Here is a 57671-nt window from a genome sequence, read left to right as displayed (position 1 = left end):
TAAGTCGTAAATTAGTTGACGAAAACCAAGTCATCGTTGTCGAAAATCTGGCGGTCAGAAACATGGTAAAAAATTCCAAACTAGCTAAATCAATTAGCGATGCGGGTTGGGGTCAATTCTGCACCATGTTGAAGTACAAGGCCGAGTGGTCGGGAAAAATCTACATCGAAGTAGACAGGTTTTTCCCCAGTTCCAAGACTTGTAATAACTGCACGCATCAAGTAGATCGCCTCAGTTTAGATATTCGGAGCTGGCAGTGCCCTAAATGTCAAACCATACATGACAGGGATATCAACGCAGCTATCAATATCAGAGAAGAAGGTTTACGACTTTTGGCGGGAGGGCATCTCGCTACCGCTTCTGGAGAAAGAGTAAGACCAAGTAAAGGCACTGCTTTTAGGCGGTGTTTTTCTGTGAAGGAAGAATCGCCACGCCTTGATAGCTGGGGAGTTGTCAAGTCAGATAGAACAACAGCGAGCGAACAGGTTGGTAGTGAGGACTTGGGTCTTTTCATTGGATGAGGACTTCAGTCCTGACTACCAACCTGATAATTATTTTTTTACCGGACATGATATCATCTGTAGCAGCGCTCTCTCAGCCAAAAATCTTCGTACTAGCGCGGTATTCTTCGGCCGAAACCAGCCGCCAACTCCCATCGCCCAAAAGTTCCAAAACCTGCTGGTGATATTTCACTAAACTCAATCGGTGGCCGACACTCACAAATGTAGTTTTAGTTGCTTGCAACTGCTCGTATAAATGTTGCTCGTTCTTCAAATCCAAAGCACTTGTCGCCTCATCCAAAATAGCATATCGCGGTTGGGTCAGCAACAATCTGGCAAAAGCTAAACGCTGCTGTTCTCCCAGCGACAAAATCTCTGCCCAATCTAAATCCGCCTCAAAACCGCCCAATCTGTCCGGCAAATCTGCTAAGTTTACTGATGCCAAAACGCGGCGCAATTCGGCCTCATCAACCTCGCTGCTGGTGTTGGGATACAGAAGTTGCGATCGCAAACTGCCCAAAATCATATAAGGACGCTGCGGCAAAAACAGCATTTCCCCCAATTTTGGCCGCGCCAAACGGCCCGTTCCCGAGTCCCACAAACCCGCAATTGCCCGCAGCAAAGAACTCTTCCCAGCACCGCTTTGACCGACAATTAACAGTCCTTCTCCCGGCGACACCGCTACCGACAAATCGCTAATCAAAGTCTTTTCATGCTGCGGAGTATCCAAAGTAACGTGTTCCAGCGTCAACTCAGAATCAACTACGACATCTATCGCAGTTCCTCCTGCACGAGATACCGCCCTTTCTGCTTCCAAGGTATCTGTAAATACAGTTAAACGATTGATACTAGCGGCAAAATAAGTCAGCGGTTCAATCCGACTGACAATCACTGAAAAAGCGCCTAAAACCTGACGGAAAGCAAAACCGGCTTGAGTGATATCTCCAAACTGGATGGTATCGGTTTTGTCGGCAAAGTAAGCTGGAGCCAGAAACAAAGCCGGAATAATCACAACAGCATATCCGTATCCAGTTGTGAAATAATCCAAGTTTCGCTGCCAGCCAATTAGCAAATTAAAATTGCGAAATACTTCCACGAACCGCTGCTTTATTTGGATCGATTCTCGCTCTTCCCCCTGATAAAAGGCAATTGATTCAGCATTGTCGCGAATGTGAACCAGTCCGTAGCGGAAATTAGCTTCTTTTTTAAGTTGCTCGAAATTCAGAGGCACTAATCTTTGACCAAAAATCATAGTGGCGACCGTGCCCAAAATAGCATAGACAATCAGGAAAATCGAAAGTTGTTTCGAGATAGACCACAGGATACCCGTGAAAGATATAATATTAACTATTGAACCCAGGATCGCCAGCATAAAGGTCAAACTTATCTGGGTAAACGATCTGACATCTTCAGAAATTCGCTGGTCGGGATTGTCGATTTCCTTGTGTGACTTTATTTCGTAATAAGCCCGATTGTGAAAATACTTATCGACGAACTTATTTGTCATCCATTCCCGCCAGTAGAGACCCAATTTATCTTGGGTATAGCGGTAAATTACCACAATGGGAGTGCCGACTACAAAGACGCCCGCATAGACAAAAAGATATTTCCAGTAATTGAGCTGGTCTTTCTTTGCTAGTGCTGTGTTAAAAAAGTTACTGACGTAACTAATTATTACATTCAAACCGCTGACTGACAGGGACAATAACAGCAATAAAGCCAATAATGCCCACGACTGCCAATGCGGTATCAATCTGCCTTTGAAAAATAAAAAAGCGCTGAAAGGAATAATTAGCATCAAGGCAATAATGATAATTCTCGGGGAATTAATAATTTCTTGCAACAAACTAACTAATCCAGCAGCAATATTATTGACAAAAGCGGGAAAAAGTGCTTGACCTAGCAAACAGACAGCGCTCACAGCCACAAACATTGCAGCGAAGAGAAATATCAACAACAGCGCTACTAATCCTAAAAAGATTCTGCCGCCCCCAGGCTCTAAAGGATAAAAGTAAGGCTGAGCGATCGCAATAAATCTATTCCACAACTGACGGTCAAATCGATTCATTTTAGCTGTTTACAAAACTACTTCGGCTTTTATAACATATCAAGTTTTATTACCGATTGCCGCAGTAATTTATTTGGGAGTTGAGCGAAGAAGTTGTTCTCATTTCATGCCCTTCGAGAACTCCCACAATTAAATTGGTTCGATCGTTCGGATTTTAGTCCTCTGATTTTCATTCTTGACTTGCATTCCGAACGCTCGAACCAGATCGCGGTTATTTTACCGGACATGATATCGCCCGCAGAGGAATACTTGTTTTCCGATTTAAGTCGTGGAGAGCCAAAAAGTTTGTAGGTTAGTTGTGGAGCCAATCTCCAATCTAAAATCTCACATCGATGGGATCGGAAGAATTCGCGGTTTCGCCCGACGACTCCGACTGCGATTGACTGCTGTAAAATCGCTGGCTAATCCCCAAACTAACTTGCTTCATGCCCCAATACAAAACAGCAATTACCGCAAAAGTTGCAGCCATTACCACCACCGGACGCTTACCAATCAAGTCATTCATTACGGTGTTAACCAACGCATCGGGATTCGTCAGGATGTCCCAAGTGTTGAAGCGGATAAATCGCCCTAAATAAATGCCGAGCGCCGAAAGTGCGTGTATAGTTATCTCCGTTGCCAGGATAAATCTACCCCAACCCTGTTGCTTCAAATAGTAACCTAAACTCATCACCGACAGCACGTAAGCTTCAAATCCCGCCAGCATAAACACCAGATACTGGGGAATCAGCGCCAATGTCACCACCCACACCGAGTGTCCCTCTTTAATCTGGCGGATCAGGTGAATGATATCAGTTAAAACGTAGGGTGCATTGGGCAAAAATGCGATAAACCAGAAAAAACCGCCCCACCAGCGGAGAGAGCGAACTCCGCGCTGCCGCAGCACCCAAATGTCTGCAGCCATCAGTGCCAGCGTAATGGCGATCGCCCCCAAAACGTAAGTTTTGCCCACATCTTGTACAATGTGCTTCAGATAGGCTAAAACATGGCGCGTGCTGGGCAAAAAAGTAGCGCCCAGGAGAATGCACGTACCCCACAGCAGCCAGCGCGATCGAGGTTTGCGGAACAGCCAAAAACTCAGGCCCAGCGGTACTAAACCTAAAAACAAATTCCAAGACATCCAGCGGACATTGTGTCCCATTGCTGCGATCGCTTCCAGGATTAATTCCATCATGTCAGTTTTTATACAATTAAAGGTTTCATGCAGCACCGCTGAGGGAGCAGCTTGCATCTATCTTAGCCGCTTTTTTACATCGTTTTATCTCTCTTAACGCTCTTAACCCAAGCGTATTGGGCTATAGCAGTTCTCAAGTGAGTGAGGTATTGACCAATCAATCAAAAAATCCTCAATCCCCCAATCGCCCAATCCCCCAATCTAAAATCTCAAATCTCAAATCCCAAATCGACAGTGAGTGAGGTATTCACCAATCAATCAAAAAATCCTCAATCCTCCAATCTAAAATCTCAAATCTCAAATCCCAAATCGACTAGGTTTTGCCGATCGGGATTTCGATCGCAAAAGTCGTGCCGCATCCTGTGGACGAGATACACTCAATCTTGCCCTTGTGCTTTTCTACCACAATCGAGTGCGCGATCGACATTCCCAACCCCGTACCTTTACCCACAGCTTTTGTCGTAAAAAACGGGTTAAAAATGCGATCGACTATCCCCTGCGGAATGCCCGTACCGTTGTCCGAAATTTCCACCCTCACAGTGTTCTGGGCCGTTACACCAGTGCAAATACCAATCCGCCCGGGATTTGTCTCTGCTTCCGGAACCGACAACTTGTGATATCGTTCTTCAATAGCATCAATTCCATTAGCAAGAATATTCATAAACACCTGATTCAGTTGGCTCGCATAGCACTCCACCGGCGGCAGTTTCCCGAACTCCTTAATTACTTCAATTTCCGGGCGCCTGTCGTGACTCTTTAAGCGGTGCTGCAAAATTAACAAAGTGCTCTCAATTCCCGCGTGAATATCAACGGGCTTCATTGCCGATTCGTCCAGCCGCGAGAAATTTCTGAGGGACAACACAATTTGCCGGATGCGCTCGGTTCCTACCTGCATCGAACCCACAACTTTTCTTAAATCCTCAGCCATGAAATCCAAATCTATCTCTTGAATGCGAGCGAGAATTTTTGAATTAGGTTCGGGATACTCGTGTTCGTAAAGAGTCACCAGATCGAGCAACTGTTTGGTATACTGGTTGAGATAATCAATGTTAGCGTGAATGAAGTTAACGGGATTATTAATTTCGTGAGCTATCCCGGCAACTAATTGGCCCAAAGAAGACATTTTTTCAGTTTGAATGAGCTGAGTTTGAGTAGAGCGCAATTCCAGCAGCGCTGACTCTAAATCTCGGGCTTTTTCTCTTTCTCGCGCCTCGCTTTGTCGCAGTGCTTCCTCTGCTTGCTTGCGAGTCGTAATATCCTGGGAAACTCCAATTATTACCTTAACCTGACCGTCAGCATTCCTGCTAAAAATAGTATCCCGACTTTGCAGCCACAACAATTGACCGTCTGCTGCCCGCACCCGGTACTCAATTTCCCTAGTTTCGCCATCTTCAATTCCTGCAAAGCTGGCGTGATGTTTCACAATTTTAGGCAAATCTTCCGGGTGTATTAACTGAGGCATCAGTGACGAATCCATCGCTGTAATGTCGTCGCTGGTATAGCCCAAAAGCCGGAGCATTGAAGTATTAGTGTAGATATTTCGCTGTTCTTCCAAGTCGTAGAGATACAAAATACCGGGAGTAGCATCAGCTACTTTTTTAATGAACTGCTGGCTTTCTTGCAAAGCTAACTCAGCTTGCTTGCGATCGGTAACATCAATGGTGATGCCGTCCCAAAGAATATCGCCGTTTTCTTTAGATTCAGGCCGCGAAATTGACTGAAACCAGCGAATCTTGCCTGAAGGCAGCACCAGCCGTCCTTCCCACTGCCAAGGCTGCAAAGTTTGCGCTGCAATAGCAACTGATTCGTAATAATCTTTGCGGTCGTCTGGATGAACTAAATCTATTAGCAAAGCCGCATTTTTCCGAACAGCTTCTGATTCTAACTCAAAGATTGCTCGGCAAGCAGGACTGGCGTAAGGGAAACTGACAGAGCCATCTGCACGCAACAAACATTGATAAATCATTCCCGGCAAATTAGCCGATAGCTTTTGGAATCTTGCCTCGCTTTCCCGCAGTGCTGACTCTGCTTGTTTGCGCTCCGTAATGTCAGTAATTGAACCAACCATGCGGACTGCTTTTCCAGATTCATCCCACAAAGCTTGTCCCCGACTGAGTATCCATTTGTAGGCGCTTTGGTAGCACCACCAGCGGTATTCGATGATATAATGCGGCGTTTTCCTGTTTAAATGATTTTGGAGAGCTTGCATTACTAAGGCTAAATCGTCGGGATGCGTGTTTTTGTTCCATTGGTCAAAGTAATCGAGCATTGGGATGTGTTCGTATCCGGTGATTTCCTTAAATCGATCGGACACGAAGATTTCTCCTGTTTGCAAGTTCCAATCCCAAATGCCGTCATTGTTACCTTTGAGCGCTAACTGCCAGCGTTCTTCTGTTTGCATCAATTGAGCAGTTCTCTGTTTGACTCTAGTTTCTAGTTCTTGATTGAGCTGTTTGAGACTTTCTTCTGCCTGTTTCCGCTCGATCGCAATTCCTGCTAAATGCCTGACAGATTCTATCAATTGCAGCTCAAAACTTTGGGGAGTGCGCGGTTGGGAATAATACATTCCCCAAGTCCCCAAAACTTTACCCTGAGATGAGAAAATAGGAGTTGACCAGCAAGCTTTAAGTCCCAAACTTAAGGCTAAATCTCGATAATTTTTCCACAAAGGAGCGCTGGCAATATCTGTAACGATCACCTGTTGGCCGGTAAAGGCAGCAGTGCCGCAGGAGCCTACATCCGGGCCGATGGCTCTGCCATGAATAGCAGCATTGTAACTGTCGGGTAAACTGGGCGCGGCTCCGTGCAGTAAATGTTCGCCATCTGGAGCTAGAAGCAATATCGAACCGATGACATCTCTAGATTGCTGCTCGATAATTTGAACTAAAGTATTTAAAGTATCGCTCAGAGGAGCGCCCTTAGCAATCCTTTCTAAAATTTGTTTTTGACCAGTCAACCAACTTTCAGCTTGCTTGCGCTCCGTAATGTTGCGGGCCACCAACAGAACCGTGTTTTCTTTCAGTGGCGAAATGGTAGCGGCAAACCACGTTTGTACGCTGGCAATTTCCAGGTTATATTCAAAAGTACAGGTTTGATTTGTACCAAGGGCGGTGCAAATTTGCTCCTGAAAAATATCTGCCATTTCTGGAGCGAATAAATCGCTGATTTTTTTGCCGACAAGTTCTGCAGGCGGTTTGTATAAAAGTCCGGGATTTGTCGGGGCAATTTTCAGGTAGCGTCCTTCAATATCAATCACCAAAATTACGTCGTTCATGGCAGCGAACAAAGCTCGAAGTTCCGATTCAGAAGCTTGCAGGGCGATTTCAGCTTGTTTGCGATCGCTAATGTCGCGCCCCACTCCTTGACACTCAATCAAGCTGCCCGTACTGTCAAAAATCCCCCGATTCATCCACTGCTGCCAGCGAGTTTCCCCTGTTTCGAGAACGACGCGGTGTTCACAGGTAACGACGGGGTTTTCTAGGCTTAGAGAACTGAAACTGCGACTGATAATTTCTCGGTCTTCTGCCGGCATTAAGGGCATAAAAGTATGGCCCTCCAAATCCGATCGCGATTTATTGAAATAGCGGCAGTAGACATCGTTGACAAAAGTCAAAACTCCGCTCGGCAAGAAACGGCAAATCAGTTCGGTTTGGTCTTCAATAATTGCCCGATAGCGAGATTCGCTCTCAAGCAGCGCGGCTTCTGCTAAGACGCGATCGCTAATATCCGTCCCGATACAAAGCAGTCCTGCCAAATTTCCCTTCGCATCTAGTAAAGGTTTATTTGTCCACGCTATCCACACCCTTTCTCCATTGCTGCGGATGTTTTCATTTTCCTTTTGGAAGTATTTTTCCGGCTGTGCCAAACAGTCTCGAATCATTGCCGCGAGGTCACTTTCGGATAAATCTGTTTTCGGTATAATTGTGCCGATCGCACTTTTGCCAAGAATTTCTGCTTCTGAATACCCGAAAAAATTTTCCGCAAACTCATTAAAAAAAGTAATCTTGCCTTCACTGTCTAACTGCACAATAATGCTGTTAGCATTCTCAACCAGTTGCCGGTACTTAGCTTCGCTCGATCGCAGCATCGATCGGCCGTACACCCAGGTAAAAACCGCCACAGAGCTGAAAACCGCCAGCAAGCCGCCTCCTGGGAGCAACCACCCCCGCAGCGGCGAATTCTCGGGCCATCCGGACGCCGGAATTGCTGCCAACTGCCAGGAACCGTTGGGCAAAATCACTTCCAGAACTACCGGATTGTTCTGAAAAATCGACTTGTCGCCGAAAAACACCTCGCCTGACACTCCCTTCGCGTCTTTCCCCCGCACAGCGTATTGCAGCTTGGCCGAGGGATCGTTGAGTCCCGCTTCCTCAAGCAGGGCATTTTTGTCGAGGATCAGGCCGATCAACCCCCAGTAAACTCCTGTTTCGGGCTCGGCGCCGGAGGGTGTGAGAAAAATGGGCGATCTGCTGACGAAGGCCACGCCCCCCTCCAACAATTCCACGGGCCCAGCAAGCAAAGTTTTTCTGGTTTCGATGACATCTTTGACCATTTGCCGCTGTTTGGGTAGCGTCATCAAGTCAACCCCGATCGCCCCTTCATTTCCCTCCTGCGGATAAATGTAAGCGATCGTCGTGCCTTTAACTAAAGTTATGTTGCGAATGCCGGTTTGCTGCGCCAGCAGAATTCTCGCCGTCGCTGCAAACTCGGCTTCGGTGATGTTTGGGTTGTGGGAAATGTCAGCCACCAAACCCCGCATCAAAAACAGCCGGGAATTCAAAGACCCTTCCAGCTTAGAACGGACTGTGCTGAGCCGATCGATCGTGCTAGCGCGGTTGTGCTGCAAAAATCGCTGTTGTTCCGATCGGTCTAAAATCCCAACTCCGAGCAAAATTGCTATTAATGCCGAAATTGCTGCTAAATAGGGTGTAATTTGGAATTTTTTCACCTTAAAGTATTCCATCTGTCAGCAATTAAAGTATATTTTTACGTCTTTAGATAGATTTAGTTTAATTCTATTTTTCTAGCCAGATGCAAGATTTCCGGCATACGGGGCTTTTGGTAAGCCGGCGCGATTTTTTTGTATTATGGCAAACCCGCCACCGAGATCCGGCGATCGGGCGAGGGTGCACGCACCCGCACCGAGATCGGGCGGGAGCGCGCACTCGAAAGACGGGAGTTATTGGCTAAAATAGGGTTAGCAATAATTTTTTTCAGCGCTGGGCGCGAATTAAAATAGGGACAATTTGATGCAGGAACAGTTGATGGAAGCGATCGCACCTTACCGCGATCGAGTAGATTATCTAGAAGTTCGCCTCGAACAAAGCGAGTCAACTGCGATTAGTTTTCGCGGCCCTCAGTTAGATGCAGTCAACCGCAGTTTCAGTCTCGCCGGCGGCATCCGCGCCTGTCACAAAGGCGGCTGGAGTTTTGTAACATTTAACGGTTTAGCTGAGTTAAAAGCCCGCATTGAAGAAGCTGTCGTGCAGTCTCGTTTAGTTGGCAGCGAAAAAACTCTACTAGCAGATGTCACCCCGATTCAAGATTATGTAGCGGTGGAATTGGGTCGCGACCCGCGCTCTATTACTCTAGCAGAAAAACGCAAGTTGCTCGAATCTTACAATCAGTTGCTGTTAGATTACGACCCGCGAATTCAGACGACAATGGCGGGTTACAGCGATAGATTTGGGATTACTTATTTTGTGAATTCTCAAGGCACTTGCATTGCTCAAGAGCGTTTGGACGTGACGGGGCGCTTCGGGGCGATCGCCCGCGGTGAAGGTGGGGTCGTCCGTCAAGGGTTTGAATCGATTCATTCGCGATCGGATTACGGTGTCTTGACAAATATTGAAGATCGTGTTAAGAGTGCTGCGGTTCGAGCTGTGGGCCAACTAGAAGCAAAACCGGTGAAAGGCGGCCAGTATCCGGTGATTTTAGACCCTTATTTGTCGGGGGTGTTTATTCACGAAGCTTTCGGTCATTTGTCGGAAGCAGACGGCATTTACGAAAACCCGAAAATGCAGGAATTGTTGACTTTGGGCAAGCCTGTGGCGATCGAACAATTGAACGTAATTGACGATGCAACCTTGCCGGGATTGCCGGGAACTTTGAAATACGACGACGAAGGCGTGCCGGCTCAGTGCAAGCATTTAATTAAAAATGGAGTTTTAGCTGCGAGAATGCACAATCGCGAGACTGCGGGCAAAATGGGCGAAAGTCCGACGGGAAATGCTCGGGCTCTGAGCGCTACTTTTATGCCGTTGGTGCGGATGACTAATACTGCGATCGAATCTGGCGCACATTCTTTTGACGAAATGGTGGGCGACATTGAGGAAGGAGTGTATGCAGTGCGGATGTTGGGAGGACAAACCAACGGCGAAATGTTTACCTTTGCCGCGGCCCAAGGCTTCATGATTCGCGACGGCAAATTGGCCGAACCGGTGAGCGATGTCACTTTAAGCGGCAATGTATTTCAGACTTTAAAGGATATTGAGTCGATCGGCAACGACTCAGTTTATGCCTACGGCGGTTGCGGCAAAGGCGGCCAAAGCGGTTTAGCTGTCAGCGTCGGCGGCCCCCATTTGCGGATTAAAAATGTTGTAGTCGGAGGAAGATAAGATTATTTTCGATTTCAGATTTTAGATTTTCGATTGGGGATGACTCAATGAGACGTAAGGTGCGCATTGCGCACCCAAAAGTTCAATAAAAAACCCGGTTTCTTCAAGAAACCGGGTTTTTTTCTACCAACTAAGAGAGGAGTGAAAACTCAACAGGTAGCGGTTGCGGGAATTCTGCATTTCTCGCGCAACCCTCTCAACCAAACTACGGGCAAATTTTAGTTGCAGCTTCTTAAAGCTGTCTCATCTCGTCTTCAAGCACCCGAACCAAATCTTGATTACCGCTGGCTCTGGCTACTTCGATGCGGTGCATGAGTTGCTTTTGAATGTTAGCGCGGTGGGTTTCAGCGATTTTTTTTACGTTTTGGCGATTTGTGTTCATGGTGGACGTTCCTTATATTTAATTTGGTGTAGTTGCTACTTCTCTAATATAGCGCTAAATTCCAAAAAGTATCTAATTTTACAAAAAATTTACAGTTATTGACCGATCGACCACAATAGTGTATACTATTTGCCATAAGTCAATAGCGAGATCTTGACAATTTCCACAATCTAAATAGTAGGGGCCGGCTCTCCTCCCCGCAAATAATATAATTCCGCAGTAGGGAAACGGCATTGCCCAAAGCCGTGTCAACAACCAGGCTAAAAACCTTTGTATCTCTGGTTTGTATCGAAGTCTAGATCCTCCTCGCATACCCCCTACTCGACCCCTACTCCCCAGATTGTCGGGGGACTTCGATCCTGCTCTTGTTCCCCCCGAATCGTTCCCTATGCTCGATAAATATCTTTTTTAATGAGAAAATTGACCAAAGTAACTACTTGTGTAGTATATTTCCGGGCGAGATCCTCAAAAGGATGAACTGCGCGATCGTTCGCATCTAAGTGGCCGCTTGGCGTGCGGCAAATGCTAAGCAGGTGATGAGCGTGCCGATCCGTCGGAAAGTGCGATCCTCTTCGAGGGCTGCGCTAACGGCCCACAGTAAGCCGCCGGGAAGGTAAGGTGCAAGGTTAAGTCCTTCTTAGCAAATTTAGTCCTGGACGCACGGGTGGCCAGAAACCGGGTTTTTTCGAGAAGACTCGTTGTGATTCGCAGAAGGGGGAAAAAACCCGGTTTCTTTGTCGGAGTGCGTCCAGGACGACTAATCTGATTCCAAACGTTTTAATAACTCTTTAGGTGATAAAATTGGTAAGGTTGCACCGACGAAATCTCCTGCATCGCGGGTGACGATCGCCTCCAGGTTATCGGAGAGCGCACAAGCTAACTGTACGGCATCTTCAAAATCGCTCCAATTAGATGCAAATGCTATTTCCAAAACCTCGCGATCGACGGCTGATACTTTCATTAATGCTAGTGTTTCAGAATAGCTTGCCTAGCGCGATCGAGGCTGCGAGTTTGCCTTCTGACAATGTAGAAAATATTTGTTAAGGTTGTTGCTGTTACATATCCGTCAATTTGCTCATTTTCGATCGCCTCAAATAAAGCATCAGCATCCTCTACAAACGGTTCTCGCTCTAGCAAACTATCGAGGATAATGTTGGTGTCTATTAATACCTTCATTTTAGGTATTTCTCCACCAAACGTTTTTCTAACATTGCTGCAACTTCGGCATCTGTTGGGGGTGGCAGATCAGTTTTTGCTAGCCCTCTGAGTCGCTTGGCCGCACCTTTGCGATCGCGGCGCAATCTAATTTTAACTTCGGTATTTGTTGGGGGTAGTGCATCAGTTTTTGCTAGCCCCGTCATGGGTTCCAGGAAGTTATCTGGTAGGGATTGTGGGGGTCTGAGTTCCCGTCTGATGGACTCAACAATCGCGTTGACTAGAGCTAATCTGTCGGTAACTGATAGTTTGTGCGCTTCTCGGCTTAAGGGCAGCCAAGGTATTTGTGGTATTTGGGATTCGTTCATATTTTTTATATTTTGATATTTTCTGGGTCTATATTAGCAAATTTGGGATTGACGAAGGGGTGGCCAGAAACCGGGTTTTTCCCTTGAATACTCGTTGTGATGCGTAGATTCGGCCAAAAACCCGGTTTCTTTGGGGCTTATGCGCGATCGTAGAAACCGAATTTTTTCGAGAATTCATTGATGATAATTGAATTAGATTTGCCAGTCGGTTTTAACCGACTTTCGCTATGAGACGGGGAATTGATTCCCCGGCGGAGTTGTGGGTGAATCGGAAAACTATTAAATGCCAAAGATTTTGGGTAAGCCCGACAGTCCGCCAGGGGTTAAAAACCCCTGTCTCATAGCGAAAGTCCTCTGAAAGAGGACTGATGAGTTCTTGAGTTTTTTTGGCAAAGAATACAACTGTGTTGTGTCCCTATAAATGATATTTATTCTACCGTTTGTAGGGACACGGCACTGCCGTGTCCTGAATTTTTGGTGCTTAATGCCACCTCCTAAATGCCGCGTCTTTACTACTTGCGATCGAGCTAAATGCTGAGACTATCCTTACCCAAATTATCGAGAAATTCTTGCAGCGAATCGCGCCAACTGCGAACCATATCGCGATTAGGAGCAATGGCTAAAGATCGATCGAACATTTCCAGCGCCTCTTGCCAATTCTTGAGTGCTTCCTGTCTCTCAGATAATTTTTCTTGCAAATCACCCAGACATCGCAGCGCATTCCCTTTGTTGGTGAGAGCAGCGATAAAATCCGGTGCAATAAGTAACACAGAATTATAGGCAGCGATCGCCTCAAAGTAAGACTGTTTTGCCGCCTCAAATTCACTTAGCCCTGCTTGCAATTCACCCAGACCTCGCAGCGCAATCCCTTTGTTGTTGAGAACACCGATATCATCCGGTGCAATAAGAAAAACAGAATTCAAGGCAGCGATCGCATCAAAGTAAGACTGTTTTGCCGCCTCAAATTCACTTAGCCCTGCTTGCAAATCACCCAGACTTAACAGCGCCTTCCCTTTGTTGTTGAGAGCACAGATATCATCCGGTGCAATAACTAAAGAAGAATTACAGGCAGCGATCGCCTCAAAGTAAGACTGTTTTGCAGCCTCAAATTCACTTAGCTGTGCTTGTAATTCACCGAGACCTCGCAGCGCATTCCCTTTGTTGTTGAGAACACAGATAGCATCCGGTGCAATAAGTAAAGCAGAATTCAAGGCTGCGATCGCATCAAAGTAAGACTGTTTTGCAGCCTCAAATTCACTTAGCCCTGCTTGCAAATCACCCAGACCTCGCAGCGCATTCCCTTTGTTGTTGAGAGCATTGATATAATCCGGTGCAATAAGTAAAGCAGAATTATAGGCTGCGATTGCCTCTGAGTAAGAAAGTTTTGCCGCCTCAAATTCACTTAGCTTTGCCTGTAAATTACCCAGAGATTTCAGCGCAATCCCTTTGTTCTTGAGAACGTCGATATCATCTGGTACAATAAGTAAAGCAGAATTATAGGCTGCAACTGCCTCAAAGTAAGACTGTTTTGCCGCCTCAAATTCACTTAGCTTTGCTTGCAAATCACCCAGACTTTGCAGCGCATTCCCTTTGTTGTTGAGAGCATTGATATCATCCGGTGCAATAAGTAAAGCAGAATTATAGGCTGCAACTGCCTCTAAATATTCCTGTCTTGCCTCTACATATCGAGCCAACCAAGCATAGTAATTTCCCTCCGATCGCGAAACTCTACCAAGCCAATAATCACTTTTAATCCACAACTCATCTCTAACTTCCAGCAGCGCCTCGCATTCCTTATAGCGACTCTTTCTCAAAGCTTCATCAAACACCTCTTTCCATTCTTCTACACCCCGCTGCCAATCCAAGCGATTAGCATGAAAAATGGCCTCCGCCGCATCCCCCACTTCCCGATAATGCCCCTCTAAAACCTCATGAGACCTGCGAGTTTTCGGATTATCGCGATCGGCATCCAAACGCCGCAATAAATCGTGAATCCGATACCAGTTATCCCCCCGCTTCTGCGATTTCCACACAAAGGAAAAACCCGTCAACATCTCAAAATTTGCACTGCTTGCCTGGAAGTGGCAACCAGCTCCCAATTTCACGTACAAATCCTCATCAAAAGCGCGGCAAGCACTCAGCGAATGCACGGCAGATCGTACTTCTCGATCGACATAACTCAGCAACCTATCTGTTAATTCCGCAGTCTTGTTTTCCAACTTCGGAATCCGCGCAAAATCCGACGACAGCAACTCAATTCCCCGCCTTCTTTCTGCCAGCACCGCATCCGCGCACAAACCCAAATAAAACGGATGTACCTGCAAATTCTCCAAATTATCAGCGGCATTGACGCTGGCATATTTAATTACAGCATCTGCCAAATCTGCCTTGTCAATCTCCACTTTGTGCAAGTAATCCCTCGCATCGGCGGGGGACAAATGCCACACCAATTGTGCATCTATATAATCTGCGGGAATCGGAAACTTCGACGCATTCGGCCACCGCAATTGCGTCACCGGACAATCTCGCCCCGCCACAGCAACCACAATCCCCAATTTGTAATCCAATGCCCTCAACAACCGCCGAAACCACTCATCTTGATACCAAAAAGTTGCGCCTTGAGAATTGCGTTTTTCATCCCACATTTTCTCGTGAGTATCGAACAGCATCACGAGGCGATCGGGTTTATTTTTGCCAGCCATTGCCGCATTCAAATCCTTCGCAAACAATTGCGGCAAACAGTCGGTTAACTCAGTATCAATATCTTGACGGCGAATTTTATCTGCTTTTTCGTCGCTGACACCGAGGCGATTTTGAATTAATTTCATCGCCCGCTTAATTCCGCCGAATTTATCTATCCCTTTGAGTACCGCCACCGCTTGCGCCACCACCGGAAAATCTGCAAAAGTTTCAACTACAGGTGCCACCAATTCCGCCACATCATCGGGGAAAAGTTGGTTGAGAGTTGCCTGTGATTCGCCTTTGTTCAGCAAATACCAAAAGCAAGCAAAGTCATAATTGGGAAATTTAAATTTATATTTCTTAGTTGCTGCTGCAACATTTCGCCGCAGCATCAGCAAGCCGTAAAATCTATCTTGCGGTTTATCTTCTTTAATCGGTATCAATCCGAAATCGTGTCTGACTGCGGGGATGGGAGTGTAGGTTTTAGCTGCTGCATAGCGGACGGAATTAGCAACTTCCGCGGCTTGCGATTCTGGGAGTTCGCGCCATTGTTGCCAAACCGGTGGCGAAAATCTTTTGCAGCAGTGAAACTCCAAGTGTTTTAGCAGCAAAGACTTGCCGTTGCCTCCAGCCCCGAAAAAATACAAAATTTGTTCCGGAGGCGGGTCTTCGTTTAAATAAAAGGCAAATCGGCGGGTAAATTCGTGTCTGTCGGTGAAGAGTTGGAGTTTGCGATCGTCCCCGATCGATTCGCTTTCAAAATCTTCGTCGTCAATTGGCATAAGTGTGCAGGTGAGGTGTTAATTTAATTATAAGCAAAAATTAGATTGAATCGGCGATTGAAATCGCTTCTACAAAAACAAAGTCCGCCTTCGCGGACTAAAAGAGCAAGGAAGTATTTAACCACAAATTGGCGTAATTCTTCAGTCCTCTTTAGAGGACTTTAGCTTTGAGGCAGGGGTTTAAACCCCTGCCGGATCGTGCCGATCGTGCAATATCTCAGAAACAAATAATTTTAGTGAAATTATTTAAGTACCTTGTGGCAAAGGTTGCAACAATTGGTGACAGAGAAATAGAGCTATGTTAAAACCGTAATCGATCGACCAGCAAAGCTATCTTAGAAAGGACGCTAGCGAAAGCACAGTCATGGCACCTCCCACTAATCCAAATCCGGCGGGTTCATCTGCAAAACAGTCTCTAGAGGCTGGGCTAGCAGCTTTGAAACAGCAGGATTACCCCACCGCGATCGCCCTTTTAGAATCCGTCACCCAAAGCGCTGCAAATCAACCGTCGGGAATCCGCGCCCAAATGGGATTAGTGGCGGCGTACAAAGCAACCGGAAATGTCAAAGGTGCGATCGCCCTGTGCACATCCCTCACCAAAAGCCCCAACACTCAAGTCAAAACTTGGGCCGATCGCACTTTAACCGAATTAACCCCGCCTCGCCCCCCAAAACCGCCAGAAACTCCCCCCGAAACAGGGTTTGTCGCCTTTGATGCAGGAACGGCACCGGCGAAAAAAACGCTTGGGGGCGATCGACCGATCCAAGACAAAAAAACAGGATTTTCACCGTTAGAGCCGACTGCCGCGCCGGGAAACACCAAATCGCAACATATTTCACCGCCGCCTGCACCCCCCAAACCGCCGATTCGCCCGACATCAGAGGGCGGGCCAGGGGGCACCGCCCCTACAGAAACCGCACCCGATGCAGAAAATAGCGGCGAAAACAGTTCCGGTTCCCCAACAGACATCCCCGGATTCGCCAGCCCAGATACTTACCAACTCACTTGGCGCCAAGCGGGGCGCACCAAAAGCCCGCGCCCCCTCAAACCCCTAAAGTTGCTCGGTTTTCGGCTCGAAGCATTTGCAAGTGTCATCGCCCTATTTTTCCTAGCCCGGTTTGTCCTGCAATTCCTGCTGACAAACACTAATTCTCTGTTAGTTCAGCTTTACATATTCACTAGGCTGCCTATTTTCGCGCCCATACAAATTTTTTACCGCGATCCGACTCCGTTTCTCCAGTTGGTTTTTGGATTGCTTTTGGCCTCGTCTCCCTGGCTGACAGACTTGCTGCTGAAACTGTTTGGCGGCGTCGAAACCCTGCGCGGCTCAGTTTTATCGAAGCGCAGCAAGGAAGCGACGCGGGTACTTCGCAGTTTTTGTACAAAGCAAAATATGCCCGTACCGGTGCTGAAACTTGTGCCGCTGAATGTTCCTGTAGCTTTCAGTTACGGCTGTTTGCCCCGTTTTGCTCGGATTTCTGTGAGTCAAGGGCTGTTGGATCAGTTGGCGGATGATGAAATTGCTGCTATTTTCGCGCGGGAGTTGGCGCATATCTCTCACTGGGATTTTGCGCCGATGTCGCTGGCGGTGCTGGTGCTTCAGATTCCTTACCTTATATATTGGCAGGCCGCGTTCTGGGGCGAGCGGTTGTGCGGTTTAATGACGATCGACTTTTTGCGTTCTGCTGTAAAAGTTGTGACGGCTGCAATTTCTGCCGCGAGTTACGGGATTTATAAGTTGTTGCGCTGGCCGGTGTTGTGGTTGTCGCGCCGCCGGGTGTATTTTAGCGATCGCACGGCTGCAGAAATTACCGGCAATCCTAACGGTTTGACGCGGGCACTGGCTAAAATTGCGATCGGCATTGCTGCAAATATCGAGCAGCAAAAACAAACTAGCTTTTTCCTCGAAAGTTTCGATTTATTGTTACCCGTAGGCGTCGCACAAGCTGTAACCCTTGGTTCTGCTGCATTGCGCGCGCCGCTGTCACAGATTTTGCTGTGGGATGTCAGCAATCCTCACCGCACTCCTTTGACGGTCAACAGCTCGCATCCTTTGGTGGGAGAGCGTTTGAAGTTGTTGGAGCTTTACGCTCAATTCTGGAAACTGGAGACTGAGTTGGATTTGGCGAGTCTGTCCCCGGAACCGCCCAAGAACGGAAAATTGTCTCTGTTTAAATCAATACTCGAATTTAAAGACTCAAAACTGTTTTTACAGGGTGCGCCGTTTTTTGGGATTCCGATGAGTTTGGCGATGGTGGCCCTGCTTTGGCTGATTGGGGGGATTTTGTCGAGGACGAGTATTTGGCTGTTGGATTGGCTTTGGGGCGATCGATCGATCTTTTGGGGCTGTTTGCCGATCGGATTTAGCATCGGTACTTTGATGCGGATCAATCATTTCTTCCCCGACATTACGCCGCGAGCAACCGCCGAGCCAACTTTGCCGGAAATTTTGTCAAATCCCGATACTCTGCCCGTAGATGCTCAACCTGTGCGCCTTTCCGGGCAACTTTTGGGTAGGTCTGGTATTGACAATTGGCTGGCACAGGATTTGATTTTGCAAACGGCGACGGGTTTGGTGAGGTTGCACTATGTTTCGAGGTTTGGGCCGATCGGCTCTTTGTACCCATTTTTGCTCAAACAGACGACTCGCCCCAGCGATTTGATCGGAAAACCCGTTGTGGCGACTGGTTGGCTGCGTCGAGGTGCTACTGTGGCGATCGACCTGGAAACTCTCCGCAGTCAAGGCGGCCGAGTCAGTGACAGCGGACATCCGATTTGGTCTGCGATTTTGGCCTTTGCTGCTGCTATTTGGGGCGCCTACATCATTCTCCAGGGCGGAAGATGAGAGGGGGAGAGGGGGAGAGGGGGAGAGGGGGAGAGGGGGAGAGGGGGAGATTGTTTGATTAGTTTTGAGGCGAAATTTAAATATACAATTTTAATGCTGTACAGCTTGGTTATCAGATTGCCGCGCGAGTCGCCCACAACGCCGAGCCGGAGAGGAGTTTTGATTTAAACGGCGAATGGGCGATCGGCTCCAGGATCTGCTTATGGCAAACCCTACAGCCCTCTTCCCTCTTCCCTCTTCCCTCTTGCTTCTGTCACAGGTCAACTGTCAACTGTCAACTGTCAACTGTCAACTCTTCCTTCGTAAAGAAAAGTTGCTTTTTTGCCGACATTCTGTTACATTTATTTACATGAATTGGATTGAACCAAATAGCGCAATAACTTCAGTTGACTAAAATTGCTAAGGCATTGCGTAAAAATTGTCAACCTCCCAACACAGCAAGTTCAGCCAGCCGCTTGTCGGCTGTTTTTTTTCGACAGCCAATGAAAGCTCTGCGGGATGAATTCAGAAAAATGATTCAGATGCGGTTTTAGTTCAATTGGGCGTGAAATCTTCCTAAATAACTAGCTCTGTTACCAAGGCTGTGATACCTTTAAAGAATGGTCGGACGCTGCCGGGCCCTCAAATCGGGATACCGGGTAAATGAGCAGTCCTCAGCATTAGGAGCGAGATTAGAAGTGAGGTAAGATGACTGGCCCAAAAAATGTTAGCGATTTTCTCCCTCACTGTATTAGACTGAATACTGGCATTCCGATCGCTTGCAATTGACATCCTTGGACATAAATTTCTACACGGCGCTGGCTATAAACATTCTGAATCAAAACCGGAAGCAAGTAATACAGAATAGCCAATAGCCTCAACATTTGAGTGATGACTAAAAGTTTACACAACAACCTGAGATTTAAAAGCTCTCTGCATCGGCGGTTAAGTTCCGGCCTTATCAGAGTAAATCATCTTTTTGTTCTAAAAGGTGGGGGGATCTGTCAAGGTTGGTGGGAGGAATGCGCAAATTCTGCGGTTGTGCGGTGTTTCTGGGGGTCAATATTCAGTTGACTTCAGGTAATTCTGTTCGAGCAAATTAATTAAAATCCAAGTCAGGAGGAATTTTTCATGTCTATTCGTCTTTATGTTGGCAATCTACCCAAGGAACTCGATCGCCAAGAATTGCAAGAAGTTTTTGCACCGGAGGGCGAATCTGTTACCACAAAGGTAATTACAGACCGCAAAACTGGTAAATGCAGGGGATTTGGTTTTGTGACGGTGCTCACCGACGAACAAGCCGACCAAGTTATTGAGAAATACAACGGCTTGATGTTCAAAGAAAACCCGCTGAAAATAGAGAAGGCACTGCCCCGCTCTAAGGGTAAATCTGAGAAGGGCGAAGACGATCAGCAGCAGTCATCGTCGCCTGCTTCACCGCAGTTGGTGTCCGCGTCGGCGTCGCAGCCTGTGCCTGTACCTGCGCCGCAGCAACAGAAGCGCGAGGCTCCCCCTACCCAAGGTGGAGGCGGCGGTTCTAGCAAAAGCAATCGCCGTCGGGGTGACAACAACAAGTCTCGCCGCAATCAGTCGGCAACAACGGTGTCGAGCGCCGATTCCGGTTCGGTGCAGCCAGATCCGCGCTGGGCGAGCGCTCTGGAAGAACTCAAGCAAAGATTGGTGGAAGCTCAGACTACTAATTAGTCGAAAATGGCGGCTAGTTGCTGCTGTCTTTCGACTGCGGTTGACTGATTTTATTTGGAAGTGCGATCGAGAATTAGGCTTTTTGATTGATTCTCGATCGCACTATTTTCTGCTAAAAAACCTCTCATATCTAGCAGTCCGGTAAAATAACCCCGATCGAACCAGTCCCAATTCTTTAATCGAAAAAGGTATAAGTCCTGTTTATTCGAGAGCCGAGAACTCGATCGTCTCAATAAAGTCGAAAATCTTGTTCATAATCCCCTCAACTTCAGACTCAAGGGAACCCAATTCGTCTTTGTCCTGATAAATTCGCTGACAGCTTACCGTGTAGCAAAAATCGTCAGCGACAAAAGCCATAAGTCCCCGGTAAGCATCCAGCCGAGTCAGAGGGCCCTCGTTTTCTTGCACGCTGAGAGTTGCACCCGCAGGCATATCGACAACCGCAAAATAAGCTTCTTCATCTTCTAAATATTCCGTGTGGAGTAACTTAGAATTAGGAACATTAGCAAGAATTGCCTGAGAAACAAAATTGTCGAGAAAAGACTTGAGATAAGCTTCCTCGCCAACTGACTCGATTGTTTCTTCCACTTCACCAGCAATCGGGAAATAATCAATTTTCAGCAAAACGCCAAAGTCGTCAGAAAATGCGACACAGCCTTCTTCCTCGTCAATTCTACCGCCTTTTTGCTCGTCAACTGGAATCGGGACGCTAAAATTGCCTTCAGGAGATACGTACAATGGCCCATCTAAATCTAAATCAGGTTCTTCCTCCTCTACTTCCGAGTATGCAGCAATTACATCATCGATAATTTCCTCAGCTTCCTCATCCTCTACACCTAATACTTGCTGAAATTCCTGGAGAAAAGGCAGGTGCTTCTGGGATATTTCTCCATCGGCGACAAACATTGCTGCGGTGATGGCAAAAGTATCCAACACTAACTCATCGGGCATTGATTCCCAAGCAGTATTAAATAATGCTCCAAAACCGTCTTGGGCGATAATACCTGCGAGTTTTTGAAACATTGCTGACATATCATCTTCCAAGTATTCAGCAAATATTTCTGAGTCCCAAAGTATGCTTTCTAAGATATCAGCATCCGCGTCAGGGGAATTTGCCTCGGCTGCGACAAGCGCTACCGCCGCTACGGATTCCTCTGGAGTCAAGCTGGCTTCGGATTTGTCTTCTGAATTGAATATTTTATCAAACTTGCTCACAGGTTTTGCTCCAAAGAGTGTTTAGTTTTGCTATTCATAGCAAATTTATGACATAAAAAGATAGTCGTCTGGGATACATTTACGGCGTTGCAAAATCCCGCCAGTCAATGTAGGGCGGCTGCGGATCGCAAGGCGTGTCAACAACCAGCTCAAAAGTAGTATCAGTCTACTGTGTGAGTCCACAGTCTTTGAGATTCCCCCCTACCCCCCCTTTTTTAAGGGGGGGACAAGAGCGTTCTTGCGTCCCTATTCGATCGGGGGAGTAGGGGGTATGCGAGGGGGCTCTAGACTTGGGGATAAAGGAGATTTATCAAGGCTTTTAGTCTTAAGTTGACACGCTTTGCACCCAGCGGTGCACCTTACGACTTGGTAAAAATCAAATCTCCAATTAACTTACCAAGGACTGCCAATTATTGTAAATCCGGCCCAAAATTTGGGGTGAGATAAATCGGAATTTGCTACTTGTCCGGCTTGATTGAGGTCGATCGCACTTTTAGTTCCCACCAACTTGCCATCTTTAATTACAATTTGTTTGCGGAGCATTGCCAGTTGGGCTTGTCGGAGCGCTTCGGCTTTAATGGGAGCCGATCGCAAATTACCGTAAAACTCAGTCATCAGCCCTAAAGTGGCGAAATCATTAGAGTTCCACAAACTCGCCAAAGCTGATTTTACACCGCTGCGGACTGCCAGCCCAGCAAATCCCATTTCTGCTGTACTGTCGCCGATCGCAGTTTCGCACGCACTCAGCACCAATAACTCGACTTGTCGGCGATCGTACCACTTCGCCAACCTAAATTCATCCAAAGCCAAAGACTGGTTCCACAGGTCAATTGCAGCTTCCTTGCGTCCGTTTTGATTGAGCGGAAAGCTGGCGTGAGTAGCTAAGTGCACAATGTCAAAAGCCTGTTGCTGCCGCTGTTTGGTGAGATTTTCCAGAGTAAAGTCTTGATTGAGAAAAGAGCGTCCCCGCCACAAGGGAAATTCGGCAGCAGGATTGAGAAAACTTTCATTTCTGGTCAATCCGGCTGGCTGTTTCCTGTTGCGGATAGTACCGGCGATCGCAGATAATTCGATCGGCACCGCAGGCAAATTAGGTTTATTTGTGTGGGGAAATTCCGAAGCACCCATTGCCAAAACTTGCGCCTTTTGCAAACTTTGATAATTCGTGTTAGTCAAGCTGACACTGGGAATTGAGCCGAGGCTGTACTTTTCTACTAGAAATTGCTTGCCGTCGTGCAAAGCTGCTAGCGGCAACTGTCGCAAACCGGCATCGAAGGAAAAAACTAGCGTATCGACATTTAGCGCTTCTAAATCTGAACGGATAGGCGCAATTAGCCACTGGTAAAGTTGCCGAGCATTTGCTAAATATTCGGGATCTTCCGAGTCATTGGGTTTAGCTAACGAGCGGTGAAACTCAGCCACTGTTTTTAGCAAATCTTTGCTCTCGACACGGATATTTTTGAGAATAGGAGGGCCGTCGGGAACTACTAACACTAACGACAATTCTTGGAGGCGGACGATCGCGTAAACAATGACAGCTTGCTTTCCGGTTTCCTCCTTGATGGTTTTCAGAGTTTCTCTCAGATATTGAACCGTTACTTTTTTGTCGGTGAAATCTTCCTCATAATAATTTTCATAGTCTTGTTCAAACAGTTTATCAATTAGGGGAACAGCATCATTCGCATTGTTTTGATCTAAGGTTTGTTCGACGATCGATCTGCTGATTTCTAAGGGAATAAGATTTGGGATATCTGCGGGTGCGGGAGTTTGGGCTGCTGGAGTTGGTGCTGGAGTTGGAATTGGTGCGGGTGCTGGAGTTGGTGCTGGAGTTGGTGCTGGAGTTGGTGCTGGAATTGGTGCTGGAGTTGGTGCTGGAGTTGGTGCTGGCGCTGGAGTTGGCGGCGGAGTGGTTTCGGGAATGTTTGCTAAGGAATTAGGCTCGATTTCAGTAACTGGTGGCTCAATAGCAGGCGCAGGATTGGGAGTTAAGACTATCCATCCGTCGGATTTTTCGGAAAGAGAAGAGCTTGGCGGTGGCGGGTTTTCTGGCGGGTTTTCTGAAGGGGGTATAAAAGTAAGATTAGGTTGTTTTTCAACGGGCGGTGGTGTGAGCGAAAAGTTTCTATTTGGATCGGTAAATGCCCAATTAAAAGTGCTGCTTCCTGTTTCAGGATTTGGGGTGACAGAGGTTTTTGCTCCTAATAAATCGCCAATTAAAACAGCTAATTCCTGTTGCGGATTTTGCGCTTGGGCGGGCACTGCTGCGGCTGCGGGAATGGGTGCGGGAACGGGTGCGGGAAGGGCTGCTGGAATGGGTGCAGGTACAGGCTGAATTTGGGCTACAGGCCGGTTGTCAGGGGCTTGAAGGGCTGCAGGCGATGGATTTGGCGCGATCGCGCTGGGAGGTGCGATCGCGCTGGGAGGTGCGATCGCGCTGGGAGGTGCGATCGGGGCGGTGAGTTGGGCGATCGGGGGAATTGTCGGCGGGGCGGGTATTCGGGCGGCGGCGCCGGGAGTTGTTGGCGCTGAAGGCTGTGTGCGGGTTGTGCGGGGCGGCAGTGTGAAGAAATTGGTGTTTAGCAGTTCTTGGATGGCGGAAAAATCGATCGGCGCGGGTTCGGGTGTTGGGGATAGGGTTGGGGTTGCGATCGAGCTTTCGGGTGTTGGGGATGAAGTTGCGATCGAGCTTTCGGGTGTTGGGGATGGGGTTGGTGCCGAGGTTTCTGGTGTTGGGGATGGCGTTGGGGCGGGGGATAAACCCTGTGGCGGCTGGCGTCTGGGTATAAGTAAAGGTGCAGTCGCTGGAGTAGTTGTTGGTGCGGGAGTTGGTGCGGTTGTCGGTGCGGGGGATGCCGTCGCTATCGGTGCGGGAGTTGGTGCGGTTGTCGGTGCGGGAGTTGGTGTGGCTGTGGGTGCGGGAGTTGCACTCGCTGTCGGTGCGGGAGTTGGTGCGGGCGTAACGATTTCAGGAACCGAGATAATTTGAATGCGATCGCGATCCTGTTTGTAAGTATAACGATAACTGCGATCGGGCGAAATCGTTTGTTGGGGATTACTATTTCCCCTAGTAATTGCACCAGCAGTTCCATTTGTTTGAGAATTGCCGACAATAAAAGGCGTGATTCCCGCGCCCCCGTGGCGGATAATTATCGTACCGCCGCTAGCATCTCCTAGACTTCCAGCCGTAGAGATGCTAGCATTGATGCCGTTTCTATCTATAAACGAATTGGGCGAGCGAAAAAAATTTTCGGTCAAAATCCCAACATTTCCGCCCGTACCCGTGCCCCGACTCTCAGCATTAATTTGACTGACAACAATATTGCCAGCACTGCTGCGGTTAATCGCCCTGACATCGCCCGCATTCCCCCCAGCAGAAGAGTTAACTTTTCCAGCATTAATATTGCCGTTAGCGTCGAGCAAAATATTGCCGGCATTACCATCTGCCGAGGAATTGATATCACCAGCAGTGATATTAGTGCCAGCATTCAGCTCGATATTGCCGCCATTGTTAGGGGAAGTCGAGTTAAGATTCTCAGTTTTAATTTCTCCCTTCTCGCTGTACAAATAAATTCCTGCTGTCCCTTGGAGATTTTTTGTAGTAATTCCTCCCTTCTCGCTGTACAAATAAATTCCAGCGTCCGAGATAATATTTTGAGTAGTAATATTATTAGTTGTAGCAATGTCGATCGCGGCGGTAGATTTGGGAATATCATCTTGAATATTGATACTGTTGAGACGAGTCACATTGCCGATCGCACCGCCAAACTGAACAACTCCCGCATCGGGTTTGACGGTAAGATTGTGCGAGCCATCAACAGTAGAACTAAAAGTAATGTCGCCCGTCTCCATAATTCTTACATAGAGGTCGTTAGACAGTGTTACCGGAGCAGCAAACGTAATATTATTGCGGTTAGTTTCGATAGTTCCGCCCACAGTAATACTATTTGCCTTAAGCTCTATATTGCCGCCAGTGACAGTCGTGTTCGTAGCAAAACTGCGGGAATTAATATTAGATGTCGCCACAGTTCCTTTAGCATCTATGGCAATATTTCCACCTTTGCCACTTCCCGCAGCAGTAATCAGCGGGCCGGCAGTTGTGTCAATATTACCGCCGCTTTGAATGCGAAGATTGCCGCTATTTCCATTGAATCCGCTTAATAATAAAGCTCCGATTCCGGCGGTAGTGATATTGCTACTAGCTTCGAGGGAAATATTGCCACCGCTGTTACCGCCGATCGCATTTATGAGGCCGCCAGTCGTATTAATGAAACCGTCACTTTTCAGAGAAATCGCAGCGCCCTCTTGAACACCAATTGCTTGGATAGCGCTGGTGGTAATATTTCCTTTAGCATTTAAAGTAACTGTCCCACCTTTGTTAGTTGTCAGGCTTTTATCGGAACCATCGTAACTTGTAATTAACTTACCTGTAGTGATATCGCCATTCGTATTGGTGACACTAATATTTCCACCCTGTAATTTACCGGAAACTAACAAATCTCCTACATTAATATTACCGCTGACAGTAGATAAGGTAACGTTGCTGCCATTGCCATTAGCAGAAAGACCTGTAATTGTTGTTCCTGTGGCTGATGTTTTGATACCGCTGTTAGCTTGAAAGGTGATACTGCCAGCAGTGCGATCGCCCGTGGTGTCGATCGCGCCCGTATTGATGGCACCGCCGCTCGTAAGTGCGATCGGGCCGCCGTTTTGATTCGCCATTACACTGAGATTGCCCGTAGTAATATCGCGATCGGCTTTTAAAGTAATTGAGCCGCCATTTTCCGGGTTAAAAATAATATCATTTCCTGAATCCTGAGAGCTAGTTGCATTTAATTTTCCAGTAGTGATGCTGCCATTCGCGGTAGTAAAATCAATAATACCACCTTGCAATTTACCGTAGTTTAATACGTCACCTGCTCTAATATTTCCACTGGTAGAGATAGTAATATTGCCGCCCTTACCGTTGTCTGAAGAATTATTGATGTCGCCAAGCTCAATATTGCCATTTACACTGGTAATATTGATATTCCCACCATCTGCTTTCGATCCACCTGAACTAGGTGAGCCTATAAGATATACATTAATGTTACGATTTGCCTGTAACGTTATAGAACCAGGACGGCCGGGGGAATCGCCATTTCCAGTGCTGATATGTACTCCATTTGGAGGAAAAATAATAGCTCCCTGTTCGCTGATGAGGGTAACATTACCGCTGTTGCCAGTAGCTATTAAACCAGGAACTCCTCCTGCAAAACTCTCTATGCAAAAACTAGGGGAAGCACAGTCTAAAGTAATATCGTTTTTTGCTTTGAGAGTAATGTCACCCGCAGCGCTGGGTGAGAAAGAATGTAGATCGCCCGTAGTAATGCTGCCACCGGCATTAACAGTAATATTACCGCCTTTGCCGTTAACAGAAGTAACTATAGTAGAAAGCGCTCCTGTTGCAATATTTCCTCCAGCAGTCAAAGATATAGAACCAGCATCGCCCCCAAAATTATCGGTCTTAATTTTTTCTGTTTGAATGTTGCCTGTGGCTTGCAAAATTACCGGGCCAGTTTGACCAATTCTTGAGAAAAATTTTGGCTCGGGAAACGTGTCAATGTTTCCTACTTTAATGTTGCCGCCCGAGCGCAAAATTAGCGATCGCGAACTGCCCAATATAAATTCATCACCTGTAGTAGCATCAGCAAAAGCTGCATTTGGACTTGTGATGTTAATATCTCCAGTAAAAATAATATTTCCCGTACCCGAAGTCGTATCTACCTTGAGAGATGCACCCGTATATGCCCCAGAAACCACATCTCCATTCTTTACCTGTAAACCAGAACCCGTTAATACAACTTGCCCTTGAGCATTAACTGTCACTCCCGTTGCACTTCCACCTCCACCCGTCAATAACTGAGACAAAGATGCAACTGGTAACACCCAATTTTGAGGCCAATTGGTAGCTACAGATTGCGGCTGAACTTCCAAACTCAATAAGTTTCCAGCTTGGCTAATTCTGACTAAATTTTGACCGGGGACAGCAGCAATAGTAATATTTCCTCCCGGTGCAGCAAGTTGTCCCGTACTCAAAACCGTGCCGCCCAACAAAGTTAAACTCTGTCCCTGTTTCACAGCCAAACTGCCTAAATTGATAATTGCTCCCGGCTGTAAATTTGTAAAAGCAAAACTGTTCGGACTTCCTAGTAACTGTGCATAATTATTCGTGCCAACGGCACTAAACCAGTTGTTGCCGAAACCAATTCCTGTAGCAGTAGTCGCGGTGAAAGAACCGGGAATATTTAAGCTGGAATTTGCACCGAAAACAATCCCCGCCGGATTCATTAAAAATAAATTGGTATTATTCCCGTCCGTAATTTTAATTAAGCCGTTAATTATCGAAGCATCGCCGCCGACAACTCGCCCTAAAATATTGCGGATACTGGGATTTGAGATGAAATTGGCAGTTTGTCCTTCAGTTAAACCAAATTGTTGGAAACTGTGAAACAGATTTGTACTGTCGCTGGATTGTTGACCACCTTGAATGTTGAATTGATTGCCATTGGGGCTGATTTGAGTATTCGTGCCGTCGGTGGCGGGGGTGATTTGGGCTGTGGCTGTTTGCGATGGGGTGAAAAGTCCTGTTTCCCAAGTTGCTAAGGTGCTGAAGGAGAGGAATGTTAGGAGAAATAGATTGTTTTTATCTGCTGATTTCATAGTTTTTGTTAGTAGATGATATCTTGCACCATCCGATAGTCCGCCAGGGGTTTAAACCCCTGGCTCATAGCGAAAGTCCTCTAAAGAGGACTGTATAAAAACAGGGTTTTCGGTAGAGAATTGCGCTTGGGCGCTGAGGCGAAACTACATATCTTTGTTGAGTATGAAAGTTGTGCCATAACGATCAATTATTCAGTCCTCTTCAGAGGAGTTGAGCTTTGAGGCAGGGGTTTAAACCCCTGCCGGAATTAACGTCACAACCCATTACTATTTCCTCTCTTCTCTCCTTTGCACATCTTGCAACTGCTTCCCTATTTTTTCCACCATTTGCACATCTCCCAAAGTTTGATATCCGTCTTTTGCCAACTTCAAATACCGCATCGCTTCGAGATTCTCCCTCATAGATGAATGGACTTCTCCCAAACCGTAACGCGCCTCAGTTAGCTCTTCGATATCGTCCGGTTTTGCTGTACTAATCACCTTTAAATAGTAGAATTTAGCCTGCGGCATCAATTGCGATCGCCCTTGATACATTTCTCCCAACCTCCGGTAGATGGGCGCTGTCTCAACTCCCGCTGCTGGTAAGCTTTCTAAGGTTTCTATTGCTTCGGCAATCAAGTTTGTGCTAAGATAAATCTGTGCGATCGCCAATTTCTGACTCGCTGCATTCGGTACTTGTTGCTCGATCGCCCCCACAGCCTCCTTAACCCCTTCAACCTCCTTCTCATCCAGCAATCGAAACTCTGTATCGCCCTCTCCCAGAGGACTTTCCGAAGAAACCCCCGTATTCGCCTCCACAATCAACCTGTACTTAACACCCGGTTTCAGCGCCGGTTCCCCCGGATACACCGCCTCAGTACCGTTAACCGTCATTTCCCAATTTAACTTCGCTTTATTTTCCAGGATGCTCAACTTATAGCTAGTCGCACCCGCAACCGGATTCCAGCGCAAAGTTGGCTTATTTCCCAGCAATTTCGTCCGCCTCGGACTGATTATATAAGGAATTGGCGCGTTGTTCCAAACAATTTGATCGTCGCCGCGATCGGGACATCTAATTAAATTTTTATTGCAGTCAGACTGCGACTTGTCGCTAGCCAACAAACAGCTATTTAATTGATTTTCACCCGCTTTAATTGACTTAATTCCTAAATCTGCACATTGAATCGTAATTTGTCCGTTTTGTGAAGTTTGCAGTTTGTCACCCGGATAAATCGGCGTACCGGCTGTCGGGCGAACATTTCTGCCATCTTGACGCTGTAGTTGCACTTCGCCGCTAATATTTAGGATTTGTCCGTTGGGTATTCTTGTCGTTGCTGCGATTGCTGGGGAAATTATCGGATTGTTGGCGGATATTTTGGATAAATTGGCCTCAATTCCGAAGTGGGGATGAGGCAAAATATCGATCGCAATCAATGTAAATGCGATCGCACTTGCACCCATAACAAAAGTCGTCTGTTTTTTCATTGACTTTTTCCTATTATTGGTAAACGTTCCTTTGCCATTTGGATACATTCATCTTGTTCTGGTATGCTGGAATTGGCAGATTTCAGTGTTTCTTGCCAATGTGTGAGTGCTTCTTGCGGTTTCCCTTTAGCTTCCAGTACCTGCGCTAAAAGGCATTGAGCTTCGGGAGTATTATTGCTGAGAGATATTGCTTGTCTTAAATCGGTTTCCGCTGCGCCGTATCGCTTTTGATTCAAGCGCAGCCAGCCGCGATTCTTGAAACAAGCTGATTTCACTCCATCAAATTGAGTTTGTTCTAAACACATTCCGATTACTTTTAAAGCGGATTCAGGTTTCTTTTTGATAATCAGCGATCGAGATATTTGGGCATAAGCTTCTGGAAGTCCTCGCCAGACTGCTTGTTTCATTGCTTCTCGCGCGCACTCGTCTTCGTTTAATCGATCGCACAGCAAAGATAAGTTATAGGAAGACTCACCGTTAGTAGGATTGATTGATGCAGCTAGACTGTATGAAACTTTCGCGATTAAAAATTGATTGTTGCGGTGGTTTTCCATGCCAAATGTATTGATTTTATCTGCCAGATGCGGGCCGATGAGTGGATAGCCGATCGCCAAAACAGCTAAACTGATGCTGGTACGCTGCATAAATTTAGTTGGAATCGTAAATTGCGGGTGGTTTGGGCGGCGATTCCCTACGGGATAGCTTCCCTTCACGGGCGCTACATCATCTGTCGGTGCAGTGAAAGGGCGATCGGCTTCCGATTGCACTAAAATAAACTCCTCAAACGTCGGATGCTGACACAGCATTGGAATCCCGCTCGCACCCGGAAATCGAGAGTCCCAGCGCCGCAAGTAATCCTTAGCTTTTCGCACTGCCAAAAACAAAGCATCTCCCAATGCCAAATATCCAAACAAAGACTTGACAAAATCGTGAGCAATTAAATCTGGTAGCGGCGCCCGCATCACAATTATTGACGGCAAATCCAGACCTTCAGCAACTATATCCGTTGCAATTCCCAAGCTCGAACAAGAATTAAAAATTAGCAACTGCAAGCCGTTACTAATAGCTTTTTTTAAACCTGTTTTTAGCTCCTCTACTGTAATACTATTGTTGTCAGGATTTTGATTGATATACAGCCGTCCGTTAGCAGCATTTTTGTCGCTGTTGCTGTGTCCCGCAAAAAATAAAACTTGCCAGCCTTTTTCATCAAAAAGGCGATCGTGTAATTCTTGATGTGTCGGCTCTTTCAGAAATATTAATTCGCAACTATCGCCAAAACGTTCTTGAATAATTCTGCTATCTTGTTTAACATCAATTCCCTGACTGTTGCCTGAAACACATAAAATCCTGCCTCGGGAAGGTCGAGCTATTTCTACTGCGGTTGTCTGTCGAGTAATTGTTTTATATTCTGACGAAGTGGGAATTATTTCGCAGTTAGGGTAAACTTCGCGAAATGCCCACGCATCCCAAGGCAACTCCCAGATTTCAGAATTATCGACTTCTAAAAATATTTTAAAGCATTCGGATCTATTGCTGATTTCTGTTCTGAGGTTTAACTCAATTTCTCGGAAAGACTCGTCAGCTTTCAGCCACATTTTCATGTATTCCTGCAAACTCCGATATAGGGCTTCAGGTTTGTCCTCAGAAATATTTGTGACGCCTGTGGATTTTACCTTAATTCGAGTCTCACCACTCCGAGATTTGAGCGCATTACAAAGCAGTTTCCACCTTTTGTGCAATTCCTCAATTTCCAGTGCTGGCGGCAAGCTTCCTGAAAATTGAGCGAAGGTTTTTCCTGTTTCTTTGAGTTCCGCTGTGACGTGAGGAAACCCGTCTTTTAGACTCCCATATCCCAAAGCCAAGATGATAGTCCAGCTCATAAATTGGATGCGAGTGCAGTGATTTTCAAAATCATACCACAAAATTTTCTGTCACGATCGAATCTTCTAGGGCTACTCGGATGCTAAAACTCTCTTCGGGTTCTACCTCAAAATCGTTCAGCAAGATACACAAATTTTGCACCGTTGATTCAGCTTGGTGTAAAATTTCTCCTGTGTCGGATATTAAGGAGAGTTTAGTATGAGGAGGCAAGTAGCTTTGTCCGATCGCCGGATGCAACTGGACGCAGACTCTGACAGTGCGATCGCTATCTTCAGCAATAGCCACCAACAAAGCAACAGTTGTCCTCCCCAAGCGCATTCCCAAATCAATCACTTTTGCCCGAGTCACATCTGCTACTGGAAATATATTGACACTGCTTTGATGTCCGCGTAAAGTATCTTCCGATCTATAATTTCCACCACTTCGGAATGCAAAATCCGGCTTCTCCTCAGAAAAAAGCGCGTCTTCCAAACTTTGTTTACCTTGCTCAATTTTCTGCCAGCCAGCTTCAAAAATATTCTTAAACCAATTGCCCAATTTCGACGGAATCGGATTATCAATTGTTTCGGGGGGCGAAGCCTGTGGCTGCGGGTTAAATACCGCATCAAAAGGCTGCCAATCAGGCGCAAACACATTCACCAGCCACTGACGCAGGTCAACTTTAGCTTCAAACAAATGTTCGAGGTGCACTAAAAAATCGTCAAGGGAATGTAATTCGCTCAATACTAATTCGCCTGAATCCGCAGTCTGGGAAAAACCGAGCAATCTGGCTTCTTTTTCCTCTTCATCAATTTCTACTGCAATATAGCCGATGCGTTCTGCCCTTGCTTCCACGGGCACCGGACAAATGTCAGGTGGATTTGCTGATAAATCTTGGTTAGCTTTTGCTAGATTTTGATGGAGATGTCTCATCGGGCGGCATTCTATTTTACCCAATCCTTTAACATACAAATCTGCCGCATCAGCAAACAAGCGCACTGCCGGATTCCAGCTATCGCATTGAGTCAAATCAGTGTCAATACTCAAGATTGTTAGGTAATCCCGAACTGCAAGCACTGCCAAAGTATTGAGATAAACTTGCTCTTGTCTTTGTGGATGGCGCTGTTGGGCGGAAAATTGCCGAGCAAGTTGTAGTGAATTTTGAGTTATTGGCATGGGCAAAGGTTCGAGATTTGAAAGGTTGTCATGGTTCATTGTTCTGGTACTCCTGGTATGTTGAAAGTTTGATATCCTTGATTTTCGGAAAACTTTTGCAGCAGATGCCGACAGTCATTGTTGAACAATTGATATAAGGTGGAAGGGGCGCACCCAAACTCTTTGGCAATCTCTTGAAAAGTTTGACCGTACAAACACTTGCGCTGCAATAAAACTTGGCAATTAATTTCTGGTTTTCCTCTAACGTGTCTGCTTTTTAATTCGTCATTTGGATCGACTTCTATCCATTCAATAAGCTCGTCTAAATAGAAGCTTACATCTGAATTGGCGACGACATCATTAATTGAATTGATAGTTGCTTCGTCTTGTACTCCTTCTAACGAAACTATGCGATTGCGCCTTTGTCTTTCTCTTTCTTGTTGTTGCTTCAGACAACAATCTAACAGCCGCTTTTTGAGATAGGGATTTAACCAAGTCGTAATCAGGCTTTTTTCGGGATCGTAAGCTTGTTTTGCTGTGGTAGCTTCACATAAATTGCCAGAGAGATAGATCCATGTCTTGTGCAACGCCTCTTCGTAGTGAGGTGTGTTTTCTTTCCAGAGTTTGCCGGATTTGAGAATCTCTCGAATGAGTTTACCCAAGAAATAACCTCGCCGGGGACTTCCCAGGGGATGCTTGCAAGCTTGGGTGATGAGTTTAACGATTTGCTGGTGGGCAGAATCTCGATCGCAATTTCCAGATTTTCCTGAGCCCGCAACAGCATCGGAGTCGTCGGATAAGTGGTCTTCCCCCTCGGAGGAGTTGGATTTATCATTCATAGTTAAGTGCGGCCGCAACTTTGTTCCTACACTTACTTATCAGGTTGAGTTAGGAATTTTTTTGCGAAATCCCCAAAGTTTTTTGAGGCAGCGACTAAAAGTCTTGCTGTGCGGTCGATGTAGCTTTTTTTTGTAAGTTGAGTTTTGTAAACAGGCCGATCGCCCATCAATCGGGTTTACAGACGCGCTTGGCGATGGAGGGCGTGCACTCACAGGCACCGCCCTTACATTTACTCGTTACCAGGCTCTGCCTGATAACGCATATCCGGAGGCTCTGCCTCGATTGTGCAGTGCTTTCACGCAGTCTTGAGAATGCTTTACCAAAAAAAAGTGAAATTTTGCATAAAACTACTGAGTTGGCCCTGATAAGTAAATGTGAGCGACAGTTAGGCGGTTGGGGCGATCGCACTTCAACTCTCAAAACCAGGTTTTTCCAGTGCTTTCACGCAGTCTTTACAGAATTTCTCAAAAATAAAGTGAGATTTTGCATAAAACTACTGAGTCGGCCCTGATAAGTAAATGTACGAGACAGTTAGGCGGTTGGGGGGATCTTTGGCACAAGCAGGTCGATCGGGCTTTTCGGTGCACTCCGGCAGAGTCCGGCGGGGGTTGAAACCCCCGCCTCATAGCAAAAGTCGTCTGAAGACGACTGCAGAATTTATCAGTCCTCTTTGAGAGGACTTGCGCTATGAGGCAGGGGTTTGAACCCCTGCCGGACTGTGAGACAACGAGCGATCCGATCGCGCTTCAACACCCGAAACCACATCTTTTCGGTGCTTTCACGGAGTCTTTACAAAGCTTTACCAAAAAAAAGTTGAGTTTTGCATAAAACTACCGAGTTAGCCCTGATAAGTAAATGTACGAGACAGTTAGGCAGTTGGGGCTATTTTTCGCACAACTCCGTGCGATCGCGCAATCCCGCAGTCCGAAAGTCCGGGAGACAATTAATTACCTTCCGGGCTGGGGGGAAAGCGCATTATTCGATCGCACTTCAACTCCCAAAACCAACTCTTTTCGGTGCTTTCACGGAGTCTTTACAAAGCTTTACCAAAAAAAAGGTTGAGTTTTGCATAAAACTACCGAGTCGGCCCTGATAGATAAATAAGGACTTACGCACCAAGTTCAAGAAACCGGGTTTTTGGCCGAATCTCCTGCTAACAGCGCATAATTTTCGTAAAAACCCGGTTTCTGGCCACCCGCGCATAAATCCTATGGTGCGATCGAATTTATTAATTTCAGGGGTGTATTGAGTATGTTTGACGATTTTTCGAGGTTTTTAGAGGTTTACGCGAAGACACTGAGTATGTTTTGCGTAGATATACGGATTTTAAGCTAATCGGGCTTTGACGGTTGTCTGCGGTTGTTGCGGGCGATTCCCTACGGGATAGCTTCGCTTCACGAAGTTTTTAACCATACCTTAACTGACTTGAATTGACTTGAAGGGCGATCGACCCTAATTTTCAGGCGAGCAAATTCGGTAAATGTGACACGTCTGTGCGTGTCGGCGGAGTCTTTTTGTCAATTTTCAGCACACTTTGTATCTACCAAAAGAGGACAATAATCATGGCTACTCCTAAAGAATTTGATTTCGATAAAGTTTACGACCAACTGGTTGAAAACGGAGGCAAATCTCATCTTCTGTATGTTAACGGAATTCGTACTCTTGAGGGTGAATTCAAACGCGATCTGAATTTACTTGATGCACAATGGAAAATTCGTAACAATAAATGGGACAACGGCGCATCAGGATTCCGAGGTTCAATTGAACTAGACGAAAGATACTTAAATACATCAGGTGGCAAGGGTTTTGTAGATCTGGTTTCTTTCGCTAGTGATTTTCTTTTTAAGATGGCTCTTGATAGCATCAAATGGAAAGATACACGTAGAGATTCAACAAAATATAAAGATGCTAAAGATTCCGGGCTTAATTTAGGTGAGTTTTTCGGCTCATTGTTTAATACGGTCAAAAGTGCTTTCGATTTGTTTGAAACAGTTAAAGACTCTTATGATTTAGTTCAAAGCTTTGTGAATGTTTTTGCTAGTGGCGGAAGTGCAGTTGACCTTTTCAGGGATGATAATTTCACAGCCAAAGCAATAACTTTTTTGCAAAAATTTCTTCCAATGCCACTTGATGCAGCAATTGACAGCTTGTTTAATAATCTTAACCCCGACTTAAAAGAAGCTCTCAAACAATTCTGGTATGCAGATATTGCACCCAGTCAAGATGTAAATAGCTTGTGGGTTCAAGAAGCAGGTAAATGGCTGATAACGCCCAACAATTCTCTAATTCTCGTCGGTCATTCTCAAGGCAATTTTTTCCTGGAAGATGGCTTGAAAGAAATGGGAGGATCTGCAAACGCCCATCGAATTAGAGTCCTAGCAATGGGTTCTCCAAGTAGCTATATCAATGCTGGCGGTCTTAATTTATATAAAGGAGAAAATGTTGCCAACAACAATCTCAAAAACAACGATCCAGTAACATGGCTTCAACTCGATCAACCCAACCCATTTGTCTGGGACAAACTAACTAAAATTTTAAATCTGGGAGTGGGAGTGGTCAGTCCTGGTTTAGCAGAACATGAGTTTAACGTATATCTGGATAAACAAAGAAACGTTGTTGATGATTATTTGAAAAATGTTTTCTATGAACTGCACCCTAAAGGATTCTATTTCCCCAAAGGAACAGTCACCACGAATTCCACCAATGATGATGACTGGATTAAAGGAGATGGCAACATTCAGGGTGGCTTACGCAACGATGTCTTGCAAGGTGGAAGTACCAATGACAACTTAAGCGGTGACTCTGGCTTCGACTTTTTAGATGGTGGAGGAGGAACTGATACTGCTACTTACTCCGGCAGTCCAATTGGAATTAAAGTTTGGGCAGACAAAGTTGGCAGTTCAGATGTTTACAAAGTTGAAGATGGCTTTGTTGTCAAAGGACAAAAAACCGTTGACACTCTCGGAAATATCGAAATTATCAACGGCTCAAATTTTGCTGATACGATGACCGGCGGTGATTATAGCGATATCTTCTACGGCCAAGGCGGAAATGATCTTTTTTGGGGACAAAAAGGAGACGACAAATTTTACGGTGGTACTGGTGAAGATACAGCTTACGGCGGCGATGATAATGACGACCTCCGAGGCGAAGACGGAAATGACGATTTAAGAGGAGAAAACGGCAAAGATTCTCTCTACGGCGGAACTGGCAATGACTCCCTCTACGGTGGTAATGACCATGACGACCTCCGAGGCGAAGATGGAAATGACGATTTAAGAGGAGAAAACGGCAACGATTCTCTGTACGGCGGAACTGGCAAAGACTCTCTTTACGGTGGTAATGACAATGACGACCTCCGAGGCGAAGCAGGAGAAGATGATTTAAAAGGAGAAAACGGCAACGATTCTCTGTACGGCGGCAGCGAAAACGACTTACTTTACGGCGGTAACGGCAATGACAAACTCTACGGCGAAACTGGCAATGACCTACTCTTCGGCGAAGCAGGCAGCGACACCCTAGAAGGAAACGAAGGCGAAGATACCCTCGATGGCGGCATCGACAGCGACCTCCTCTACGGCAACGCAGGCAACGACATTCTCTACGGCCGCGAAGGCGACGACATCATCGACGGCGGCAGCGAAAACGACCAACTCTACGGCAACGAAGGCAACGACAAACTCTACGGCCAAGCTGGCAACGACTTCATCCAAGGCAACGCAGGCGAAGACTACGCCGAAGGTGGCAGCGGCCGCGACTTCATCCAAGGCAACGAAGGCGACGACATCCTGTACGGTGGCGACGGTAGCGACACCCAACAAGGCAACACCGGCGACGACTTCATCGATGGCGGCAACGGCCAAGACTACCTCCAAGGCAACGAAGGCGATGACGAAATCTACGGACAAGCCGGCAGCGACTTAATCGAAGGCAACACCGGCAACGACTGGTTGGAAGGTGGCAATGACCAAGACACAATTTTTGGCGGGGCCGACGATGACGATATTTACGGACAAGCTGGCGAAGACTCCCTGCTAGGCGACGCAGGCCAAGACTACATAGATGGTGGCGACGGCAAAGATACTCTGTTTGGCGGCACCGGCGATGACGTACTTTTAGGCCAAGCCGGCGACGACACCCTCAACGGCAACGCTGGCAATGACGAACTTTACGGCGGAACCGGCAACGACTCATTAATCGGAGAAATCGGCGATGATTTAATTGACGGTGGCGAAGGAATTGACCTCGTTAATTACATCAATTCTCCCCGTGGCGTTATCGTTAATATTGACGAAAATAGCGACTACGAAAACAACACCAGTCAGCGTTTCAAACAATTTGTTAACGCAGCTAATCCCAGCGAATACTACACGGAACTCGAACGGGATTTTGAAATTGCAGCCGGTACTGGTAAAGACGGTTTTGGCAATACCGATGCCCTCAAAAATCTCGAAGATATCATCGGTACTCGCTTCGATGACATCCTGATTGCCAACGAAAAGGATAACCGGATTTGGGCTTTACAAGGCAACGATTTATTAATTGGCAATGCCGGCAATGACTCATTTTACGGCGGAGAAGGCATCGACATTCTCAGCTACCGTCGCGACCCCAACGGCGTTACTGTCAACTTACAAACAGGCGATGCTACAGACGGCTGGGGCGACCAAGACAAAATTACTGGCATCGAAAACGTCGTCGGTTCTACTCACAACGATGATATTACTGGCGACGATAGCGTTAACGTTATCACTGGAGATGCTGGGGACGATCGCATCAACGGACTCGGAGGCAGCGACAAACTCTACGGCGAATTCGGCGACGACGAAATTTACGGCGGCGAAGGCGGCGACAGCATCTACGGCAACCAAGGCCGAGACACCCTTTACGGCGAAGTCGGTCGAGACTACATCCGAGGCGGCGATGCCGACGACCTAATCTACGCCGGTAGCGATGACGACACCGTAGCAGGAGACGCAGGCTACGGCAACGACACAATTTTCGGCGAAACAGGCAAAGACTTACTCTACGGCGGTGCCGGCAATGACTTTGTGTACGGTGGCGACGACAAAGACACCATCTACGGCGAAAGCGACAACGACAAACTCTACGGAGAAGGAGACACCGACTTAATCTACGGCGGCACCGGCGACGACGAAATGTCCGGCGGCGACGACAAAGACACCCTCATCGGCGAAGCCGGAAACGACACACTCAGAGGCGATGCAGGCGACGACACCCTAGACGCCGGAATTGGCAACGACTTCCTCTACGGCGGCACCGGCAAAGACACCCTCAACGCAGGCCTCGGCAACGACCAACTCTACGGCGGCGACGATGCCGACATCCTCCTAGGCAAAGAAGGCGACGACAACCTGTTTGGCGAAGCCGGCGACGACACCCTCGATGCAGCAGAAGGCAACGACAACCTCTACGGCGGCGACGGCAAAGACATCCTCGACGCCGGAATTGGCAACGACCAACTTTATGGAGGTCAAGGCGATGACACCTTACTCGGCAAAGCTGGCGATGACAACCTGTTTGGGGAAGGCGGCAACGACACCCTCAATGCAGCAGAAGGCAACGACAACCTCTACGGCGGTGACGGCAAAGACATCCTCGATGCCGGAATTGGCAACGACTATCTCTGGGGTGGTCAAGGCGATGACACTTTATTAGCCCAAGCTGGCGATGACAACCTGTTTGGGGAATCTGGCAACGACATCCTCAATGCAGGCGATGGCAATGACAGTCTCTACGGCGATAGTGGCAAAGACTTTCTCGATGCCGGAAGTGGCAATGACCTACTTTGGGGAGGTCAAGACGACGACACTTTACTCGGTAAAACAGGCGACGACAACCTGTTTGGCGAATCTGGCAACGACATCCTCGATGCTGGCGATGGCAAAGATTCTCTGTACGGCGGCGACGGCAAAGACTTACTTGATGCCGGAAGTGGCAACGACTATCTCTGGGGTGGCCAAAGTGATGACACTTTATTGGCCCAAGCTGGCGATGACTACCTGTTCGGCGAAAACGGCGATGACATTCTGAATGCAGGCGATGGCAATGACAGTCTCTACGGCGGCAACGACAAAGATACATTGTTCGGCCAAGCTGGCAGCGACTTATTGCAAGGCGGTTCTGGCGATGATTCGCTGTTAGGAGGCGAAGGCAACGATACCCTTCTCGGTCAAGCTGACAGCGACACTCTCTACGGCAGCGGTGGCGATGACATCCTCGAAGGCAACTCAGGAACAGACCGACTTTTTGGCGAACTCGGCAACGACTCCCTCGATGGCGGTAGCGAAAATGACACCCTCGAAGGCGGCGACGGTAACGACTTCCTAGACGGCGGCGAAAATAATGACAGTTTGTTCGGACAAGCTGGCAACGATACGGTTCTCGGCAGTCGCGGCGACGATATTGTGGATGGGGGTTTGGGGAATGATTTGCTACAGGGCAATGAAGGGCGCGATCGAATTTACGGACAAGCCGGCCTCGATACCCTCCTCGGCGGCGACGACAGCGACACCCTCTGGGGAGGCGACGACGGCGACAGTTTGCTGGGAGAATCCGGCAGCGATACCCTGTTCGGCGGTTTCGGCGACGACATTCTCGACGGCGGCGATGATAGCGACAACGTTTACGGTGAAGCCGGTAAAGACACCCTCTCCGGCGGTAGCGGTGACGACATGGTGGACGGCGGTACTGAGAACGATACCCTCTTCGGCAACGACGGCCGCGATAAATTGTACGGCGGCGCAGGCGATGACCTTTTACAAGGCAATGCCGATAATGACGAACTCTGGGGCGGCGATAACAACGATACGCTGTTGGGACAAACCGGAGATGACGTTCTCTGGGGTGAATCGGGCAATGACAGCCTGGATGGCGGCGAAGGGGACGATCGACTTTTCGGTCAAATCGGCAACGACAGCCTCTCTGGTAACAGCGGAGACGACTACCTAGAAGGCAACGCAGGCGATGATAGCTTGAGTGGCGGCGAAGGGCGCGATCGAATTTACGGCAACGACGGCAACGATTTCGCAGAAGGCAACAGCGGCGACGACTTCATCGACGGCGGCGCGAACAACGATACTCTGTCTGGCGGTGAAGGAGTCGATCGAATTTTCGGTCAATCCGGCAACGACAGCCTCGAAGGCAACGACGACAGCGACTTCCTCGACGCCGGAACCGGAAATGACCGCGTATTCGGCAACGACGGCGACGACGAACTCTACGGCCGCGAAGACCGAGATTTCATCGACGGCGGCCGCGGCAACGACGAAATTTACGGCGGTGACAACATTGACACCATCTTCGGACAAACCGGAAACGACAACATCGATGCCGGAAGTGGCGACGACGAAATTTACGGCGGCGACGGGAACGACCAAATTTGGGGTCAAGCCGGCAACGACTGGATCAACGCCAACGCAGGCAACGACAACGTTTGGGGCAACGAAGACGACGACAACATTCTAGGAGAAGCAGGCGACGACAAAATCGACGGCGGTTCCGGCTACGACACCATCGACGGCGGCGCAGGCAACGACGAACTCTTCGGCGGTACTGGCAACGACCAATTACTTGGAGGGGCTGGCGACGACAAAATTGACGGCAGCATTGATGATGACAAACTGTTCGGAGGCGCTGGTAATGACCAAATTTCGGGCAGTGAAGGGCAAGACACGATTTTTGGCGAAGTTGGCGAAGACACTCTCTACGGTGGCGACGAAACTGACTTGATGGACGGCGGCGCCAGTAACGACTTGGTTTACGGCGATTCCGGCGATGACACCCTGACAGGCGATTCGGGCAACGATACCCTCTTGGGCGGTTCCGGCAACGATTTCATGGGAGGAGGTGCCGGCAATGACTTGCTACTCGGTCAATGCGACGATGACACGATGCTGGGAGGTGCCGGCCGCGACACCCTAGACGGCGGTTGCGGCAACGACTTGCTAAGTGGCGAAGCTGGAAATGACAATTTGTTTGGCGATTTAGGCGATGACAGTCTCGATGCCGGTACGGGTGACGACATCCTCAATGGCGGGGGCGGCAACGACTTGTTAAATGGCAGCAGCGGCAACGATACCTTGAACGGTAACGACGGCAATGACCTCCTCTACGGTGGCGAAGGCAACAACGTCCTTAACGGCGAAAATGGCGAAGATACGCTGTTTGGAGGTATCACTAGCGACTTGTTTGTCATCGGGCCAAATGCGGGAGTCGATCAGATTTTCTCCTTCCAAGTCGATCGAGATTATCTAGGACTCAACGGCAATCTCACCTTCGATCAAATCAAGATTTCCCAAGGAACCGACGGTTTTACCAATGATTCTTTGATTACCATTGCAGACAGCGGCGAACAATTAGCAGTCTTAAAAGACGTTCAATTCAATCAACTTGATAGTTCTCGTTTTGTCTCCTACAGCTACAACGGCGCCCTACCTCAAGGTTTCAATACTCCATCGAATATCGATCCTTTAACTGGTGTTTCTGTTGATGCTGACGATTCTCTGACTGGCAGTGTTAATACTAACTCGCCCAGTCCGCAAAACAGCACTGCTACGGCATCAGCAAGTCTCAATCTGAATCCGTCACCAGCAGCTACTAGCGACAGCATTCTCACAGCAACTGCAACTACCACCAATGCTGTGACGCCAACTCTCAACCCATCACCAGCAGGTACTAGCGCCAGCCTTCTCACCGCAACTACCACCAATGCTGTCACACCAGCCAGTCAAACTCTCAAACAATCACCCGCAGGTACTAGCGCCAGCCCTTTAACTGCAACTACCGCCAAGACTGTCTCCAGCGATCCGTTAATCAATGGTGGCTCCATCTCCAGTATGATGAGCTTTGCTGGTCAAACCGATGATGACATTCTCATCTACGGTAATGGTTTCTTTGCTCCTCTAAGTCTCAGTACCACTGGGTCAACTACTGCTGTTAAGACGGCAAGCAGTGTTAATAGTATCGCCCCAGATGCTACCCTTGCTGCTAAGGACAAGAATCTGTTGATTAATCCGACTCCAAGTGCGATCGACCCGCTAACAAGTAGCAATGTAACTGGCATTTCTAATGTGAAGTAATTGTCGATCGCTTGCAAGCGATCGCATACATTAAAAACCCGGTTTCTTGAAGAAACCGGGTCTTTTGCAGTTTTTGCGGTTTGTAATACCAAATCCGGGTTAGCTTGTCGCAAGGGGGCGATCGCTAGCATCTATCTATTTTACCAATTAGTCTGATAGATTGGCTCAGGATTTTCACAAGTAACTTTGCGATCGCGCATTAAACATTGATGCAAACCTACTTCGGAAATCGCACCCCAACGACAATTTTCGATTGCCCCCTGACAGATAACCTAGCGGTCTAACGTTGCTGTTCAGCGGCTGCCAATAACCTTTCGTGCCTAACCCGATGACGTTGATTCGGTCGAGTGCAAGCGAGTTGTTATGCGGCGGAACTAGCAGGCTTTATGCCTTTGTTTTTAGTAGGGAAGCAATTTCAATCATTAATTTTCGGCGTTCTGGCTTCATATAATCAAGATTTGCTGACCAGTTCAAAATCTCTATGATTTCTGCTGATTTACTGGGAGCAAATTGATTGTTTGTTACCACTCTTCTTAGTGCCAATAAAGCACTGTATTGAGTGTAGGGCACCTCCATAATACCAACTGCTCTAGAAACTAACAAATTTATATAATCAGTTGATGTGTTCCACTCAACGTGCTGGTAAGCAGACAAACGCTCTCCCCCCTTCTTGCTATTTAATCTTTCATGAACCGGAAAATTTATAACTTTAGGAATTAAAGTCCACATTGTTGAGGAAATTTCGTGCATTAATTTTATGCGGTTAGGTCCAAAGGGCATTTCATCTCTAACCCTATCGTAATAGCCAGCCAATTGATCTATCCGCTTCAATGCTTCCGTTGAATCTATATCGCTCGCAGCATCAACTAAAGCTATGGCTTCTCGATAGCGTCCCTCAAGCTGCTGCTGCGTTTCCTGAGATGTTAGATTTATAGCCCCAATATCTGATATTTTTTCTTCGTATTTTTCTGATGCTTCTTGAACACCGTATTTTAGTTTTATTCTCAGTAGATTAGTCTCAATTTCCTCAATGCCTTGTTCGCGTAACCAATTTAAAGAACCTTGCACTTGCGGAATTTGATAAAGAATCCAAGGCAGTAAAATAGGAAGCCAAAAAAGAAAGAGAAGAACTAAAGTTACCGATGTAACCTTTAATTCAACTGAAAAACTCCAAATATTGCTGTTAACTTTATCCGATTTAATAGAAATGCTGAGTACGCTTAATATGATTAAGATAATGATAGTAATCGAGTAGTTTTTTCTCAAAGAAGATGAAAGACCCGAATTGATACTCAATGGCTCATCTTGATTAATTTTTCGATTTGAATTTCTATTCATACAAGACCACACCACACTTTGCACTATACGAGCGACCATAGCTATAAAACTCGGCTGATAATCGCAATTCATAGATGATTTTTCGTATCCACAAACAATCTTGTGGCAACTTCATACTGCGGAATTTACAAGTGAGCTTTCGACTGCACCCCCACAGATAAACTAACCGCATAACTATAATTTTCCCGCAGCTACAGTAGAATACTCTTTCCGAATTCGCTTGCAGGGGAACAGGCTCAGCCACAATTGCCAGTGTCATAACAATCTCCAATTCGCTGATTTGATGGTAGCAGCTCTTCAGCTTGTTGTCTGCCTTAACTCAAAGAGTAAACTAACCCGATCGCCCTGTCGGTGAGAAAAAGTGACACGATCTTGTAAACTTACGTAAATTACCTCGATCGATTTGAGCTTTGAGCTTTGAGATTTGAGATTTTGGAATTAACCTCACCGATCGCCAAATCCTCACATAATTTCATCAAAAATTACCTCCTCTGAAAAATATTATTGCTCGAATGGCTCTACCAGAATGGCCTCTAAAATATAACGTGTAAGGATCGTATATCTAGGGCTGTCGAGCGAAAACAATTTCCTCATATAATTGCTCGATCGGCAAACTTAGATTGATACTTTGAAACTCAACCCGATCGCCCTCCCGATAGCTCAAAATCACCCATTCACCAGCATCATTTTTATGATAAATATCGATCGCCATTTCATCCGAACTGACTAACACATAATCAACCAGATTCGGATTGCGGCGATACTTCTCAAACTTCTTCCCTCGATCGTAAGCTTCGGTGCTATCCGATAAAACCTCCACAATTAAGCAGGGATAGGTAATATAGAGAGGATGCTCCCTATCTCGATCGTCACAAGTCACGCTTAGATCGGGATACGTATAGTTGGGTGTATTGAGAATGTTAACCTTTAAATCTGAATTAAAGACAGTGCATCGACCGCCCCGCAGATGAGAGCGAATTAACAACAAGAAATTAATTGCGATCGCACTATGATTTTTAGTGCCACCACTCATCGCATAAACCCGACCATCGATCAGTTCGTGTTTTTCCAGTTGTTGCTCCTCCCAAGTAAAATACTCTTCGGGCGTAAAATAGCGATCGTTATCTCGTGCTGCTATCAAAACCATAAATTCCCTAATCCAAAAGTAATAATACTAATCTACAAATCATAGCCCAACCCCCGCAAATTCTCCCGAATCGCCGCCTCCAACCGTGCCAACTCTTGGAACTGTTCCCCTGGCAACTGTGCCACGCTCGATCTCGGCAATGCGGTATTGAGCTTTCTGTACGCCCTCGTTCAAAACATCTCGATCGATCTGTTCTGTCATGCTTTCTAGGATATTGTCGAGGAGGATAGCCTTGGCGGTATCGGGTAGGGCAGTTGCTTCGGAAATAAGCTGGTTTAGGATTAGCATTGGATGATTTTACTCCGAGGAAACGATCGCTTCTATTAGCTTTTTTGCTGCTTCGCCAACGACAGGCCCAGATTGAGTGTGAAGGGGATACTTCATGTTGACATCCACCCCGCCGTAGAACGGCGAGGATTCCCAAACCTCACGATTTAGGTTTCTGTTTCTGTCCTTTACAGGATTTCGCACCAGCCTTAACAGATTTACTCTGCTCTGGTCTTACGGTTGCTCCACAGACTGAAACGGCAAGCCCTGCCGCCAAAATATTTTTTGCAGCGTTGAGATCGCGGTCGTGGTGCGATCCACAGTTGGAGCAACTCCACTCCCGAACATTCAACGGCATTTTTTCCACGATGTGCCCGCACTCAAAACACCGTTTAGAGCTGGGAAACCAGCGGTCAATCTTAATTAAAGTACGACCGTACCAGTCACACTTATATTCAAGTTGTCTCACCAATTCACCCCAACTTGCATCACTTATTGCCAGGGCCAGCTTGGGATTTTTAACCAGGTTCTTCACAGCCAAATTTTCTACGGCGATGGTTTGGTTTTCGCGCACCAACCGCGTTGTTAACTTGTGAAGGTTATCTTTTCTTGCATCGGCAATGGATTGATGTACTTTCGCCACTTTAAGTCGCGCTTTCTGGCGGTTCTTAGAGTCTTTCTGCTTCCGGCTTAAAGCTTTCTGCGCTCTTCTAAGTTTGCGATATTTTGTCTTGAATCCTTTGGGATTGACAATCTTTTTACCATTACTCAAAGCCAACAAACTTGTAATGCCCAAATCAATACCGACTTGCTTGTCTGACGCAGGTAACGGTTCAATTTCAACTTCAACTCGCAAGGATACTGACCACCTACCGGATGGGGAAAGCTTGACGGTGATAGTTGATGGCGCTACACCGTCGGGCAGCATCCGACTGAGCGCGAATCGGTAATGCTTGCTCGCACTTAGCTAAGTAGACTTGTCCATTCTTGAACTTAAATGCCGACTTTGTGAACTCTGCGCTACCGCCGTTTCGTTTCTTTTTGAAGTTGGGATACTTGGCCCGCCCATCAAAAAAGTTAGTGTAAGCAGCTTGTAGGTGACGCAAGCACTGCTGCAGGGGTACGCAACTAACCTCCGACAGAAAGTCTAGTTCTTCTGTTTTCTTCCATTCAGTTAGCATTGAAGAAGTTTCAGCATAGCCTACCCGCTTCTGGTCTTTGTACCATGCCTCGGTTCTTGCGGCTAAGGCGCGATTGTAGACTAAACGAGTACACCCCAATGTCCGTCGCAACAAACTCTCTTGTTCCGGCGTTGGGTAGAATCGATAGCTGAAGGCTTTTAGTGTCATGCTCACAGTCTAACATTTCAATTGTAATATTGAGTTTTACTCAATGTAAAATCTTTGTAAAGCCGTCAAGCGAAGGACGGGGTTTCACACCCAGATTTCTGATGAGCGATCGATCTGGGACACCTGAATTATAGCAAGTCTCTGTCACTAGCTACAGTAGCAGCTTAAATTACGACTTACCCATGGATGCCCAGAAACCAAGTTTTTGCTAAGAAGATGCGTTGCAGTCCGCAGATAAGGTAAAAAACCCCGTTTCTTTGGTCTGAGTTACCCATAAATGACCAGAAACCGGGTTTTTAACTGAGAAGGCGCGTTGCAGTCCACAAATTCAGTAAAAACCCGGTTTGTTCGATCGGAGTTGGTAAGTCCTATAATGAATCGAACCCCAATGTAAAATCTTGTTACAAGTTACTTGACAACAGCCATATAACTTGTTTACCAATGATTATAATTGAAAAAAAAATCATTGTGTAGTAAAAATTCCATGCAGCAACTAAATAGAATTTTATTCGCTACAGCTTTAACTCTAATTATCTTATGTTCCCCCACAGCCGCTTTCGCTAAAGCAAAAATTCAGATAGCCATTCTTTTAGATTCTAGCAACAGCATGGATGGACTGATCGACCAGACGCGCACTCAACTTTGGCAAATTGTGAATTTTTTAACGAAAGTCACCAAAGATGGCGAAGTTCCAGAGTTAGAAGTTGCTCTCTATCATTACGGTAACGACACTTTACCATCTTCAGAAGGTTTTGTCAGATTATTAACTGGATTTACTCCTGAATTAGATTTAGTTTCCGAAAAGCTATTTAGTATCAAAACCAACGGCGGTCAAGAATATGCTGGCTGGGTAATTCGATCGGCAATGCAAGAATTAAACTGGAGTAAAAATCCGGCAGATTTTAGAGTGATTTTTATCGCTGGTAATGAACCATTCGATCAAGGCCCTGTAGTTTGGACTCAATCTGTCAATCTCGCTGTTAAAGGAGATACTCTCGTTAATACTATTTATTGTGGTTCAGCCGAAAGTCAGGAGCGACAACTTTGGGCATCAGGAGCTACTGTAGCAAAAGGCAGTCACTTCAATATTAATCAAAATCAAGTAATTGTGGTAATTAAGTCCCCTTTCGATGACGAAATTTCTAGTTGGAATACTAAACTAAATCAAACCTACATTCCCTATGGTAGACAAGGAAGAATAGGACAACAACGTCAAGCTGCTGAAGATAGTAATGCTGGCGTAAATAGGGCTATGCGTAGTGCCTCCAAAGCTTCTGAATACTATAGTAATGATTCTTGGGATTTACTAGATGCTCTTGAAAACGGAACAGTTAAACTAGAGACGATATCAGATGATAGTTTGCCAGAAATTATGCGAGGTATGACGCTAACTGAAAAAAGAGCATATGTAGCTGGCAAAAAAACTGAAAGAGAAAGGATTAAAAAGACGATCCGCGAGTTATCTCAGAAGCGTACCGAATATGTCGATCGCCAGCGCAAAGCTAGTACAGATAAAGGCCAAAATACTGTCGATAGTGTCATAATTCAAAGTCTGCGCCAACAATTAGCAGCTAAAGGATTTAAGCTTCAGTAGTTCCTGGAATAATCTAGGAGATTAATTTGACGAACGCAGATAAAATTCTATCTGCGTTCATCCGTGTTTATCCGCTAATATCTGCGGTTCCTTTCCTCCCAATCTAACTACTTCGCCGCCGGCAAGGACAACTGAGGCGAAGGTTTAGAATAGCTGCCATTCTCGGGAATCGCAGCCGGTTTCTCGGAAAGCAAAAACTCGCGAATTAACCTAGCAACTGCTCTTTGAGCTAAACCGCCCACGACTTGCTGGCCCATACTCTGCACTTCTGGTTTTACCAACAACTGCGGCAGTAACTGCAATACTTTCATGCCGTCAAAACCCCGAGTTGATTGCAAAATATCCCAAATTCGCTTGATGTGTTCCAAGTTTTTTTGTTCGGTTTGTGAAACTACAGGTACGGCTTTGACTCCAAACCATTCGCCGACAACTGCTTTGGCGTTAGCAACGGCATTGCTTGAAAGCGTGTCGAGACTTTTTACCAATTCGGCGACAATCCGATCGCGAATATAATCTCCTCTCTGAGAAAATAAATACTCTAACGCTTGGTTGAGGATTTTGCTCACATCGTAATCGTCGCTTTCGCGGGCATTGTTCAGCAAGTTTTCTAAGCGGTTCCAGCGGAATTCGCCTTGTTTGAACAGCAAATCTTGCAGGGATGCTCTCAATTCCGGTGCGGGGTCGCTCAACAGCCGTTTTGCTACGTAAGGATAAGCTTTGCTCAGCACTTTGAATTCTGGATCGACATTAATCGCAATCCCTTCTAAGGTAACGAGCGATCGAATAATCAAAGCATAGTAAGCTGGAACTCGGAAAGGATATTCGTACATCACCGCCGAAAGTTCGTCAGTAATGCTTTTGAAATTGAGTTCGGCAACGCTAGCACCCAAAGCATTGTTAAATACCCCAGCCAAAGCTGGAATAATTGGCGTCAAATCGGTGTCTGGCGTTAAAAACTCCAACTTCACGTAATCTCTGGCCAAACCTTCAAAGTCGCGGTTCACCAAATGCACCACAGCTTCCAACAAACCGTACCGCTGATAAGGTTTGACTTCGCTCATCATCCCGAAATCGAGATAAGCCAACTGACCGTCAGGAGTTGCCAAAAGATTGCCGGGATGCGGGTCTGCGTGAAAGAAACCGTGTTCGAGAAGCTGTCTGAGAGAACACTGCACCCCCACTTCAATTAAGTAAGGAGCGTCGATTCCTTGAGCCTTGACGGCTTCTAAATTAGTGAGTTTGATGCCGGTGATCCACTCCATTGTCAACACGCGGCGGCGGGTATATTCCCAGTAGATTTTGGGAACGTAAATATCCTTCAGATTGCCGTATAGCGCGGCAAAGCGTTCGGCATTTTGTCCTTCGTGGGTGTAGTCCATTTCTTCGTAAATGCGCTCGCCCAACTCGTCCATAATGCCTGCGAGGTCGCTGCGAATTATTTTGAAGTTATTTTGCGCCCAAACTGCGACGCGCCGCAGAATGTAAATATCTAAGCCGATGTTTTCGGCTAAACCGGGTCGCTGCACTTTGATGGCGACGGTTTCGCCGGTTTTGAGTTTGCCTTTGTAGACTTGTCCGAGGGATGCTGCGGCGATCGGATCTGCGGTGATTTCGGCGTAAATTTCCTTGGGGTGCGCGCCCAATTCTTCTTGTATAAATTGATATGCTACTTCGTTGGGAAACGCTGGCAATTGGTCTTGCAGCGTGGTGAGTTCTTCTAAATATGCCGGCGGTACTAAGTCGGGGCGAGTTGAGAGTGCTTGTCCGATTTTGATGAAAGCTGGACCGAGTTGGCTGAGAATTTCTCGCAGGCGGGCGGCGCGGCGCTTTTGGTTGGCTGCGGTGCGGCCTCTCTTTTTGTCCCACCACAAACTGAGGGCAAAGCTAAAAAATGTCCAAACAACGCTCGACAGCCGTCTCCAGACTTGCAGGGGGCGATTTCGGTATTCGGCTGCGATCGCGACTGGATCGTAGCGCACAGCATCTCCTGCCAACTCGTAAGCTATATCTTTGGCTGATTTGAGCAGTTCGGGAGTGGCCGCCGCTGTCTCTAGTTCTACTTGTACTGCTTGCAGGGGAACTGTTTCTACCTCTTTGAGATTGCCGAGTGCAGCGTGAGTCCCTGATTTTGAGTAAGTTACCGGGGAGGCTGGCGATACCGTCTTGACATCCATAAACTCAGACCTAGTGTGAAGCATTGTAAACTTATTGTAACAATTTGTCGCCTTCTCACCACTGCTTTAAGGCATAAAACCGAAGGAAGAAGTCCTGCCGTCAGGAGTCCTGCCGTCAGGACTCCTGCCGTCAATAGTCCAGGAATTATGCGCTACGACCCAAGAAACCGGGTTTTTTAGTTGATCTAGGGTTCGTAACCCGTCTTTTCGGGAAAAACCCGGTTTCTGACCACCCCCTCGGACATTCTCCCCCTCTCCCCCTCTTTACTCCCCGCCGGTTCTCAGGAGTCGATCGCGAATGCCTGAAAGTTGCAATTTTGTGCTGACGGGCGATCGGGGTTGGGGCATTTCGGTATCGGGCCAGTTCGGTAAGTCGTGACAGGGACATGACTCCGGCGGCATTCCATTTTGGTGGAACACTACGGGCATGGCGCAGCGCGCGCAGGGACTGATTTCCCATGCTGGTGTCCGCAGTTGGGCTATTGTTTCGTTTGTGCCTTGCAGGTAGCAGTCTCCGCTGTCGGGGGAGATGATTTTTTGCCAGCAGTCTTCAAATTCGCTGCTGTAGCGATCGCCCGCAATTACCGATTTTGGCAGCAGCGCTTCGGAACCGTTGCGAATTAATACTTTTTGGCCTAACTGAAACCAGTAAGCAATATATTTTCTGACTTCACTATCTGATGCCATAACTGTTAGTCAACCCTGCCACTAATTGGTGATTTTAGACTTTTAAGTTGAAATTTGTGCTCGATCTCAAGAGACATTTTTTATTTTACATTTTTTTCAAAAGTTGGCTATTTCCCGTGTCTAATTGTCGTCCGGCTTGCCCGAGGGAGTATTTTTTTCGGCTGATTGATATGCTGTTGACTTTTCGATCTTAGTTATAATTATAGCTGATTTTCCGCTAAAATTTCCCGCCGGGAAACCTGGATTTTTGCTCTGCCCGTCGATCGTCGCGCCTTTGTCGGTTAATTTTTGGCAGATGGCGGCAGCGGCGTACCCAGAGCGCTTAGATTCAAGGCGTAACCTCCGGTAGCGAGATAAACAGTACCGGCGATCGCCCCGATGTGGCGGACGAGGGTGCCGAGGCGATCGCGAAACAGCCGCCCCGCCGGATAAGCAGGCACAACACCCCATCCGGTTTCCTCTCCTACCAAAATTACATCGGCGACGGTTGACTTCAAACAGGCGAGCAAATCTTGCTGCGCAGCAGCCCAAACAGTCGCTTCTTGTTCCAAAAGATTCGCCGTCCAAGTTCCGAGGGAATCAATTAACAAGCAATCCGACGGTGAGGCCGATCGCACAACTGCCGGTAAGTCGATCGGCACTTCTAGAGTTGTCCAATTAGCCGGGCGGCGATTTCGGTGCTGTTCGAGGCGGCCGAGCCACTCCAAATCCGCTTCATCAACCAAGCCAGTAGCCGCATAGATTACTTGTTTTCCCGAACCCGCAGCCAGAGTTTCGGCCCATTCACTTTTGCCACTTCGGGCCGGCCCTGTTACTAAGATTAATTGTCTCGATGCAGTCGGTTCTGAGTTAGTCATTAGTCATTAGTCAGCAGTCATTAGTCACATACAAAGGATTAAACACAATTACCTTTTTCCCCATTACCCATTACCTTTTTCCCAATTACCCATTACCCATTACCCATTACCCATTACCCATTACCCATTATGATTTAAACTGCCAACTGCTAAATGCTTTTTAAGCGATAATAGCATTGTTGAGACAATATCAGAGTAAGTCGATCGAGAACCCCAGTATTTCCCAAGCTGTTATTTATGCCACACCCTCAGATATCAGCGATTATTTGCACCCACAATCGCGCCCCCTATTTAGGAGGGGCGATCGACAGCTTGCTGGTACAGGATTTTCCCGACAACTTTGAAGTAGTAGTAGTGGATAACGCTTCTAGCGATTATGCGAGTCCCGAAAGTTCCACGACAAGCACCCGCGAGGTAGTAGAAGCAAGACTGGGCGATCGGCGCCTCAAGTACGTCTGGGAACCCGAAATCGGGCTCTCAGCAGCCCGCAACACCGGCGCAAAAGAAGCTCGCAGCGAAATATTAGCTTATCTCGACGACGACGCTGTTGCCGAGCCGAATTGGCTCAGGGTGCTGCACGCCGCTTATCAAAGCAATCAAAAACTAGCCGTAGCCGGCGGCAAAGTCAACTTGCTCTGGCCTTGTGGAGTCTCCCCGCCCCAGTGGCTGTCGCCCGGATTGGCCCAGAACTTGGGAGCATACGATTTAGGCGATACTTGCCTGTACGTGACGGCGGCGGGTTTGACTCCTAGGGGTGTAAACTATTCGATCCGGCGCGCTTTTCTCGAACAAATTGGCGGCTTCGATGTCAAACTCGGTAGAGTCGGCAAAAAGTTGCTGTCAAATGAAGAATTGCGCGCCACAGAATTAGCATTAGAGCTAGGTTGGCAAGTAATTTATCTACCCGAGGCTCTGGTGCTGCACAATGTCGCAGCAGAACGGCTCAACAAAGCTTGGTTTCTAGAGCGCGGGTGGTGGCAAGGCATCAGCGAGTGTTATCGGGAACAATTGTCCGATCGAGCCGGTATTGCTCAGCTTGGGCGGGGGGGTGAAAGAATCTTGAGGGGTGTCTACAAATCTTTTAAATATATTAGAGATCCAGGGCTGCGGTTTGAAAATTTCGTTTTTGCCTGGGGTCAAATCGGTTATTTGAGCGCAGCCGTCCGCGGGCTGATTTTTGCACCGAAATCCACCAGCAGGCATTAGGCTATAGGCAATATCCCTCGCTGCTCAAGTCGTCGGCCCTGCGCGCAGGGCCGATCGCACTTCATCCACCAAAACTCGACCGCATTCAGGTTCAAGCACTCGATTATGACATCTAGTTCATCCAAGATTCCGGTTTCAGTTCTCATTCCCGCAAAAGACGAAGAACTTAATCTACCTGCGTGTCTGGCCAGCATTGCCAGGGCGGATGAAGTTTTCATGGTTGATTCCCAAAGCAGCGATCGCACGGTAGAAATTGCCATCAGCGGCGGCGCAAAAGTAGTGCAATTCTACTTCGACAACCGCTGGCCGAAAAAGAAAAATTGGTCTTTGGACAACCTGCCCTTTCGCAACGAATGGGTATTAATTGTCGATTGCGACGAGCGCATTCCCCCAGAACTTTGGGACGAAATCGCGCGGGCGATCGAAGACCCCAATTTTGAGGGCTACTACCTCAACCGCAAAGTCTTCTTTTTAGGACAGTGGCTGCGTTACGGCGGTCGATATCCCGACTGGAATTTGCGTTTGTTCAAGCATCAAAAAGGCCGTTACGAAAATCTCGGCACTGAATCCGTCCCGAATACAGGCGACAACGAAGTTCACGAACACGTCATTTTAGCCGGTCAAGTCGGTTACTTAAAACATGATATGATCCACGAGGATTATCGGAATTTATTTCATTGGATAGAGCGCCACAACCGCTATTCTAATTGGGAAGCTCGCGTTTATTACAATATTATTGAAGGGCGCGACGACAGCGGCACTATTGGCGCTCACCTATTTGGAGATGCAGTGCAGCGGAAGCGATTTCTCAAAAAAGTTTGGGTGCGGCTGCCTTTTAAACCCATGCTCAGATTTATATTATTTTACTTTATTCAGCTAGGCTTTTTGGATGGAAAAGCTGGCTATATTTATGCAAGGCTATTGAGCCAGTACGAGTATCAAATTAATGCAAAACTTTACGAGTTGCGCTGCTGCGGCGGTCAGTTGAATGTGGCAGAACCTGAGACTCCTCTATCGCCGCCTGTAGTTATCAGTCAAGAGACAGAAGTGAAATTGCCGTAATAGTAGGTAGGGAATTTTAACCGCAGATGGCGGCGGATTGACGCCGATGAACGCAGATAAATGTTGATTTGGGTTAAGTGCGATCGCCCTTATTTGATCGAATGGGCGATCGCACTTTTCTTGATTTCCTAAATCAACCGGAAATTAGCCGATGTAATCGAATTGGCACTCACTCCAATCATCACACCTAACTCCTCTCCTGTCAAGACATTTTTGATGAGAGTTCCCTGAGTATTTTGAGTTATGGCTAACTGTCCAAAACTCAAGCCTCCGCTTAATCCAATCAAATCTTGACCGAGGGTAAAATCCGCGATTATATCAAATCCTCGATCGGCTTTTAAGACAAAGATATCGTTACCGCTACCTCCGATCAAACTATCATTTCCCAAATCTCCGTAAAGGACATCATCACCTTTCCCGCCTAGGAGAGTATCATTGTCTTCCCCTCCATAAAGAGTATCATTTCCTTCACAGCCTCCCAGAATATCAGCTTGTTCGTTACCGCTGATAAAATCATTACCTTCGCCACCGCAGATGGTATCCGAACCCTCATTTCCAAACAGGTAGTCATCTCCTTCACTGCCAAGCATTATGTCATTTCCTTTGCCTCCAAATAAGGTGTCATCATCCTTACCACCATCTATGAAATCATCATTTCTATTCCCAAAAATGATGTCATTACCTTCGCGGCCATTTAGGGAGTCATTGCCTTTGCCTCCAAAGATTAAATCATTGCCTTTTTCGCCTAGAATGATGTCATTATTTTCATCTCCAAATAGAATGTCATCACCACTACCACCGCTGATAAAATCCTTGCCTTTGTTGCCGTTGAAAATGTCGTTGCCGTCGCCGCCATATAAGTTGTCATCCCCGGATTTGGCATCGAATGTATTGCCGTTGTTGCTGCCGAGAAATTCATCGTTTTTGGCAGTGCCTATTTGAATGTTGGATACACCAAGTATCGTGTTTTCAACTGTATTTGGTTGGTTTAAGTTGGGATAGTCAATGTCATCGCAGATGCAGTCGTCGTTGGGGATGTTGTTAGTTATTGGTGTTGGCGTTACTTCGGGTGTTGGCGTTACTTCGGGTGTTGGTGCGGGTGTCGGTGTTTCCGCTATTGTTGGCGTCGGTGTTGGTGCGGGTGTTGGCGTTACCGCAGGTGTTGGTGTCGGTGTCGGAGTTAGCGATGGCGCGGGCGTCGGTGTCGGTGTCGGAGTTACCTCGGGCGTTGGCGCGGGCGTCGGTGTCGGAGTTACCTCGGGCGTTGGCGCGGGCGTCAGTGTCGGAGTTACCTCGGGCGCGGGCGTCGGAGTTGGAGTTACCTCGGGCGTCGGAGTTGGAGTTACCTCGGGCGTCGGTGTTGGAGTTACCTCGGGCGTCGGTGTCGGAGTTACCTCGGGTGTCGGAGTTGGAGTTACCTCGGGTGTCGGAGTTGGAGTTACCTCGGGTGTCGGTGTCGGTATTGGCGTCGGTGTCGGCGCGGGTGTTGGTGCAGGCGTCGGTGCAGGCGTCGGTGTTGGCGCGGGTGTCGGTGCAGGCGTCGGTGTCGGCGTAGTGTCTATATTCGTGACAGCTACATCCGCAGGTTTGAGATTTTTGTAGTTGACATCTGTGGTAGTTGTATCAGCCGCCGTGATAATCTGATAGGCTTGATTTCCGTCAACAACCAAGTCATCTACCCCTGTAACTGTGACTGTTTGTGGCAGATTCCAGTTAGCTGGTGTGAAGGTGACACTGCTTTTGTCTGGTGTACCTTCGGTAGCTTTACTGCTAGTTAATCCGATCGCAACATTAGCTGTTGGTTGAGTGTTGAGTTGAACTGTAAAGGTGGCTTTTCCCCCGGTTTCAGTGGTGGTTAATCCTGCGGTGGGTGCGATCGTGATTCCAGGAGTTTCATTGTCGATGTTGGTGACGGCGACATCGGCTGGTTTGAGATTTTTGTAATTGACATCTGCGGTAGTAGTATCAGCCGCCGTGATAATTTTATAGGCTCGATCGCCGTCAGCTATTAAGTCATCTACTCCTGTAACTGTGACTGTTTGCGGCACATTCCAGTTAGCTGGTGTGAAGGTGACACTGCTTTTGTCTACTGTACCCTCAGCAGTGTTGTTGCTAGTTAATCCGAGCGCAACATTAGCTGTTGGCTGACTGTCTAGTTTGACGGTAAAGGTGGCTTTTCCTCCGGCTTCAGTGGTGGTTAATCCTGCGGTGGGTGCGATCGTGATTCCAGGAGTTTCATTGTCTGTATTCGTGACGGCTACATCGGCTGGTTTGATATTTTTGTAGTTGACATCGGTGGTAGTAGTATCAGCCGCCGTGATAATTTGATAGGCTCGATCGCCGTCAGCTATTAAGTCATCTACTCCTGTCACTGTGACTGTTTGTGGCACATTCCAGTTAGCTGGTGTGAAGGTGACACTTGCTTTGTCTACCGTACCCTCCGCAGGGTTGTTGCTAGTTAATCCGAGCGCAACATTCGCTGTTGGTTTAGTGTTGAGTTGAACTGTAAATGTGGCTTTTCCTCCGGCTTCAGTGGTGGTTAATCCTGCGGTGGGTGCGATCGTGATTCCAGGAGTTTCATTGTCTGTATTCGTGACGGCTACATCGGCTGGTTTGATATTTTTGTAGTTGACATCTGTGGTAGTTGTATCAGCCGCCGTGATAATTTGATAGGCTCGATCGCCGTCAGCTATTAAGTCATCTACTCCTGTAACTGTGACTGTTTGTGGCACATTCCAGTTAGCTGGTGTGAAGGTGACACTTGCTTTGTCTACTGTACCTTCGGTAGTGTTGTTGCTAGTTAATCCGAGGTTGACATTAGCTGTTGGCTGAGTGTTGAGTTGAACTGTAAATGTGGCTTTTCCTCCGGCTTCAGTGGTGGTTAATCCTGCGGTGGGTGCGATCGTGATTCCAGCAGTGTCGTTGTCGGTATTGGTGAGGGCAACATCGGCTGGTTTGAGATTTTTGTAGTTGACATCTGCGGTAGTTGTATCAGCAGCGGTGATAATTTTATAGGAGCGAGCGCCGTCAACAACCAAGTCATCTACTCCTGTAACTGTGACTGTTTGTGGCAGATTCCAGTTAGCTGGTGTGAAGGTGACACTTGCTTTGTCTACTGTACCTTCGGTAGTGTTGTTGCTAGTTAATCCGAGGTTGACATTAGCTGTTGGCTGACTGTCTAGTTTGACGGTAAATGTAGCAGTACCTCCCGCTTCGGTTGTGGTTAATCCTGTGATTGGTGCGATCGTGATTCCAGCTTTGTCGTTGTCGGTATTGGTGAGGGCAACATCGGCTGGTTTGAGATTTTTGTAGTTGACATCTGCGGTAGTTGTATCAGCCGCCGTGATAATCTGATAGGCTTGATTTCCGTCAACAACCAAGTCATCTACCCCTGTAACTG

At 47.2% G+C, this 57671-nt stretch carries 28 protein-coding genes and 2 pseudogenes (1 of these 30 running past the window's edge); 8 read left to right on the top strand and 22 right to left on the bottom strand.

Annotation, left to right across the window (positions count from 1 at the left end; all coding sequences use genetic code 11):
• Positions 1 to 521, top strand: the end of a protein-coding gene (gene tnpB, locus QUB63_RS26340) for an IS200/IS605 family element RNA-guided endonuclease TnpB (RefSeq protein WP_332948315.1). The gene continues 745 nt to the left of window position 1, outside the view; only the last 521 of its 1266 coding nucleotides appear in the window; the start codon falls outside the window, past its left edge; it ends in the stop codon at positions 519 to 521.
• A gap of 73 nt (positions 522 to 594) precedes the next feature.
• Here the strand turns inward: tnpB and QUB63_RS26335 are convergent, their stop codons facing one another.
• The 3 genes from QUB63_RS26335 to QUB63_RS26325 all read right to left on the bottom strand — a co-directional run bounded on the left by QUB63_RS26335 (position 595) and on the right by QUB63_RS26325 (position 8690).
• Entirely contained in the window at positions 595 to 2568 is a 1974-nt protein-coding gene (locus tag QUB63_RS26335) for an ABC transporter ATP-binding protein/permease (protein ID WP_332948314.1), read from the bottom strand.
• 316 nt (positions 2569 to 2884) lie between these two features.
• Complete coding sequence (locus QUB63_RS26330) at positions 2885 to 3742, bottom strand: DUF1361 domain-containing protein (protein WP_442921778.1); 858 nt, start codon at positions 3740 to 3742, stop codon at positions 2885 to 2887.
• Positions 3743 to 4055: 313 nt separating this feature from the next.
• Positions 4056 to 8690, bottom strand: a complete 4635-nt coding sequence (locus tag QUB63_RS26325; RefSeq protein ID WP_332948312.1) for a PAS domain S-box protein — start codon at positions 8688 to 8690, stop codon at positions 4056 to 4058.
• Positions 8691 to 8991: 301 nt separating this feature from the next.
• On the opposite strand from QUB63_RS26325, the gene QUB63_RS26320 reads away from it, so the two are divergent.
• Positions 8992 to 10359, top strand: a complete 1368-nt coding sequence (locus tag QUB63_RS26320; RefSeq protein ID WP_332948311.1) for a TldD/PmbA family protein — start codon at positions 8992 to 8994, stop codon at positions 10357 to 10359.
• A gap of 232 nt (positions 10360 to 10591) precedes the next feature.
• Here the strand turns inward: QUB63_RS26320 and pirA are convergent, their stop codons facing one another.
• From pirA to QUB63_RS26295, 5 genes are all read right to left on the bottom strand, one after another.
• On the bottom strand, positions 10592 to 10741 hold the full coding sequence (gene pirA, locus QUB63_RS26315; RefSeq protein WP_293143575.1) for an arginine synthesis PII-interacting regulator PirA: 150 nt from the start codon (positions 10739 to 10741) through the stop codon (positions 10592 to 10594).
• 757 nt (positions 10742 to 11498) lie between these two features.
• Positions 11499 to 11702 (bottom strand): PIN domain-containing protein, encoded by a 204-nt coding sequence (locus tag QUB63_RS26310; RefSeq protein ID WP_332948310.1) that lies wholly within the window; start codon positions 11700 to 11702, stop codon positions 11499 to 11501.
• Positions 11703 to 11707: 5 nt separating this feature from the next.
• Positions 11708 to 11917, bottom strand: a complete 210-nt coding sequence (locus tag QUB63_RS26305; RefSeq protein WP_332948309.1) for a PIN domain-containing protein — start codon at positions 11915 to 11917, stop codon at positions 11708 to 11710.
• On the bottom strand, positions 11914 to 12264 hold the full coding sequence (locus QUB63_RS26300) for a hypothetical protein (protein WP_332948308.1): 351 nt from the start codon (positions 12262 to 12264) through the stop codon (positions 11914 to 11916). The genes QUB63_RS26305 and QUB63_RS26300 overlap by 4 nt, the downstream gene beginning before the upstream one ends.
• A gap of 527 nt (positions 12265 to 12791) precedes the next feature.
• Positions 12792 to 15728 (bottom strand): tetratricopeptide repeat protein, encoded by a 2937-nt coding sequence (locus QUB63_RS26295; RefSeq protein ID WP_332948307.1) that lies wholly within the window; start codon positions 15726 to 15728, stop codon positions 12792 to 12794.
• Positions 15729 to 16092: 364 nt separating this feature from the next.
• On the opposite strand from QUB63_RS26295, the gene QUB63_RS26290 reads away from it, so the two are divergent.
• Both QUB63_RS26290 and QUB63_RS26285 read left to right on the top strand, forming a co-directional pair.
• Positions 16093 to 18573 carry a zinc metalloprotease HtpX gene (locus QUB63_RS26290; protein WP_332948306.1) on the top strand — a complete coding sequence of 827 codons (2481 nt, stop codon included), beginning with the start codon at positions 16093 to 16095 and terminating at the stop codon, positions 18571 to 18573.
• Between the two features lie 1110 nt (positions 18574 to 19683).
• Positions 19684 to 20256, top strand: coding sequence for an RNA recognition motif domain-containing protein (locus QUB63_RS26285; protein ID WP_332948305.1), 573 nt, complete (start codon positions 19684 to 19686; stop codon positions 20254 to 20256).
• 201 nt (positions 20257 to 20457) lie between these two features.
• On the opposite strand, the gene QUB63_RS26280 is transcribed toward QUB63_RS26285, so the two are convergent.
• The 6 genes from QUB63_RS26280 to QUB63_RS26255 form a co-directional block, all read right to left on the bottom strand.
• Positions 20458 to 21471: a tellurite resistance TerB family protein gene (locus tag QUB63_RS26280; protein WP_332948304.1), complete on the bottom strand. Its 1014-nt coding sequence runs from the start codon at positions 21469 to 21471 to the stop codon at positions 20458 to 20460.
• Positions 21472 to 21864: 393 nt separating this feature from the next.
• Entirely contained in the window at positions 21865 to 28170 is a 6306-nt protein-coding gene (locus tag QUB63_RS26275) for a CHAT domain-containing protein (RefSeq protein WP_332948303.1), read from the bottom strand.
• Positions 28171 to 28437: 267 nt separating this feature from the next.
• On the bottom strand, positions 28438 to 29634 hold the full coding sequence (locus QUB63_RS26270) for a hypothetical protein (RefSeq protein WP_332948302.1): 1197 nt from the start codon (positions 29632 to 29634) through the stop codon (positions 28438 to 28440).
• Positions 29631 to 31514: a CHAT domain-containing tetratricopeptide repeat protein gene (locus QUB63_RS26265; RefSeq protein WP_332948301.1), complete on the bottom strand. Its 1884-nt coding sequence runs from the start codon at positions 31512 to 31514 to the stop codon at positions 29631 to 29633. Before QUB63_RS26265 ends, QUB63_RS26270 begins: the two co-directional genes overlap by 4 nt.
• A gap of 31 nt (positions 31515 to 31545) precedes the next feature.
• On the bottom strand, positions 31546 to 32709 hold the full coding sequence (locus QUB63_RS26260) for a DUF1822 family protein (protein WP_332948300.1): 1164 nt from the start codon (positions 32707 to 32709) through the stop codon (positions 31546 to 31548).
• A complete protein-coding gene (locus QUB63_RS26255; RefSeq protein ID WP_332948299.1) occupies positions 32706 to 33488 on the bottom strand; it encodes a sigma-70 family RNA polymerase sigma factor in 783 nt (260 codons plus the stop codon). Before QUB63_RS26255 ends, QUB63_RS26260 begins: the two co-directional genes overlap by 4 nt.
• A 1563-nt stretch (positions 33489 to 35051) precedes the next feature.
• On the opposite strand from QUB63_RS26255, the gene QUB63_RS26250 reads away from it, so the two are divergent.
• Positions 35052 to 42590, top strand: coding sequence for a calcium-binding protein (locus tag QUB63_RS26250; RefSeq protein WP_332948298.1), 7539 nt, complete (start codon positions 35052 to 35054; stop codon positions 42588 to 42590).
• A 384-nt stretch (positions 42591 to 42974) separates the two neighbouring features.
• Here the strand turns inward: QUB63_RS26250 and QUB63_RS26245 are convergent, their stop codons facing one another.
• The 4 genes and pseudogenes from QUB63_RS26245 to QUB63_RS26230 all read right to left on the bottom strand — a co-directional run bounded on the left by QUB63_RS26245 (position 42975) and on the right by QUB63_RS26230 (position 46691).
• The gene (locus QUB63_RS26245; protein ID WP_332948297.1) at positions 42975 to 44000 is read right to left on the bottom strand and encodes a hypothetical protein; all 1026 of its coding nucleotides are present in this window, start codon (positions 43998 to 44000) and stop codon (positions 42975 to 42977) included.
• A 490-nt stretch (positions 44001 to 44490) separates the two neighbouring features.
• Positions 44491 to 45069, bottom strand: a complete 579-nt coding sequence (locus QUB63_RS26240) for a Uma2 family endonuclease (RefSeq protein WP_332948350.1) — start codon at positions 45067 to 45069, stop codon at positions 44491 to 44493.
• Positions 45070 to 45114: 45 nt separating this feature from the next.
• Complete coding sequence (locus QUB63_RS26235) at positions 45115 to 45363, bottom strand: addiction module protein (protein ID WP_332948296.1); 249 nt, start codon at positions 45361 to 45363, stop codon at positions 45115 to 45117.
• 139 nt (positions 45364 to 45502) lie between these two features.
• Positions 45503 to 46691: pseudogene (locus QUB63_RS26230) on the bottom strand (RNA-guided endonuclease InsQ/TnpB family protein).
• 451 nt (positions 46692 to 47142) lie between these two features.
• On the opposite strand from QUB63_RS26230, the gene QUB63_RS26225 reads away from it, so the two are divergent.
• Positions 47143 to 48285, top strand: coding sequence for a hypothetical protein (locus QUB63_RS26225; protein WP_332948295.1), 1143 nt, complete (start codon positions 47143 to 47145; stop codon positions 48283 to 48285).
• A gap of 107 nt (positions 48286 to 48392) precedes the next feature.
• Here QUB63_RS26225 and QUB63_RS26220 read toward each other — a convergent pair whose 3' ends face one another.
• The 3 genes from QUB63_RS26220 to cobU all read right to left on the bottom strand — a co-directional run bounded on the left by QUB63_RS26220 (position 48393) and on the right by cobU (position 52003).
• Positions 48393 to 50459, bottom strand: a complete 2067-nt coding sequence (locus QUB63_RS26220; protein WP_332948349.1) for an ABC1 kinase family protein — start codon at positions 50457 to 50459, stop codon at positions 48393 to 48395.
• A 264-nt stretch (positions 50460 to 50723) separates the two neighbouring features.
• Entirely contained in the window at positions 50724 to 51146 is a 423-nt protein-coding gene (locus QUB63_RS26215) for a hypothetical protein (RefSeq protein ID WP_332948294.1), read from the bottom strand.
• 281 nt (positions 51147 to 51427) lie between these two features.
• The gene (cobU, locus tag QUB63_RS26210; protein WP_332948293.1) at positions 51428 to 52003 is read right to left on the bottom strand and encodes a bifunctional adenosylcobinamide kinase/adenosylcobinamide-phosphate guanylyltransferase; all 576 of its coding nucleotides are present in this window, start codon (positions 52001 to 52003) and stop codon (positions 51428 to 51430) included.
• A gap of 237 nt (positions 52004 to 52240) precedes the next feature.
• Here cobU and QUB63_RS26205 point away from each other — a divergent pair, with 237 nt between their 5' ends.
• Both QUB63_RS26205 and QUB63_RS26200 read left to right on the top strand, forming a co-directional pair.
• Positions 52241 to 53209, top strand: coding sequence for a glycosyltransferase family 2 protein (locus QUB63_RS26205; protein WP_332948292.1), 969 nt, complete (start codon positions 52241 to 52243; stop codon positions 53207 to 53209).
• A 105-nt stretch (positions 53210 to 53314) separates the two neighbouring features.
• Positions 53315 to 54271, top strand: a complete 957-nt coding sequence (locus tag QUB63_RS26200) for a glycosyltransferase family 2 protein (RefSeq protein ID WP_332948291.1) — start codon at positions 53315 to 53317, stop codon at positions 54269 to 54271.
• A gap of 128 nt (positions 54272 to 54399) precedes the next feature.
• Here the strand turns inward: QUB63_RS26200 and QUB63_RS26195 are convergent.
• A pseudogene (locus QUB63_RS26195) lies at positions 54400 to 57671 on the bottom strand (calcium-binding protein); the annotation flags it as partial.

The sequence above is a fragment of the Microcoleus sp. ARI1-B5 genome (assembly GCF_036705795.1).
GTDB lineage: Bacteria > Cyanobacteriota > Cyanobacteriia > Cyanobacteriales > Microcoleaceae > Microcoleus.
The sequence above is the reverse complement of the archived record's forward strand: the minus strand, read 5'-3'. Positions and strand labels throughout refer to the sequence as shown.

What these genes read in the sequence shown, in the direction of transcription:
- QUB63_RS26335 (WP_332948314.1), bottom strand. Translation starts at nt 2,568, where the DNA reads ATGAATCGATTTGACCGTCAGTTGTGGAATAGATTTATTGCGATCGCT.
- QUB63_RS26330 (WP_442921778.1), bottom strand. Translation starts at nt 3,742, where the DNA reads ATGATGGAATTAATCCTGGAAGCGATCGCAGCAATGGGACACAATGTC.
- QUB63_RS26320 (WP_332948311.1), top strand. Translation starts at nt 8,992, where the DNA reads ATGCAGGAACAGTTGATGGAAGCGATCGCACCTTACCGCGATCGAGTA.
- pirA (WP_293143575.1), bottom strand. Translation starts at nt 10,741, where the DNA reads ATGAACACAAATCGCCAAAACGTAAAAAAAATCGCTGAAACCCACCGC.
- QUB63_RS26310 (WP_332948310.1), bottom strand. Translation starts at nt 11,702, where the DNA reads ATGAAAGTATCAGCCGTCGATCGCGAGGTTTTGGAAATAGCATTTGCA.
- QUB63_RS26305 (WP_332948309.1), bottom strand. Translation starts at nt 11,917, where the DNA reads ATGAAGGTATTAATAGACACCAACATTATCCTCGATAGTTTGCTAGAG.
- QUB63_RS26300 (WP_332948308.1), bottom strand. Translation starts at nt 12,264, where the DNA reads ATGAACGAATCCCAAATACCACAAATACCTTGGCTGCCCTTAAGCCGA.
- QUB63_RS26295 (WP_332948307.1), bottom strand. Translation starts at nt 15,728, where the DNA reads ATGCCAATTGACGACGAAGATTTTGAAAGCGAATCGATCGGGGACGAT.
- QUB63_RS26290 (WP_332948306.1), top strand. Translation starts at nt 16,093, where the DNA reads ATGGCACCTCCCACTAATCCAAATCCGGCGGGTTCATCTGCAAAACAG.
- QUB63_RS26285 (WP_332948305.1), top strand. Translation starts at nt 19,684, where the DNA reads ATGTCTATTCGTCTTTATGTTGGCAATCTACCCAAGGAACTCGATCGC.
- QUB63_RS26275 (WP_332948303.1), bottom strand. Translation starts at nt 28,170, where the DNA reads ATGAAATCAGCAGATAAAAACAATCTATTTCTCCTAACATTCCTCTCC.
- QUB63_RS26270 (WP_332948302.1), bottom strand. Translation starts at nt 29,634, where the DNA reads ATGAAAAAACAGACGACTTTTGTTATGGGTGCAAGTGCGATCGCATTT.
- QUB63_RS26265 (WP_332948301.1), bottom strand. Translation starts at nt 31,514, where the DNA reads ATGAGCTGGACTATCATCTTGGCTTTGGGATATGGGAGTCTAAAAGAC.
- QUB63_RS26260 (WP_332948300.1), bottom strand. Translation starts at nt 32,709, where the DNA reads ATGAACCATGACAACCTTTCAAATCTCGAACCTTTGCCCATGCCAATA.
- QUB63_RS26255 (WP_332948299.1), bottom strand. Translation starts at nt 33,488, where the DNA reads ATGAATGATAAATCCAACTCCTCCGAGGGGGAAGACCACTTATCCGAC.
- QUB63_RS26250 (WP_332948298.1), top strand. Translation starts at nt 35,052, where the DNA reads ATGGCTACTCCTAAAGAATTTGATTTCGATAAAGTTTACGACCAACTG.
- QUB63_RS26245 (WP_332948297.1), bottom strand. Translation starts at nt 44,000, where the DNA reads ATGAATTGCGATTATCAGCCGAGTTTTATAGCTATGGTCGCTCGTATA.
- QUB63_RS26235 (WP_332948296.1), bottom strand. Translation starts at nt 45,363, where the DNA reads ATGCTAATCCTAAACCAGCTTATTTCCGAAGCAACTGCCCTACCCGAT.
- QUB63_RS26220 (WP_332948349.1), bottom strand. Translation starts at nt 50,459, where the DNA reads ATGGATGTCAAGACGGTATCGCCAGCCTCCCCGGTAACTTACTCAAAA.
- QUB63_RS26215 (WP_332948294.1), bottom strand. Translation starts at nt 51,146, where the DNA reads ATGGCATCAGATAGTGAAGTCAGAAAATATATTGCTTACTGGTTTCAG.
- cobU (WP_332948293.1), bottom strand. Translation starts at nt 52,003, where the DNA reads ATGACTAACTCAGAACCGACTGCATCGAGACAATTAATCTTAGTAACA.
- QUB63_RS26205 (WP_332948292.1), top strand. Translation starts at nt 52,241, where the DNA reads ATGCCACACCCTCAGATATCAGCGATTATTTGCACCCACAATCGCGCC.
- QUB63_RS26200 (WP_332948291.1), top strand. Translation starts at nt 53,315, where the DNA reads ATGACATCTAGTTCATCCAAGATTCCGGTTTCAGTTCTCATTCCCGCA.